At 65.5% G+C, this 56,949-nt stretch carries 49 protein-coding genes (2 of these 49 only partly in view); 19 read left to right on the plus strand and 30 right to left on the minus strand.

The window, feature by feature from the left end; translation table 11 throughout:
• Both CSC70_RS02010 and CSC70_RS02015 read left to right on the plus strand, forming a co-directional pair.
• A protein-coding gene (locus CSC70_RS02010; protein WP_162454955.1) for a DUF389 domain-containing protein crosses the window boundary here: on the plus strand, window positions 1-1,312 show its 3' portion. It extends 272 nt beyond the left edge of the window; 1,312 of the gene's 1,584 nt are visible here — the last part of the coding sequence; its start codon lies beyond the left edge, outside the window; its stop codon occupies window positions 1,310-1,312.
• Window positions 1,313-1,488: 176 nt separating this feature from the next.
• Window positions 1,489-2,691, plus strand: a complete 1,203-nt coding sequence (locus tag CSC70_RS02015) for an amino acid aminotransferase (protein WP_162454956.1) — start codon at window positions 1,489-1,491, stop codon at window positions 2,689-2,691.
• A gap of 10 nt (window positions 2,692-2,701) precedes the next feature.
• On the opposite strand, the gene CSC70_RS02020 is transcribed toward CSC70_RS02015, so the two are convergent.
• Window positions 2,702-3,796, minus strand: a complete 1,095-nt coding sequence (locus CSC70_RS02020; RefSeq protein ID WP_162454957.1) for a PA0069 family radical SAM protein — start codon at window positions 3,794-3,796, stop codon at window positions 2,702-2,704.
• Between the two features lie 67 nt (window positions 3,797-3,863).
• Here CSC70_RS02020 and cls point away from each other — a divergent pair, with 67 nt between their 5' ends.
• From cls to CSC70_RS02035, 3 genes are all read left to right on the plus strand, one after another.
• Window positions 3,864-5,315, plus strand: coding sequence for a cardiolipin synthase (cls, locus tag CSC70_RS02025; protein ID WP_162454958.1), 1,452 nt, complete (start codon window positions 3,864-3,866; stop codon window positions 5,313-5,315).
• Between the two features lie 115 nt (window positions 5,316-5,430).
• Window positions 5,431-5,718 carry a hypothetical protein gene (locus CSC70_RS02030; RefSeq protein ID WP_246189293.1) on the plus strand — a complete coding sequence of 96 codons (288 nt, stop codon included), beginning with the start codon at window positions 5,431-5,433 and terminating at the stop codon, window positions 5,716-5,718.
• A gap of 49 nt (window positions 5,719-5,767) precedes the next feature.
• Window positions 5,768-6,523, plus strand: a complete 756-nt coding sequence (locus CSC70_RS02035; protein WP_162454959.1) for a pyridoxine 5'-phosphate synthase — start codon at window positions 5,768-5,770, stop codon at window positions 6,521-6,523.
• A 77-nt stretch (window positions 6,524-6,600) separates the two neighbouring features.
• Here the strand turns inward: CSC70_RS02035 and CSC70_RS02040 are convergent, their stop codons facing one another.
• The 12 genes from CSC70_RS02040 to dnaA form a co-directional block, all read right to left on the minus strand.
• Window positions 6,601-6,999: an ExbD/TolR family protein gene (locus tag CSC70_RS02040; protein WP_162454960.1), complete on the minus strand. Its 399-nt coding sequence runs from the start codon at window positions 6,997-6,999 to the stop codon at window positions 6,601-6,603.
• Between the two features lie 139 nt (window positions 7,000-7,138).
• Window positions 7,139-7,549: an ExbD/TolR family protein gene (locus CSC70_RS02045; protein WP_162454961.1), complete on the minus strand. Its 411-nt coding sequence runs from the start codon at window positions 7,547-7,549 to the stop codon at window positions 7,139-7,141.
• 3 nt (window positions 7,550-7,552) lie between these two features.
• A complete protein-coding gene (locus CSC70_RS02050) occupies window positions 7,553-7,978 on the minus strand; it encodes an ExbD/TolR family protein (RefSeq protein WP_162454962.1) in 426 nt (141 codons plus the stop codon).
• A gap of 60 nt (window positions 7,979-8,038) precedes the next feature.
• Entirely contained in the window at window positions 8,039-8,782 is a 744-nt protein-coding gene (exbB, locus tag CSC70_RS02055) for a TonB-system energizer ExbB (protein WP_162454963.1), read from the minus strand.
• A gap of 67 nt (window positions 8,783-8,849) precedes the next feature.
• Window positions 8,850-9,524, minus strand: coding sequence for an energy transducer TonB (locus CSC70_RS02060; protein WP_162454964.1), 675 nt, complete (start codon window positions 9,522-9,524; stop codon window positions 8,850-8,852).
• 142 nt (window positions 9,525-9,666) lie between these two features.
• The gene (locus CSC70_RS02065) at window positions 9,667-10,824 is read right to left on the minus strand and encodes a heme biosynthesis protein HemY (RefSeq protein WP_162454965.1); all 1,158 of its coding nucleotides are present in this window, start codon (window positions 10,822-10,824) and stop codon (window positions 9,667-9,669) included.
• A gap of 127 nt (window positions 10,825-10,951) precedes the next feature.
• Window positions 10,952-11,758, minus strand: a complete 807-nt coding sequence (locus CSC70_RS02070; protein WP_162454966.1) for a M48 family metallopeptidase — start codon at window positions 11,756-11,758, stop codon at window positions 10,952-10,954.
• Between the two features lie 74 nt (window positions 11,759-11,832).
• Complete coding sequence (locus CSC70_RS02075) at window positions 11,833-12,663, minus strand: CPBP family intramembrane glutamic endopeptidase (protein WP_425501508.1); 831 nt, start codon at window positions 12,661-12,663, stop codon at window positions 11,833-11,835.
• A gap of 16 nt (window positions 12,664-12,679) precedes the next feature.
• Window positions 12,680-15,127, minus strand: coding sequence for a DNA topoisomerase (ATP-hydrolyzing) subunit B (gene gyrB / locus CSC70_RS02080; protein WP_162454967.1), 2,448 nt, complete (start codon window positions 15,125-15,127; stop codon window positions 12,680-12,682).
• A 91-nt stretch (window positions 15,128-15,218) separates the two neighbouring features.
• Window positions 15,219-16,334, minus strand: a complete 1,116-nt coding sequence (gene recF / locus CSC70_RS02085) for a DNA replication/repair protein RecF (protein WP_162454968.1) — start codon at window positions 16,332-16,334, stop codon at window positions 15,219-15,221.
• 73 nt (window positions 16,335-16,407) lie between these two features.
• The gene (dnaN, locus tag CSC70_RS02090) at window positions 16,408-17,508 is read right to left on the minus strand and encodes a DNA polymerase III subunit beta (RefSeq protein ID WP_162454969.1); all 1,101 of its coding nucleotides are present in this window, start codon (window positions 17,506-17,508) and stop codon (window positions 16,408-16,410) included.
• Window positions 17,509-17,731: 223 nt separating this feature from the next.
• Complete coding sequence (gene dnaA, locus CSC70_RS02095) at window positions 17,732-19,048, minus strand: chromosomal replication initiator protein DnaA (RefSeq protein WP_162454970.1); 1,317 nt, start codon at window positions 19,046-19,048, stop codon at window positions 17,732-17,734.
• A gap of 188 nt (window positions 19,049-19,236) precedes the next feature.
• On the opposite strand from dnaA, the gene rpmH reads away from it, so the two are divergent.
• The 5 genes from rpmH (at window position 19,237) to CSC70_RS02120 (ending at window position 24,255) form a co-directional block, all read left to right on the plus strand.
• Complete coding sequence (gene rpmH / locus CSC70_RS02100; protein ID WP_013536759.1) at window positions 19,237-19,377, plus strand: 50S ribosomal protein L34; 141 nt, start codon at window positions 19,237-19,239, stop codon at window positions 19,375-19,377.
• 95 nt (window positions 19,378-19,472) lie between these two features.
• The gene (gene rnpA, locus CSC70_RS02105; RefSeq protein ID WP_162454971.1) at window positions 19,473-19,916 is read left to right on the plus strand and encodes a ribonuclease P protein component; all 444 of its coding nucleotides are present in this window, start codon (window positions 19,473-19,475) and stop codon (window positions 19,914-19,916) included.
• A 13-nt stretch (window positions 19,917-19,929) separates the two neighbouring features.
• Window positions 19,930-21,639, plus strand: a complete 1,710-nt coding sequence (gene yidC / locus CSC70_RS02110) for a membrane protein insertase YidC (RefSeq protein ID WP_162454972.1) — start codon at window positions 19,930-19,932, stop codon at window positions 21,637-21,639.
• Between the two features lie 106 nt (window positions 21,640-21,745).
• Window positions 21,746-23,086, plus strand: a complete 1,341-nt coding sequence (gene mnmE, locus CSC70_RS02115) for a tRNA uridine-5-carboxymethylaminomethyl(34) synthesis GTPase MnmE (RefSeq protein WP_425501509.1) — start codon at window positions 21,746-21,748, stop codon at window positions 23,084-23,086.
• Window positions 23,087-23,166: 80 nt separating this feature from the next.
• Window positions 23,167-24,255, plus strand: a complete 1,089-nt coding sequence (locus tag CSC70_RS02120) for an energy transducer TonB (RefSeq protein WP_162454974.1) — start codon at window positions 23,167-23,169, stop codon at window positions 24,253-24,255.
• A gap of 59 nt (window positions 24,256-24,314) precedes the next feature.
• Here the strand turns inward: CSC70_RS02120 and CSC70_RS02125 are convergent, their stop codons facing one another.
• The 6 genes from CSC70_RS02125 to CSC70_RS14565 form a co-directional block, all read right to left on the minus strand.
• Window positions 24,315-25,514: an ABC transporter permease gene (locus CSC70_RS02125; protein ID WP_162454975.1), complete on the minus strand. Its 1,200-nt coding sequence runs from the start codon at window positions 25,512-25,514 to the stop codon at window positions 24,315-24,317.
• Window positions 25,511-26,266: an ABC transporter ATP-binding protein gene (locus tag CSC70_RS02130; protein ID WP_162454976.1), complete on the minus strand. Its 756-nt coding sequence runs from the start codon at window positions 26,264-26,266 to the stop codon at window positions 25,511-25,513. The genes CSC70_RS02125 and CSC70_RS02130 overlap by 4 nt, the downstream gene beginning before the upstream one ends.
• Window positions 26,263-27,798 carry an alpha/beta hydrolase gene (locus tag CSC70_RS02135; RefSeq protein ID WP_162454977.1) on the minus strand — a complete coding sequence of 512 codons (1,536 nt, stop codon included), beginning with the start codon at window positions 27,796-27,798 and terminating at the stop codon, window positions 26,263-26,265. The genes CSC70_RS02130 and CSC70_RS02135 overlap by 4 nt, the downstream gene beginning before the upstream one ends.
• A 43-nt stretch (window positions 27,799-27,841) precedes the next feature.
• Entirely contained in the window at window positions 27,842-28,039 is a 198-nt protein-coding gene (locus CSC70_RS02140) for a helix-turn-helix transcriptional regulator (protein WP_162454978.1), read from the minus strand.
• On the minus strand, window positions 28,036-28,623 hold the full coding sequence (locus CSC70_RS02145; protein WP_162454979.1) for a hypothetical protein: 588 nt from the start codon (window positions 28,621-28,623) through the stop codon (window positions 28,036-28,038). Before CSC70_RS02145 ends, CSC70_RS02140 begins: the two co-directional genes overlap by 4 nt.
• Window positions 28,624-28,839: 216 nt before the next feature.
• Window positions 28,840-29,586, minus strand: coding sequence for a ferredoxin--NADP reductase (locus CSC70_RS14565; RefSeq protein WP_211369407.1), 747 nt, complete (start codon window positions 29,584-29,586; stop codon window positions 28,840-28,842).
• Between the two features lie 93 nt (window positions 29,587-29,679).
• Here CSC70_RS14565 and CSC70_RS14570 point away from each other — a divergent pair, with 93 nt between their 5' ends.
• Together CSC70_RS14570 and CSC70_RS02160 are read left to right on the plus strand one after the other, a co-directional pair.
• Window positions 29,680-30,648 carry an ABC transporter ATP-binding protein gene (locus CSC70_RS14570; RefSeq protein WP_162454980.1) on the plus strand — a complete coding sequence of 323 codons (969 nt, stop codon included), beginning with the start codon at window positions 29,680-29,682 and terminating at the stop codon, window positions 30,646-30,648.
• Window positions 30,645-31,460: an ABC transporter permease gene (locus CSC70_RS02160; RefSeq protein WP_162454981.1), complete on the plus strand. Its 816-nt coding sequence runs from the start codon at window positions 30,645-30,647 to the stop codon at window positions 31,458-31,460. Before CSC70_RS14570 ends, CSC70_RS02160 begins: the two co-directional genes overlap by 4 nt.
• Before the next feature lie 90 nt (window positions 31,461-31,550).
• On the opposite strand, the gene CSC70_RS02165 is transcribed toward CSC70_RS02160, so the two are convergent.
• Window positions 31,551-32,357 carry a TatD family hydrolase gene (locus tag CSC70_RS02165; protein ID WP_162454982.1) on the minus strand — a complete coding sequence of 269 codons (807 nt, stop codon included), beginning with the start codon at window positions 32,355-32,357 and terminating at the stop codon, window positions 31,551-31,553.
• Window positions 32,358-32,439: 82 nt separating this feature from the next.
• Between CSC70_RS02165 and hrpB the strand changes: the two genes are divergently transcribed.
• Both hrpB and CSC70_RS02175 read left to right on the plus strand, forming a co-directional pair.
• Entirely contained in the window at window positions 32,440-34,941 is a 2,502-nt protein-coding gene (gene hrpB, locus CSC70_RS02170) for an ATP-dependent helicase HrpB (RefSeq protein WP_162454983.1), read from the plus strand.
• Window positions 34,942-35,031: 90 nt separating this feature from the next.
• Complete coding sequence (locus tag CSC70_RS02175) at window positions 35,032-35,400, plus strand: hypothetical protein (RefSeq protein ID WP_162454984.1); 369 nt, start codon at window positions 35,032-35,034, stop codon at window positions 35,398-35,400.
• Window positions 35,401-35,416: 16 nt separating this feature from the next.
• Here CSC70_RS02175 and CSC70_RS02180 read toward each other — a convergent pair whose 3' ends face one another.
• From CSC70_RS02180 to CSC70_RS02190, 3 genes are all read right to left on the minus strand, one after another.
• The gene (locus CSC70_RS02180) at window positions 35,417-35,962 is read right to left on the minus strand and encodes a pseudouridine synthase (protein WP_162454985.1); all 546 of its coding nucleotides are present in this window, start codon (window positions 35,960-35,962) and stop codon (window positions 35,417-35,419) included.
• Window positions 35,963-36,037: 75 nt separating this feature from the next.
• A complete protein-coding gene (locus CSC70_RS02185) occupies window positions 36,038-36,613 on the minus strand; it encodes a cytochrome b (protein WP_162454986.1) in 576 nt (191 codons plus the stop codon).
• Window positions 36,610-37,716: a catalase family peroxidase gene (locus CSC70_RS02190; protein WP_162454987.1), complete on the minus strand. Its 1,107-nt coding sequence runs from the start codon at window positions 37,714-37,716 to the stop codon at window positions 36,610-36,612. The genes CSC70_RS02185 and CSC70_RS02190 overlap by 4 nt, the downstream gene beginning before the upstream one ends.
• Before the next feature lie 173 nt (window positions 37,717-37,889).
• On the opposite strand from CSC70_RS02190, the gene CSC70_RS02195 reads away from it, so the two are divergent.
• Together CSC70_RS02195 and CSC70_RS02200 are read left to right on the plus strand one after the other, a co-directional pair.
• Window positions 37,890-38,420, plus strand: coding sequence for a sigma-70 family RNA polymerase sigma factor (locus CSC70_RS02195; protein WP_162454988.1), 531 nt, complete (start codon window positions 37,890-37,892; stop codon window positions 38,418-38,420).
• A complete protein-coding gene (locus CSC70_RS02200; RefSeq protein ID WP_162454989.1) occupies window positions 38,417-39,175 on the plus strand; it encodes an anti-sigma factor family protein in 759 nt (252 codons plus the stop codon). The genes CSC70_RS02195 and CSC70_RS02200 overlap by 4 nt, the downstream gene beginning before the upstream one ends.
• A 21-nt stretch (window positions 39,176-39,196) precedes the next feature.
• Here CSC70_RS02200 and CSC70_RS02205 read toward each other — a convergent pair whose 3' ends face one another.
• A complete protein-coding gene (locus CSC70_RS02205; RefSeq protein WP_162454990.1) occupies window positions 39,197-40,024 on the minus strand; it encodes a class I SAM-dependent methyltransferase in 828 nt (275 codons plus the stop codon).
• A gap of 58 nt (window positions 40,025-40,082) precedes the next feature.
• Complete coding sequence (aceK, locus tag CSC70_RS02210; protein ID WP_162454991.1) at window positions 40,083-41,795, minus strand: bifunctional isocitrate dehydrogenase kinase/phosphatase; 1,713 nt, start codon at window positions 41,793-41,795, stop codon at window positions 40,083-40,085.
• A gap of 574 nt (window positions 41,796-42,369) precedes the next feature.
• Between aceK and CSC70_RS02215 the strand changes: the two genes are divergently transcribed.
• Window positions 42,370-50,745 (plus strand): ESPR-type extended signal peptide-containing protein, encoded by an 8,376-nt coding sequence (locus CSC70_RS02215; RefSeq protein WP_162454992.1) that lies wholly within the window; start codon window positions 42,370-42,372, stop codon window positions 50,743-50,745.
• Window positions 50,746-50,753: 8 nt separating this feature from the next.
• Window positions 50,754-51,596: an OmpA family protein gene (locus tag CSC70_RS02220; protein WP_162454993.1), complete on the plus strand. Its 843-nt coding sequence runs from the start codon at window positions 50,754-50,756 to the stop codon at window positions 51,594-51,596.
• Window positions 51,597-51,681: 85 nt separating this feature from the next.
• Here CSC70_RS02220 and CSC70_RS02225 read toward each other — a convergent pair whose 3' ends face one another.
• The 4 genes from CSC70_RS02225 to queF all read right to left on the minus strand — a co-directional run bounded on the left by CSC70_RS02225 (window position 51,682) and on the right by queF (window position 55,829).
• Window positions 51,682-53,913 (minus strand): NADP-dependent isocitrate dehydrogenase, encoded by a 2,232-nt coding sequence (locus CSC70_RS02225; RefSeq protein ID WP_162454994.1) that lies wholly within the window; start codon window positions 53,911-53,913, stop codon window positions 51,682-51,684.
• Window positions 53,914-54,079: 166 nt separating this feature from the next.
• Window positions 54,080-54,553, minus strand: coding sequence for a hypothetical protein (locus CSC70_RS02230; protein ID WP_162454995.1), 474 nt, complete (start codon window positions 54,551-54,553; stop codon window positions 54,080-54,082).
• A gap of 32 nt (window positions 54,554-54,585) precedes the next feature.
• A complete protein-coding gene (locus CSC70_RS02235) occupies window positions 54,586-54,906 on the minus strand; it encodes a LysM peptidoglycan-binding domain-containing protein (protein WP_162454996.1) in 321 nt (106 codons plus the stop codon).
• A gap of 113 nt (window positions 54,907-55,019) precedes the next feature.
• On the minus strand, window positions 55,020-55,829 hold the full coding sequence (gene queF, locus CSC70_RS02240; protein WP_162454997.1) for an NADPH-dependent 7-cyano-7-deazaguanine reductase QueF: 810 nt from the start codon (window positions 55,827-55,829) through the stop codon (window positions 55,020-55,022).
• Window positions 55,830-55,886: 57 nt separating this feature from the next.
• On the opposite strand from queF, the gene CSC70_RS02245 reads away from it, so the two are divergent.
• Complete coding sequence (locus CSC70_RS02245) at window positions 55,887-56,285, plus strand: protease inhibitor I42 family protein (RefSeq protein WP_162454998.1); 399 nt, start codon at window positions 55,887-55,889, stop codon at window positions 56,283-56,285.
• Between the two features lie 18 nt (window positions 56,286-56,303).
• Here the strand turns inward: CSC70_RS02245 and CSC70_RS02250 are convergent, their stop codons facing one another.
• Window positions 56,304-56,949, minus strand: partial view of a M20 family metallopeptidase gene (locus tag CSC70_RS02250; RefSeq protein ID WP_162454999.1) — the 3' end only. It continues 659 nt past the right edge of the window; the window shows 646 of its 1,305 coding nt (coding positions 660-1,305); its start codon lies off the right edge, out of view; it ends in the stop codon at window positions 56,304-56,306.

Here is a 56,949-nt window from a genome sequence, read left to right on the forward strand (position 1 = left end):
GCGCGACGCGCTGAAGACGCTGGCGATCGGCACCGCGATCGCGTTGGCCACCGCGATCCTGATCGTACTGGTGTCGCCGTTGCAGGAGGCCACGCCGGAAATCCTCGCGCGCACCGAGCCGACCCTGTTCGACCTGCTGGTCGCGGTGTTCTCCGGCCTGGCCGGGGCCTACGCCACCATCACCCGCAAGGGCGAAACCATCGTCGGCGTGGCCATCGCCACCGCGCTGATGCCGCCGCTGGCGGTGGTCGGTTTCGGCATCGCCACCGGCAACGGCAGCATCGCCGGCGGCGCCCTGTTCCTGTTCATGACCAACCTGCTAGCGATCGCGCTGTCGGTGACGATCATGGCGCGCTGGTATCGTTTCGGCAGCCAGGACACGCCGCAGCAGACCGCGTGGCAGGCGAGCATGATTATTGGCACCTTCATCCTGTTGTCGGTGCCGCTGGGGCTGGCCCTGCGCGAGATCGCCGCCCGCGGCGTGGCCGACCGCACAGTGCGCAACACACTGGACGAAGCCGCGCGCAACGCCGGCGGCCGGATCACCACGCTGCGGGTGGAACGCAGCGACAAGACCGTGCTGGTCGATGCGGTGCTGCTGACGCCGAAGATCCAGCCCGGTCTGAACCTGACCCTTGAAAAACAGCTGGAAGGCTCGCTGGGCCGCCCGGTCGTGGTCGAGCTGCGCGAAGTGCTGACCGCCGATGACCAGGCCCTGGCCAGCGAACAGGCCACCATCGCCCAATTGCGCGACAGCGTGCAACGGCTGCAGACCGCGGCCGAGCGCGATGCGCAGAACCGTCTGGCCGGCACCGCGGCGATCGAGAACTTGCACGAACGCGCGCTGGCGCATTTCGGCAAGCTGGAAACCCTGCAGGACGGCAAGCACGCATCCTGGCGACTGGACGCGGACAGCGGCCTGGACATCCGTGGCGCGCATGCGCTGGAACGGGCGCTGGACGGCGACGACACCGCGATCCTGGTCGAAGTGGTTCCGGCCTTGCAGGCCCTTCCGCTGGTGCGTTTCGGCGACGACAGCGCCGTGCCGGATGCGGACAACGCCCGGTTGCTGGACGACATCGGCTGGGCGCTGGCCCGTTGGGAAGTCGGCACGGTGCAGGTCGAGGGTTTCGCCGGTGGCGATACCGCGCTGGCCCAGGCGCGCGCGCAGGCGGTGGCCGACAGCTTGGCGCGGCAAGGCATCCGCATCGACCGCATCACAGCGGTGCCCGCCACCCAGGCGCGCGACGAAGCCGCACATGAAGGTGTGCGGGTGCTGCGCGCCGCGCGCGTCCGGCTGGAAACACCCTGATCGGACAACAGTGACCCGGCTGCGTCGCGGTGGCGGCGACGGTGACTTCCACTGCAACCCGCCGCACTGCGTCCTGCGCGCGGACGCGGCCCCGGCCTGATACGATTACGCGGTTTTCGGCGTGATTTCGCCACGATTTCCGCCGTCTTTCCTTCCCTCAGCAACGAGCCCACACCGTGTCTTTCTTCTCGCAAGTCGAACTGGTTCCCGGCGACCCCATCCTCGGCCTGACCGAGGCCTACAACGCCGACTCCCGCCCCGAAAAAGTCAACCTGGGCGTGGGCATCTACTACGACGAAAGCGGACGCATTCCCCTGCTCGATTCGGTGCGGACCATCGAACAGCAACTGGCGCAACAGGCCAAGCCGCGCGGCTACCTGCCAATCGACGGCCTGGCCGCCTATACCCAGGCAACCCAGAAGCTGCTGTTCGGCGCGGATTCGGCGCTGCTGGCCGACGCGCGCGTCGCCACCACCCAGACCGTCGGCGGCAGCGGCGCGTTGCGCGTGGGTGCGGAACTGCTGCGCAAGACGCTGCCGCACGCAACCCTTGCACTGAGCCGACCGAGCTGGGAAAACCATCGTGCCGTCTTCGGCGCCGCCGGTTTCGAGGTGGTCGAATACGCCTACTTCGACCCGCAGACCCATGGCGTCGATTTCGACAGCATGCTCGCCGACCTCGGCCAACTGGCGCCCGGCACCACCGTGCTGCTGCACGCCTGCTGCCACAACCCGACTGGCGCCGACCTGACTGTCGCGCAATGGACGCAGGTCGCCGCGCTGCTGAAGGAACGCCAGCTGTTCCCGTTCATCGACATGGCCTACCAGGGCTTCGACCAGGGCCTGCATGAAGACGCCGCCGCGATCCGGGTGATGATCGACGCCGGCTTCGACGACTTCATCGTTGCCAGCTCGTATTCCAAGTCGTTTTCGCTGTACGGCGAGCGCGTCGGCGCGCTGTCGGTGATCGCCGCCGATGCCACCCAGGCCAAGGCCGTGCAGTCGCAGATCAAGCGCATCATCCGCACCATCTATTCCAGCCCCTCGACCCACGGCGCGGCACTGGTCGCCGGCGTGCTCGGCAGCGACGAACTGCGCACACAGTGGGAGCAGGAGCTGGGCGGCATGCGCAGCCGCATCCATGACTTGCGCGGGCAGCTGGTCGACAAGCTGGCCGCGCTCGGCGCACCGGAGTTCGGTTTCATCAAGCAGCAGGCCGGGATGTTCTCGTACTCCGGCCTGAGCAAGACCCAGGTCGAGCGGCTGCGCGACGAGTTCGCCATCTATGCCGTCGGCAGCGGACGCATCTGCGTGGCCGCGCTGAACAGCCGCAACCTCGACTATGTGGCCAACGCCGTGGCCGCCGTCCACAAGGGCTGAACGCGTTCCTCTAGAACAGTTCGCCCTGCGGGGACGCTTCCCGCGGGGCGACGAAACGGCTGCAATCCAGCCGCTGCGGTTGTCGGTCGGCGTAGCCGAAGCGACGGTGCGCCAGCGCGAACCGCTTGCGCAACAGGTCGGCGAACACGCCCTGGCCGCGAAAACGCTGGCCGAAGCTTGCGTCGTAATCCTTGCCGCCGCGCGATTGCCGGATCGTGCTCATCACGTGCGCGGCGCGGTCGGGCAGATTGACCTGCAACCATTCGCGGAACAGCGGCGCGACTTCGTGCGGCAAGCGCAACATTACATAGCCTGCCGTTCGCGCGCCGGCGTCGGCCGCAGCTTCCAGCACGGCCTCGAGCTCGTGATCGTTTACCCACGGGATGGCCGGGGCAAACATCACCCCGACCGGAACCCCGGCTTCGCCGAGAGCATGGATTGCCTTCAACCGCGAATGCGGCGCCGAGGCGCGCGGCTCCAGTCGCGACGACAGGCCATTGTCCAGCGTCGTGATCGACAGGTACACGTGCACCAGGTTCTGCCTGGCCATGTCGGCCAGCAAATCCAGGTCGCGCAGCACCAGCGCGTTCTTGGTGATCAGCGAGAACGGATGCCGGGCTTCGGCCAGCACCTCGATGATCCGCCGGGTCAGCCCCAGCTTGCGTTCGCTGGGCTGGTAGGCATCGGTATTGATGCCCAGCGCGATCGGGCTGGGCACATAGTTGCGCTTGCCCAGTTCGCGCCGCAGCACTTCGGGTGCATTGGTCTTGGCGAAGATCTTCGTCTCGAAATCGAGCCCCGGCGACAGGTCGAGATAGGCATGCGAAGGACGCGCGAAACAGTACGAACACCCGTGCTCGCAGCCGCGATACGGATTGACCGACTGCGAGAACGGAATGTCCGGCGACGTGTTGCGGCTGATCACGCTGCGCGCGGCTTCCTCGCGCAGTTCGGTGCGCGGCGAGGATGCAATTTCGCCCTCGGTATCCCGCTGGTGCCAGCCGTCGTCGATGGCCACGCCGATGCTCTTGGCAAAGCGACCCGGTATCCAGCCGGATGCGCCCCGGCCCTTGATCCTCTGCGGTGGCGGGGCGGCGTCTTTCATGTTGCCAGTGTGCACCGCCCGTGTCTCAGCGGCGGCGACACTCCCGATCTGTGATTAAATCCGCGACATGCTCTCGTCCCTGCACTCGCTTTGGGATGCCTTCTGGGCCATCCCGCACATCCGGGTCTGGCTGGGCCTGGCCTGGCTGGCCTATCTGATCCCGCTTTGCCTGTGGATCGTGCTGCAGAAGCGCGAACCGGTCGCTACCCTCAGCTGGCTGATGTCGTTGTCGCTGCTGCCGTATGTCGGCTATCTGGTCTATTTCCTGCTCGGGCCGCAGAAGATCAAGCGCCAGCGCCTGCGCCGCTTTCGCACCCGCGAGGGCATACGCCACACCCCCGCCTTCTGCTCGCTGGACGCGGACTGCACCGAGCTGGCCCTGCTCGGCCAGGCGACCACCGGGCTGCCGCCCAGCAGCGCCACCGAAGTGCATCTGCTGGTCGACGGCGGCGCGACCTACGACGCCGTGGTCGAGGCGATCGCCGCGGCGCAGAACCACGTGCACGTGGCCTATTACATCTTCGAGCCCGACCGCACCGGCACCCGCATCCGCGATGCGCTGATCGAACGCGCCCGCAACGGAGTGAAGGTTCGCCTGCTGGTCGATGCAGTCGGTTCGGCGCGGCTGAAACCCGCGTTCGTGCAACCGCTGCTCGATGCCGGCGGCGAATTCGCCTGGTTCCATCCGCGCCAGTTCAAGCTGTTCACCCGCCCCTGGCTGAACATGCGTAGCCATCGCAAGATCGTCGTGGTCGATGGCCGGGTCGCGCTGACCGGCGGCATCAACGTTACCGACGAGGAAGACGAGCGCCTGCGCGAAGACGCCTACCGCGACCTGCACATGCGCCTGCAGGGCGACATCGTCCGCAGCGTGCAGCAGGTGTTCGTGGAGGACTGGGTCTACGCAACCGGGCAGGACAAATCGGCCTTCCGCGACACGCAACTGCTACCTGCGCGCGACGGCTCGCTCGGCGCCATCCCGGTACAGGCGCTGGCCTCGGGCCCCGACTCGTCGTGGGAAGCGATCCACCGCATGCACGTTTCCGCGATCCACGCCGCGAGCAAACGCGTGTGGATGATCACGCCCTACTTCGTCCCCGGAGAGGCCGCGCGGATGGCGTTGTCGTCGGCTGCGCTTGGCGGACTGGATGTGCGTCTGATTGTGCCCAAGATGAGCGATTCGAAGCTGGTCACCTTCGCCGCACGCTCGTATTTCGACGAGCTGCTCGATGCCGGGGTCAAGGTCTACGAGTACGGACCGCGGATGCTGCATACCAAGGCCATGCTCTGCGACGACAATCTGGCCATCATCGGCAGCGCGAATTTCGACCACCGCAGCTTCCGGCTCAATTTCGAACTGTCGATGCTGATCCGCGGCCCCGGCGTGGTGCGCGAACTGTCCGAATTGATGAAGGGCGAGTTCGGCAACGCAGCCCGCGTGCCGAAGGAACGCGAGCGCAACCTGTGGAAACACCGGCTGCCGGAAGCACTGGCACGGCTGACGTCCCCGCTGCTCTGAGCCCTGCGGTCCGGACCGACCGGCGGCCATCCCGGGCGACCGGCCGGCGATCCGACCCGGCGACCCGCCGCTCCGTGTGGATTATCCTTGTGCGACCACCGGGCTGGCGTGGCCCATGGGAGGGGCCTTCTTCATGTACTGGATATTTCTTCTTCTGGCCTTGGGCGCCCTGGCGGTGGCCTTTTCCACTTCGTCCATGGCCGTGCTGCTGCTGTTCCTGCTGATTTCCGTGCTGCTGTTCGTCGCCTGGGCGATGGGCCTGTATTCGGCCAAGGTCAGCAGCCAGCGCGACGACGGTGCGCAGATCATCGATCCGGTCGAACTGCATCGGCTGCGCGAACTGGCCGCCGCCCGCAAGGCAGGCGATACTGCCGCTGAATCCAGGGACCCGCCGCAGCCCTGAATCCGGGACTGGCCCGGTCTGGCGGCGGTCCTGCGAGAACCGGATCGCCATGACCGTACTCAGCGTCAACGTCAACAAGATTGCCGTGCTGCGCAATTCGCGTGGTGGTGCCGAGCCCAGCGTGGTGCGCGCCGCGACCCTGTGCCTGGCGGCAGGCGCCCACGGCATTACCGTGCATCCGCGTCCGGACCAGCGCCACATCCGGGCAGACGACGTGTTCGCATTGGCGGAGCTGACCGCACAGCAGGGGCGCGAACTCAATATCGAAGGCAACCCCTTCGCGCCACCGCGCGAGGGCTACCCCGGCCTGCTGGCGTTGTGTCGCGACACTCGACCGGCCCAGGTCACCCTGGTTCCGGATGGCGACGGCCAGATCACGTCCGACCACGGGTTCGACTTCGTCCGCGATGGCGAGCGGCTACGTCCGCTGGTGTCCGAGTTCAAGTCGCTGGGCTGCCGGGTCAGCGTGTTCGTCGATGCCGGTTGCGACAACCTGACGCTGGCTGCCGACATCGGCGCCGACCGGATTGAGATCTACACCGGCCCGTACGCCGCCGCCGTCGAGGCTGGCCGCGCAGAAGACGAGCTCGAGCGCTGTGCCGCCACCGCGCACCAGGCGCGCGCGCTCGGCATGGGCGTCAATGCCGGCCACGATCTCAGCCAGGCGAACCTGCTCGAATTCCTCGAAGCGGTCCCGCGGGTACTGGAAGTGTCGATCGGCCATGCCCTGATCGGCGAGGCGCTGTACGTCGGTCTCGAGCGGACCGTGCAGAACTACCTGTCGTTGCTGGCGGGGCCAGGTTAAACCACCCCGGCCCGATTCTCTCGCCGAGCAAGAATCACAGCTTCAATAACCAGCATCGCCCTTGTCGCTCCGTCGATTCAGGGCTGCATCGCCACGTTGGCGATGCCGATCTCGTGCGCGGTGGCGACGGCTTCCACCATCCGCTGATAGCTAGCGTCCGAATTGGCGCGGACGCTCAACGTCATTCGCGCATCTGCAGCAACGGCCTCAGCCAGCTTCGCCCACAGTTCGCTGTCTGCCAGCGGTCGGTCGTCGAGCCGGTAACTGCCGTCGGCCGAAATCGTCAGTTGCGCCGACCTCGGTCTTTCCGGATCCACTGACCGGGGACTGGGTTGCGGAAGCTGGATATCGACCGGCCGAGTCAGGACCGGCGCCGAGACCATGAAGATCACCAGCAGGACCAACAATACATCGACCAGCGGGGTCACGTTCAACTCCGCCGTGCAGTGGGTGCCGGCAGCAGATGCGAATGCCATGACGACCTCCGATTCCGGGTTCCGGTCGGCCTGACGCTACTCCCGCTCTCCGGACGACTGCAAGCGCGGTTCCGGGTCGCCCAAAAGGAAAAGGCGCCGCGGTCAGGCGGCGCCCCTGCTGTTGCCCGGTCGTCCGGATTCAGTCTTGGACGAAGCCGATCTTGACCATCTGCGCGTTCTTCGCTGCCGCCAGCACCTTGGCCATGACGTCGTATTCGGCGTCCGGATTGGTGTCGATACGAAGCTCGGGCTGGTTGGTCGGGTCGCGCTGCACTTCCTCAATCATCCTGTCTTGCAGCTCCGACACCGCGATCTGGCCGTTGTTCCAGAACACCGTGCCCGTCGCGTCGATCCGCAGGTCGATCGGCGGCGGCGGTTCCTTCAACTGCGGCGGCGGGTTGATCACCCGCTGCGGCAGGTTGACGTCGATCGGGAAAGTCGCGATCGGCGCGGTCACGATGAAGATGATCAGCAGCACCAGCATCACGTCCACCAGGGGCGTGACGTTGATGTCGGCCATCGGGCCCTTGCCACCGGAACTGAACGCCATGGCTTATTGCCCCTTCTGCTTGGTGGAAACGAAGCCGATGTCGAGCATGCCCTGCGACTGCGCGATCTTGGTGACCTCGTTGATCGTGCGCATCTTGGTGGTCCTGTCGCCGCGCAGGTTGAGCGGCGGCTGCGGGGTCTGCTGGGCGGCGCTGGACAGACGCGACTCGAGGACCTCCTTGGTCACCGGCTCGTCGTTCCAGTACAGGCTGCCGTCTTCCTTCACCGCGATGGTGATCGGCCCGAAACGCTTGTCCAGCTCGTCCTTGTTCGGCTGGAAGTTGGTCTCGGGCAGCTCGACCTTGACCTTGTGCGACATCAGCGGCGCGGTGATGATGAAGATGATCAGCAGCACCAGCATCACGTCCACCAGGGGCGTGACGTTGATGTCGGCCATCGGGCCACCGCTGTTACCACTACTGAAGGCCATAACAGGCTCCGTCTAAGCTGGTCGTTGCACGAATGTTTCCGCTTGCCGGTACCGCGCGTCTTACTTGACGCGCGAGCCGGTGGCGAAGAAGTCGTGCAGGTCGTGCGCGAAGGTGTCGAACTTGGCGATGACGCCGCTGTTGACCTTGCTGAAGAAGTTGTAGGCGAACACCGCCGGGATGGCGACGAACAGACCGATCGCGGTCATGATCAGCGCCTCACCCACCGGGCCGGCCACCGCGTCAATCGAGGCCTGACCGGTTGCACCGATCTTGATCAGCGCGCCGTAGATGCCCCACACCGTACCGAGCAGACCGACGAACGGGGCGGTCGCGCCGACTGTCGCCAGCAGGGTCATGCCACTCTGCAGGTTGCCGCTTTCGCGGGTCACCGCCTGACGCAGCGCACGATCGACAAACTCGGAACGGCTCAGCGATTCTCCTGCGGAGCGCTGATGGTGGGCGGCAGCCTGGGCAGCGTCGAGCGCGATCTTGGAGAACGGCTCGTTCTTCGGCTGTTCTTCCATCAGACGGATCGCATCCTGGGCGTTGGGCGTGTCCCAGAAGGTGTTGACGACGTTGCCGGCCTGACCCTTCAGGCGAACCGCGCGCAATGCGTTGATCACCGTCCAGTACCAGGAAGCGGCCGACATGACGACCAGGGTAATCAGCACGACCCAGGAGACAGCAAAGCTGCCCGGTTCGCTGACCATTTCCGAGATCAGGTGCTCGAAGCCCATTTGCGACAGGGCATTCGCAGCGTTGTTGCCCCCAGCTGCGGCGGCGATGAGGAGTTCCTGCAGCATAACGCTTACCTTTTGTTGATGATTGAGGGTGGTAGGAGGTGAGTGGAGTCGAAGAGGGTAACGCCGATTAACCGCTCATGCTGAAATCGACCGGCACACGAACGCGGCCGGCGGCTTTCTGCCCGTTGACGACCGACGGGTTGAACCGCCACTTGCGTGCGGCCTGCATCGCGGCGCGATCAAGGTCGCGGTTGCGGCTGGATTTCTCGACCGACACGTTAGTCACGTTGCCGTTGGCGTCGACATCGATGACCAGGATCACCGTACCCTCGATCCCGGCGCGGGCCGCGGATGGCGGATAGCGCGGCGGGTTCATGTTCTTGGAGGAGATGTCCACGCTGGCGTTGATGTCCGGTGTCGGTGCCGGCGGAGCTGGCGGCGACGGCGGCGTGTACACGTCGGTCGGGCGCGGCTCAGCGACTTCGATCGGCGGCGATTCCGGCGGCGGCGGCGTGGGCGTGGACTTCGGCGGCGCCAGGTTCTTGACCGGCGGCGGCGGCGTGTCCTGCTTGGGCGGCGGCGGCGGCGGTGGTGGTGGTGGTGGCGGAGCGTCCATGATCGTCACCCGGGTCTTTTCTTGCTCCTGCTTGTCGGCCGGCGGCGCTACCGCCGGAATCAGCAGCAACAGGAACGCTGCGAAATGCAAGGCAATGACGAAAGCATAGCCGATGATCCGGGCCCAGTTCAGGCCCTCCGGCTCTTCGTCGTCTCGATACCTATTGATGACCAGTTGTTCCGCCATGCGCCAATCGACTCATCTCTAAGGTTGTGCTGCCTTACGGCATGCTTCCAGTTCATCCGGCGACATTGCCGCCGGCTTATCTATATACCAATTCCGCCAGAGCGATACCATCATTTCTTTCAGGCGAAACTCTTTTCCGCTTCTATTTCAGCGACAGGATCTTGCGGGCATCTTCGGGCTTCTTCAGGCCCTTGTCCAAGGCCGCCTGCGCCGCCCGCTTGGCATCGGGAATGCGCCCTTCCTGCCAATACACCCGCGCCAAGTTTAGGTAGGTATCCCCGTTCGGCGCCATCGGCGCCGCCTTTTCCCAGGCCGCAATCGCTTCCGGTATCTGATCGGAATAATAGCTGGCCTGCGCCAGCGCCAGATAGGTCTGATGATCCGGCTTCAGGACACCTTTGTCGATGCCCTCCTTGATGACGGCAATCGTCTCTTTCTCCTTACCGTCCATGTTGGCGTAGGTGATGTACAACTGCCGGTAATCGCGCTCATCGGTGAGCTGTCCGGAGGCACGCAGCTTTTCCAGCACTGCGGCAGCTTCGTCGTACTTGTCCGCTTGCAGGTAAACATTGGCCAAATTCAATTGCGCCTTCTTGTCGTCGGGCGTTTTAGCGGCGATCTGCTCGGCCAGCTGCATAGCTTGGACGCCCTGGTCCGTCTCTAGGTAGCAGGCCATCAGCAACTGCACCCAACTCGTATTCGGCTCCGGCGATGCCTCCACGGCCTGCTTGATCACCGGAATGGCTTCCTGGTAGCGCTCCATCTGGTAAAGGGCGTTGCCCTTCAGAATCAGATCCTCGGGCTTCTGCGACTTGGTTTCGCTCAGGTACCTGTCGAGTGTCTTCAAGCCCTCTTCGTTTTCATCATTCTGCAACTGCATCTGCGCCAGAAACTGCATGGCCGAATAGTGGTTGTTATTGTCCAGCGCATTCAGATCGACAGCCTGCCTAGCATACGTCTTGGCTGCTTCGACATCATCCAAGTTGTACGCCGTTTGCGATGCCAGTAATGCCGCCAGTGCCTTGTCGTAATTGTTGGACTTGTCGCTGGCCAGAATCTCCTCCGCCAGCGGCTTGGCTGCTTCGTACTCATCCTTGTTGAAAGTATCGATCAGCTTCTGGACCTGCTTGCCCATCTTCGGCGACACCTTGGCTTCGGGCGCGACCCGCGTGGCGTCCGGATAACGAACTTCTTCCTTCTTGCTCTTGCCGCCCCGGGTCGCGGCATCGACGGACGCGGTGCTCAGTAACCCGACAAGGGCGAGGGCGACCAAGGTCTTCCTGGCGATGTTGTTCGACATGTGTACCACCTCTTGCTTTCAGTTGCCGGCACCTGGCTTCGGCTGGGCCGGAAATGAGCGAAAATGGGAACGCTAACAGAAATCGTTTGTATATGGGAATGGTTGTTTGGACATCGATCTACCGCACTCATCCGCAACGCGGTGTGCGCCCAGCCTTGCGCGCGGCCTCGTAGACCGGCATCAGCGCCGGCGCGGCGTTCTGCATCTCCTTGATACGCGCGTTCGGGTCCGGGTGGGTGGACATCCATTCCGGAGGACGTGCACTACCGGCAGCGATCATGTTTTCCCACAGCGATGCCGCCTGCGAGGGATCGAAGCCGGCGTCGGCCATCAACCGCTGACCGACCACGTCGGCTTCGCTCTCCTGGGTGCGCGAGCCCGGCAGCAGGAACAGCGCTTGCGCGCCCATGCCGCCGAGCTGGCCGGCCGCATCGCCCACGCCCTGTCCGTACCTGGCGCCGAGGATCGCCGCACCCACGCCAAGCAGCTGTTGCGTGCCCATCTGCTTGGTGATGCGCTCCTCGTGATGGCGGGCGATGACGTGGCCGATTTCATGGCCGATCACCGCGGCCAGCTGGTCCTGGTTTTTGGCCACGGTGAAGATGCCGGTATTCACCCCGACCTTGCCGCCCGGCAGGGCGAAGGCGTTCGCTTCGGGATCCTCGAACAACGCGGTTTCCCAGGCGACCTGCCGCCACTCATCAGGGAGGCGCGCGACCAGTGCATCCACCACGCAATTGACGTAGGCATTCTGCTTGCCGCCGGTGACGACTTTTTCCTTGGCCTTGGTTTCGGCGAAGGATTGCGCGCCCAGCTGGTTGAGCTGTTCCTGCGACACGCCGCCAACCATCTGCTTGCGCCCGGTCGGCGAGGTGGTGGTGGCGCAGCCGGCAACCATCAGGGTGACGACGATGGCGAGAATCGTGGCTTTCATGTTCGGGCTCTTTCCGCGAACTGCCTAGTCTCCGGCAGAGGCCCTTAACTTTTCGTCAAACCCGGGGCTTGAACTCACATTCCGTGCCCGGATAGCTGCAGCACCGCCAGCGCGACGGCGTTGTTGAGCATGTGTGCCACGAAAGCCGCCCACAACGTTTCGGTGCGTCGGTAAACCCAAGCGAAGGCCATGCCCATCACCGCATAGACCAACCACAGCATCAGGGTGGCCGGCAGCGGATTGGCGGACAAGCCCGGAACCTCGTGCAGCAGGGCGAATGCGATTCCGCTCAGCACCATCCCCAGCCACGGCCAGCCGGCAGCCCATAGTCGGCCGAACAGCACTCGCCGGAACAGCAGTTCCTCATATGCCGGGGCCAGGAGCAGGACGAACAGGATTGCGAACAGTGGCGCCGACGTCATTGCCTCGATGATCGGCGCCTGATTGGTCGGTTCCGGCGCGATGCCGAAATGCTTGCCCAGTGCGGTGATCGTACTGCTGGCCAGGAACACGAAAGCCGCCGTGGCCAGCGTCCAGCCCCAGGTCGATGGCCGCAGCGCCGCCGCCTTCGACCGGCGTTTTTCCACGGGAGTGGCGCGCCGGCGCCACCAATACGGCACCAGCGCTGCCGGTGCCGTGCTGACCAGGGACATCCACAGCATCGCCACGCCGCCGGGCCGGCCGATTTGTTTCATTACATCGGCGGCCTCGATGGCCTTGCCCTGCCCGGCCAGCTCCATCCCGACCTGCAGACCGCGCCATGCACCCCAAATGGTGCCGGCAACCAACGACATCGCGATCATCACCGCGGCCGCCAGCAGCAGGTCGACCAGCATCGCGCCGATCACCTTGCCGGGCCCGGCCGAAGGCAGATGGGTGGCGGGAGGCGGCGCATCCATCGCCATGACCTCGCTTCCCGCGTCAGACATCCAGGTTGGCGACCTTCAGGGCATTGGCGTCGATGAAGTCGCGGCGCGGTTCGACCACGTCGCCCATCAGGGTGCTGAAGATCTGGTCGGCCGACACCGCATCCTCGATCCGCACCTGCAGCAACCGGCGCGAATCCGGGTTGACCGTGGTTTCCCACAGCTGTTCCGGATTCATTTCGCCCAGGCCCTTGAAACGCTGGATCTGCCGGCCCTTCTTGGCCTCGTCCATCAGCCAGGCCTGCGCTTCGGCGAAGCTGGCGATGGCCTGGGTCTTGTTGCCGCGCACGATCTGCGCGCCCTCACGAACCAGTCCGTGCAGCCACTGCGCCGCTTCGCGCAGTGGGCGCAGCTCGCCGCTGTCGAAGGCCGACAGCGGCAGCACCTGGGTCAGTTCCTCGCCCATGTGCCGGCGCGTGGCCAGCAGCGCAGCCGGACGCTGCTCGGTAGCCGACTGCAGTGTCAGCGCATAACGCGGGCTGCCGATGCCGCCACGGTTCAGGCGTTTGGCCAGCGCGTCGAGTTCATGCGGCTCGTCGACGTTCTGCTGCAAGTGGGCTTCGTCCAGCGGGGTGAAGTCGATCAGCGCTTCCAGCAGGGCCGGATCGTAGCGATGCGCGTTGCGGGCGATCGCGTCATGCGCATTGGCGTAGAGCAGCAGCAGCTTTTCCAGCTGCTCGCCGCTGATTGGCGGCTCGCCCGCGGCTGGCACCAGCGATGCGCCTTCGACCGCACTGTTGGCCAGATAGACATTCAGCGCCGCGTCGTCCTTCAGGTACAGCTCCTGCTTGCCCTGCTTGAGTTTGTACAGCGGCGGCAGGCCGATGTAGACATGGCCACGTTCGATCAGCTCAGGCATCTGCCGGTAGAAGAACGTCAGCAGCAGGGTGCGGATGTGCGAGCCGTCGACGTCGGCATCGGTCATGATGATGATGCGGTGGTAGCGCAGCTTGTCCGGGTTGTATTCGTCCTTGCCGATGCCGGTGCCCAGCGCGGTGATCAGGGTGCCGACTTCGGCGCTGGCCAGCATGCGGTCGAAGCGTGCGCGCTCAACGTTCAGGATCTTGCCGCGCAGAGGCAGCACCGCCTGGTTCTTGCGGTTGCGGCCCTGCTTGGCCGAGCCGCCAGCCGAGTCGCCCTCGACGATGAACAGTTCCGATTGCGCCGGATCCTTTTCCTGGCAGTCGGCCAGCTTGCCCGGCAGGCCGGCGATGTCCAGCGCGCCCTTGCGCCGGGTCAGGTCCCTTGCCTTGCGCGCGGCTTCGCGCGCGCGCGCCGCGTCGACGATCTTGCCGGCGATCGCGCGCGCTTCGTTGGGATGCTCCTGCAGGAACTCTTCCAGCTTGGCGCCGAAGGTCGATTCCACCACCGGGCGCACGTCGGAACTGACCAGTTTTTCCTTGGTCTGCGACGAGAAACTGGGATCGGGCACCTTGACCGACAGCACCGCGATCATCCCTTCGCGCATGTCGTCGCCGGACAGGTTGACCTTGGCCTGCTTGGCGATGCCGTTCTGCTCGATGTAGTTGGTCAGCGTGCGGGTCAGCGCCGCGCGGAACCCCTGCAAATGGGTGCCGCCATCCTTCTGCGGAATGTTGTTGGTGAAGCAGAACATCGTTTCCTGGTAGGCGTCGGTCCACTGCAGCGCGACATCGACGGTGATGCCGTTCTGTTCGCCGGTTACCGAGATGACGTTCGGGTGCAGCGGGTTCTTCAGTTGGGCCAGGTACTCGACGAAGCTGCGGATGCCGCCTTCGTAGTGGAAGTCGTCGCGGCGGCCGTCGCCGCGCTCGTCGATCAGGGTGATCTTGACCCCGGAGTTGAGGAACGACAGCTCGCGCAGGCGCTTGGCCAGGATGTCGTAGTGGAACTCGACATCGGTGAAGATCTCCGACGACGGCCAGAAACGCAGCGTGGTGCCGGTGCGTTCCGATGCTTCCAGTTGCCTCAGTGGATATACCGGCTCGCCCAGTTTGTATTCCTGCTCGTGATGGTGGCCATCGCGCCAGATGTCCAGCGTCAACGTGTTCGACAACGCATTGACCACCGACACGCCGACGCCATGCAGGCCGCCGGAAACCTTGTAGCTGTTGTCGTCGAACTTTCCGCCGGCGTGCAGCACGGTCATGATGACTTCGGCTGCAGAGACGCCCTCTTCCTTGTGGATGTCCACCGGAATGCCACGACCGTTGTCGGACACCGAGACCGAGCCGTCTTCGTGGATCCTGACCACCACGTCGTCGGCGAAACCGGCCAGCGCTTCGTCGATCGAGTTGTCGACGACCTCGAACACCATGTGGTGCAGACCGGTGCCGTCGTGCACGTCGCCGATGTACATGCCCGGCCGCTTGCGCACGGCCTCCAGACCGCGCAGCACGGTGATCTTGCTGGAATCGTAGTGGCTGGAACTGCCTGCGGAATCGCTGATGGTTTCGTCGGTCATTCGTGCCCTGCAGTGTTGCATGCGGTCCGCCCGGAGCCGGCCAATCCGCCCCGCGGGCAACACACATTATTAATAGCGTCTGAGACGCCGATTATAGCGTATTCGCAGCCGTCGCCACCGCACCCAACACCGAGACTTGGCCGAGTTCCACGTGGAACACCGCGTCCGGAGCGATCTCATCACCCAGCCCCACGGGCGGCTCGGTTCCGGTCATGAACACCTGCGCCTGCCCGGCTCTCAGCCGACGCAGCACGCCCAGTTGATGGCGACGATCCAGCTCCGAGGCCAGATCGTCCAGCGCCATCACCGGCCACTCTCCCCGCTGTGCGGCATAGTCTTCCGCCTGCGCCAGCAGACAGGACAACGCCGTCAGCTTGGCCTGCCCGCGCGACAACGGCTCCTGTCCGGGCCGGGCGGCGTAGCCGATCCGCCAGTCGGCCCGGTGCGGGCCGACGCTGGTGAACCCCGATTGCAAGTCGCGCTGGCGGACCAGCAGCAAGGCATCGGCCAATGACAATTCCTGCCGACGCCAGCCCGGCTGGAAATCCAGCCACGCCCGCCCCAGCGACGGCACTAGGTCAGCCGCAACCGCCTGTACCTGCGGCTGCAGTCGCTCCAGATATTCCTGCCGGCGCCGGGTCAGCGTCTCCCCCGACTCGGCCAATTCCGTATCCCAGGCATCCAATTGCCGCCCGCCCGCCCCCGACTTCAACAAGGCATTGCGTTGCTTGAGCGCACGGGAATACCGCCGCCAGTACGGCAAGAATTCGGGTTCCACGTGGAACAAGCCCCAGTCCACGAAACGTCGTCGCGGCTCACCGCCGCCGGAAACCAGGGCATGACTGCCGGGTTCGAAGCTGACCACCGCCAGCGCGGCACACAATTCGCCAAGCTGGGCGACCTCGGCCCCGTCCAGCCGTCCCTGCCATTCCGCCCCGCCGTGTTGCAAGCCGGCGCGGCGAACCCGGGCACCTTGCTGCTCCTGCCATTCGACGAATACCTCCAGCGCGGGTTGCCCACTGCGAACCAGACCGTCACGAACCCGTCCCCGGAAACTGCGGCCGTAAGCCATCAGGTGCAGACCCTCCAGCAGACTGGTCTTGCCGGCACCGTTCTCGCCAGTGATCAGGTTCAGGCCCGCCACTGGCCGCAGGCTGGCCTCGGTCACGCAGCGCAGATTGCGGATATCGAGCCGGGTTACCAACATCCGGACCACCCGAAACGACGACGCCCGGGGAGATCCGGGCGCCGATCCTGTTTCACGTGGAACGCAGCTGCGGTCACAGGCGCAAGGGCATGACCACGTGCCGCGAGTTCTCGTTGTCCGCCTCACGCACCAAGGCAGACGAGTTGGAGTCGCGCAGCTGGATGATGATGTGCTCGTTGCGCAGCGCCGACAACGCGTCCAACAGGTAATTGACGTTGAAGCCAATCGCCAGATCGTCGACCTTGGTGTCAGCCTCGATCTCTTCCTGCGCCTCTTCTTGCTCGGGATTATGGGCGCTGATCTTCAGCTGTCCCGGCGACACTTCGACGCGGACTCCGCGGTATTTCTCGTTGGACAGGATCGCCGCACGCTGCAAGGCCGCACGCAGGACTTCGCGATCCAACTTGACCTCGCGGTCGGCACCGATCGGAATCACCGCCTCGTAGTCGGGGAACCGGCCATCGATCAGCTTGGAGGTGAAGCTGACGTCGTCGCGCTTGACCCGGATATGGCTACGGCCCAGCTCCAGTTCCAGCACCCGGTCGCCGCCTTCCAGCAGGCGCTGCAGTTCGGTCACGCCCTTGCGCGGCACGATGATCTGGCGTTTGGTGCCGACACTGGCGTCGAGTTCCGCCTCGCACAGGGCCAAGCGGTGGCCGTCGGTCGCCACGCAGCGCAGGGTCTTGTCGCGCAGGTCGAACAGCAAGCCGTTGAGGTAATAGCGCACGTCCTGCTGGGCCATCGCGAACGCCGTGCGTTCGATCAGCTCCTTCAGCGCCGCTTCCGGCACGTTGACCCGCTCGGTGGCTTCGACTTCGTCCACCGACGGGAAATCGTTGGCCGGCAAGGTCGCCAGCGTGAAGCGGCTGCGTCCGGCCTGCACCGTGATCTTGTCGCCGGACTGGCTGATCGTGACCTGGCTGCCGTCCGGCAGCGCGCGCACGATCTCGAACAGCTTGCGCGCCGGAATCGTGGTCTCGCCGTCCTCGGCGTTGTCGACCGCACTGCGGGCGATCATTTCCACTTCCAGATCGGTGCCGGTCAGAGACAACTGACTGTCCTTCACCTGGACCAGAAAGTTTGCCAGTACCGGCAGGGTCTGCCGGCGTTCGACAACATTGACCACCTGGGCCAGAGGTTTGAGGAAAGCTTCTCGCTGCAGACTGAAACGCATGTCGGTCAGGACCTCATTGCCGGTATGGATTATGGGTATAAATACAAAGGCAGGTGGTGCTGGAGTCGCCAAAAATCCGGGAAAACAACATCAACCTATTGAAAAACAAAGGAATTACATTCCTGATGCCACCGTGGACAAGGGTCCCGCCGACAGGGGACAAGTTGTGGACAAAAGTGCCGCGAAAATCCGTGCACATCTTATCCACAAACCTGGCCGCAGGTTATTCACTGAGTTTGCGAATCAGCTTGTCCCAGTCCTCGTGCAGCTTTCCGTCGGTTTCCATCAGATGTTTCACCTGCCGGCATGCGTGCAGCACCGTGGTGTGATCGCGGCCGGCGAAGGCATCGCCGATCTCCGGCAGGCTGTGTTCGGTCAACTCCTTGGCCAGCGCCATCGCGACTTGCCGCGGGCGCGCCAATGACCGCGTTCGCCGCTTGGAGAGCAGGTCCTTGACCTGCAGCCCGTAGTAGTCTGCCACGGTCTTCTGGATGTTGGCGATGCTGATGGCCTGCTGCTGTGCACGCAGCAGGTCGCGCAGGGTTTCCTGGGCAAATTCGGCCGAAATCGTGCGTCCAGTGAAATTGGCTTGCGCGGTCAGCGTATTGACCGCGCCTTCCAGGTCGCGCACGTTGCTGCGCATCTTCTTGGCCAGCAGGAAAGCCACTTCCTCGGGGATCTGCGAACCGCGCTCGCGCGCCTTCGACAGCACGATCGCGGCGCGGGTTTCAAAGTCCGGCGGATCGATTGCCACCGACAGCCCCCAGCCCAGCCGCGATTTCAGCCGCGGCTCCAGCCCTTCAACTTCGCGCGGGTAGCGGTCGCAGGTCATGATGATTTGCTGGCGGCCGTCGAACAGCATGTTGAAGGTGTGGAAGAACTCCTCCTGGGTGCGGTCCTTGCCGGCGAAGAACTGGATATCGTCGATCAGCAGCGCGTCGATGTGCTGGAACTGACGCTTGAACTGGTCGGCGGTCTTGTTCTGCAGGGCGCGGAAAAACGCGTTGTAGAACTCGTTGGAGCGCAGGTACAGCACCTTGGCCTGCGGGTTGTGCCGGCACATCAGGTTGCCGGCGGCCAGCATCAGATGGGTTTTGCCAAGTCCGGTGCCGCCGTACAGCAGCAACGGGTTGTGGGCGCGATCGCCGGGTTTCTGCGCGGCCTGCCAGGCGGCGGCGCGCGCCAACTGGTTGCTGCGACCTTCGACGAAATTGTCGAAGGTGTAGTGCGGGTCGAGATGGCCGTCGAAGGTTTCGGTGCCGTTGTGGACAGTGGGTTCGACGAAGGCCTTGACCGGCGTTTCGCGCGTTCGCGTGCCGATTTCCAGCGACACCTCGCGACCGGCGGCGAAATGCCCGAGCAGTTCGCGGATCCGCGCCAGATAGCGTTCGCGGACCTGTTCGATGATGAAGGCGTTCGGCGCGTACAGCACCATCGCATCGTTGCGCAGCTCGGCCTGCAGCGGTTTGAGCCAGGTATGCACATCCTCGGCCGGCAGCTCGGCTTCCAATCGTTCTAGGCAGCGGGGCCAAGCATCCATCGGGCGGGCATCTGGGGACAAGGCGACGGGAGGAATCGGTACCCGTGGCGCGGGGCGCGTCGGCCGGGTCGATCAGACTACCATGAAGCCGGCGGGCAACCGATGCCGGGAAAACGGGTGACTTGATCGCCGCGGCCGATCTGGATTACAATTTCCGGTTCATTCCCTACACCAACGCCGAGGGCCCCATGGCCACCAAGCGCACCTATCAACCCAGCAACCTGAAGCGCAAGCGCGACCATGGCTTCCGCGCCCGGATGAAGACCGCCGATGGCCGCAAGATCCTCGCGCGCCGCCGCGCCAAGGGCCGCAAGCGCCTGACTGCCTGACGATGGCCGGGCGGTCGTCCGCATGGACGATGCCCTCCCAACGTGGAGCGTCGACAACAGCCCGCCCTGAGCGTCAGAGCGGGCTTTGTTATGCCATGAATTCCCCGAAACCCAGGCCATACGGTTTTCCTCCGCATGCGCGCGTGCGCAGCGGCGCCGACTATGTCCGGGTTTTCGCCCAGGGGCGGCGGACAGCCGAGCCGCTGCTGGCCCTGCACTGGGACAAGCGCGATACGCCTGCGCGGCTGGGCCTTGCGGTCTCGCGCAAGGTCGATTCGCGTGCCATCGTGCGCAACCGGATCAAGCGCGTGCTGCGCGACGAATTCCGTCGCCTGCGCCCGCTTTTGCCGCCCGGCGACTACGTGGTGGTCGCGCGTCCAAGCCGACCGCCGGCCGCGTCGGCACAGCTGCGTGACGCCTTCCGTCGCGCCTTGCGCCGCAGCGGAGCGTTGCCGCCCCCGGCTGCGGACGGCACAATGCCGCCGACCTTGAATACACCTTCCCTTCACTCCATCCAATCCGGACCCGTGTCCGGCTGAGATCGCCTGCCTGATGAACCAGACCCGTGTTTTCCTGATTTTCGCCTGGCTGATGGTGGCGACGCTGTTGTGGATGGAGTGGGGCAAGTTCAATGCGCCCAAGCTGGCCGAAACCGCGACGGCGGCGACAGCACAGGTCGATGCGCCTGCTGTCGCCGCGTCCACCGTTCCCGCAGCCGCGGCCGTGCCGACCGCGCCATCGGCACAACTTCCGGCATCGTCCGCAGCGGTGCCGACGACTGGCGAAAGCGCTGCCAGCGCGCTGGTCACGGTCAGCAGCGATGTCTTGCGCCTGGTGCTCGATGGCGGCAGCGTACATTCGGCCGAACTGTTGAAGTATCCGCAGAGCAAGCAACCCGGCAGCGCGCCGGTGCAATTGCTCGGCCGCGAGCCCGGCCACTTCTACGCGGCCGAGAGTGGCTGGGTCGGCGCCAACGGCGCCGAAGCGCCGACTCACGAGCACGGTTTCGTTCCGGAAGCCGGAGCCGGCGAGATCCGGCTGGCCGACGGGCAGGCCGAAGTCTCGGTGCCCTTCGTGTGGCATGGCGAGAACGGCGCCAGCATTCGCCGCACCTATACCCTGCGCCGCGGCGACTATGCCGTGCAGGTGCGCGACGAGATCAGCAATGCCGGCGCCGAACCGTGGCAGGGCTATGTCTATCGCCAGTTGCAGCGCGACCCGCCGCAGGTCAAGCGTGGCATGACCAACCCGGACTCCTTCAGCTTCAACGGCGCGACCTGGTGGGACGGCGGCTACCAGCGGCGCAAGTTCGGCAAGGACTATCTGGAAGACGGCAAGGTTGAGAAGCAGATCAGCGGCGGCTGGATCGCGATCCTGCAGCACCATTTCTTCACCGCCTGGATTCCGCAGTCCGACGCGACCGCGACGGTATCGCTGGATGCGCCGGTGGCCAGTGACGGCACGCGAGCGCTGATCCGCGAAATGGGTCCGGCCTACAGCGTGGCGCCGGGCGAGCAGGCCACGACCAGCGCCCGGCTGTGGATCGGGCCGAAACTGGTCGACAAGATCCAGGCCGCCGCCGTGCCTGGGCTGGACCGGGTGGTCGATTACAGCCGCTTCTCGATCCTGACCCTCATCGGTCAAGGCCTGTTCTGGATTCTCAGCCACCTGCACAGCCTGTTCGGCAACTGGGGCTGGGCGATCATCGGCTTGGTGGTGCTGGTCAAGCTGGCGTTGTATCCATTGTCGGCGGCGCAGTACAAGAGCTTTGCCAAGATGCGCCAGTTCCAGCCGCGCATCGCCCAGTTGAAGGAACGCTACGGCGACGACCGCGAGAAGCTCAATACCGCGATGATGGAGCTGTACCGCAAGGAGAAGATCAACCCAATGGGCGGCTGCCTGCCGATCCTGGTGCAGATGCCGATCTTCCTGACCCTGTACTACGTGCTGGTGGAATCGGTCGAATTGCGACAGGCGCCGTGGATGCTGTGGATCCAGGACCTGACCGCGCGCGATCCGTATTTCATCCTGCCAGTCGTCAACGCGGCGGTGATGTGGATGACGCAGAAGCTGACGCCATCGCCGGGCATGGATCCGATGCAGCAGAAGATGATGCAGGCCATGCCGCTGATCTTCGGCGTGATGATGGCTTTCTTCCCGTCCGGTCTGGTGCTGTACTGGGTGACCAACGGTGCGCTGGGTTTGTTGCAGCAGTGGTGGATGACCAAGCGCCACGGCCAGCCGGCCACAGCCAAGTCCTGAGGTCGGCCACGAAAGCCTGAACGTGGGCCCGCCGGAAGGCGGGCCTTTTGTTGGCGGCGCCACAATCGCGAAAGGCGCTACGCTTGCGCCGGGTTTCCGGAAAGTCCTGATGCAAGACAACGACACCATCGTGGCCATCGCCACCGCCGCTGGCAGCGGCGGGGTGGGCATCGTGCGCGTTTCCGGTCCGCAGTCGGCAGCCATCGGCGAAAACCTGTGCGGTCGGAGACTGCGGGCGCGATACGCGCACTACACCCGGTTCCGAGACGCAACCGGCGAAACCATCGATGACGGCATCGCCCTGTATTTTCCGGCGCCGCACAGTTTCACCGGCGAAGACGTGGTCGAGCTGCAGGCGCACGGCAGTCCGGTCGTGCTGCAGCAACTGGTGGCGCGCGCTTGCGCCCTTGGTGTGCGGCAGGCCCGGCCGGGCGAGTTCAGCGAACGCGCCTTTCTCAACGGTCGCCTCGACCTGGCCCAGGCCGAGGCGATCGCCGACCTGATCGCGGCCACCGACGCACGTGCCGCGCGTGCCGCACGCCGTTCGCTGGAGGGCGTGTTCTCCACCCGGGTGCAGGCGCTCGCCGAAACCCTGGTCCACCTGCGCGTCCAGATCGAGGCGACCATCGATTTCGCCGACGAGCCGCTGGATACGCTCGGCATCGGCACTTTGCGCTGCCAATTGCAGGAGGCTGGCGAAGCCCTCGTGAGACTGCGAGAAGACGCTGAACGCGGACGCAAGCTGCGCGACGGCGCCCACGTGGTGATCGCCGGGCCACCGAACGCCGGCAAAAGTTCGCTGCTGAATGCGCTGTCCGGGCGTGATCGCGCGATCGTCACCGACGTGGCCGGCACCACTCGCGACACCCTGCACGAAACGATTCGCATGGATGGCGTGGAACTGACTCTGGTTGATACCGCTGGACTGCGCGAAAGCGGCGACGTCATCGAGCGCGAGGGCATGCGCCGGGCACGCGACGAACTGGCCCGGGCCGACCTGGTGTTGCTGGTGCAGGATGCCAGCGGCGCGGAGCCGGACCCGACGGCGATCCTGCCCGGGCTGGACCCGTCGGTCCCGGTACTGTCGGTGTGCAACAAGGCCGATCTGCTGGATCGGCTGCCGCCGGATGGCCCGGACAGGATCCACGTCTCGGCACGCACGGGCCTTGGTCTGGAACGCCTGCAATTGCAATTGCGCCGTCGGGTCGCCGATGATGTCGGCCGGCAGGGTGGAGGCGAGTTTTCGGCCCGGTCGCGACATGTCGAATCGTTGCGGCAGACGGAGCGGCATGTGGAAACCGCGAAGCGTGAGCTGGATCACGAATATCTGGAACTGGCCGCGGAGGAATTGCGGCAAGCTCACGATGCGCTTGGGGAAATCACGGGAAAGGTGTCGCCGGACGAGTTGCTGGGGCGGATCTTTTCCACGTTCTGCATCGGCAAATGACGGCCGGTGGTTGCCGGGAAGGGAGTCCTGGAAGCATTCATCGGGCAATATTCGCCGAAAGGCATAGGGGGTCCAGGAACATGCAAGCGGTCAGGCAGACATTCCAATCGACGAAGTTGCGCGGGTTCGCGGCGTTGGCGCTGCTCGCCGCATTGGCGGCGTGCAACAAGCAGGAGCCGCAACCGGCGACCAGTGGCGCTGCGCCGGCTGGGCCGGCGACGCAGCCCGCCGCTGCCGAAACCGCGGCGACACAAACGGCGGCCGAACAGGAACAGCAACAGCAACAGCAACAGCAACAGCAACAGCAGGAGCGCGAAACGCACCTGAAGCAGCTGCCGCCCGAAGAGCTGCGCGAACTGGCCCGCAAGGCGCTGAGCGAGAACCGCATCTATACGCCAGCCGGTGACAACGCCGTCGAGTATTACCTGGCCCTGCGCGACAAGCTGCCAAACGACGCCAGCGTCAACAGTGCGCTGACCGATCTGTTGCCGTATGCAGTGATCGCGGCCGAACAGAGCATCGGTCGTCAGGATTTCGAAGAGGCCAAGCGGCTGTCGGCGATGATCGGCAAGGTCGATCCGAAGGCGCCGGCATTGCCCCGCCTCGAGCAGAGCATCGCTGCAGGCGAACAGGCAGCAGCGCAACGTGCAATCGTCGATGAGGCACGGGCCAAGGTGGAAGCAGAAGCGCGGGCCAAGGCTCTGGAAGAACAACGCGTGATCCAGCAGCAGGAACAGCAGCAGGCGGCAGCCGAAGCGTTGGCTGCCGCGCAACAGGCAGAGCAGCAACAAGCCGCCGCCGCCGCAGAACGCGAGGCTGCGGCGCAGCGTGCGGCGGAAGAGGAACGAGCCCGGCAGGAGGCCGAAGCCCGTGCACAGCGCGAGGCGGCGGCGCAAACCGCAAGCGTCACTCCCGCCGCCAGCTTGCGTGCCATCAGCACGCCTGCGCCCCGCTATCCGCCGGAGGCTTTGCGGGCGGGAACCGCAGGTGAGGTCATGGTGGAGATCACCGTGGGAACGGATGGGTCCGTGACCAACGCTCGCGTCGTTCGCGCCACGCCGACTCGGGTGTTTGATCGCGAGGCCTTGAACGCGGTCAGGCGGTGGAAGTTCGAACCGATCAGCGCACCGGTGACGATCCGGCGGACGATTGCGTTCAATCCGAACTGATTCGGGTCGGTGGGCATGAATGACGACAAGCCGGCGAAAGCCGGCTTGTCGCGTTTTTATCAGCCCGATATTGCCAACTTCTCCTGCCGGTAGCGCCAGACCGCAGCCGCCCACAGCAGCAAGGCCAGACCGAACGAACAGGCCAGATAGATCGTCCACTGTTCCGGCGAGGGCGATTCGCCGCGGGTGATCTTCACCAGCATTTGGTTCTGCGCCAGGAACGGCACCGCGTACTGCCAGAGCGCGGTGTTCTTCAGCGGATAGGCCATCAACGCATAGCTGGGAATCATCGGCAGGAAGATCAGCCAGCCCATGTGGCTTTGCGCCTCCTTCATGCTCTTGGCCGCGGCCGACAGGAAGGTCAGCAGGGCGGTGCCGATCAGCACCAGCGGCAGCAGGACCAGCAGCAGCGAAAGTATCGAGCCCGGACTGACGTCGAGCGATCGCATGGCGCCGCTGGCGAATACCGAGCTGATCTTGAACGACAGCAGGGTCAGGACCAGGCTGGTCACGCCCAGCAGGGCGGCGGCCAGCATCTTGCCGCTGACGATCGCGCCGCGCGAAGCGGGCGTGGCCAGCAGCGGCTCCAGCGATTGCCGCTCGCGTTCGCCGGCAGTGGCGTCCATCGAGATGTGCGCACCGCCGATGAAGGCCCACATCACCAGCAGCAGCGGCAGGATCACCGACAGCAGCAAGCCGCGCTTGGCTTCCGGCGTGGCCAGATCGCGGTCTTCCACGCCGAGGGCGCGGGTGATGCCGGGGTCGACGCCGCGCGCGAGCAGGCGCAAGGCTCCGACCTGCTGCCCGTAGCCACCGAGGACGGCGCGCACCCGGGCCACCACCAGATCGCTGTTGCGGCTGGTCGAGTCGGCCACGATCACCACCTGTGCCGGCCGTCCCGCCTGCCAGTCGTCGGCGAAGTCCTTGCCGATCAGCAGGCCGACATCCTCGCGCTGTTCGCGGACGGCGGCATCCAGCTGTGCGCGTTGCCGCGCTTCGTCGCCCGGCAGCGTCTCCTTGCTGCGAACGCCCTGCCCGCCAAGCCAGGCCACCAGGTTCGGCGCACGTTCCGCACCGACGATGTGGATCTCCAGCGGTTTCTCGAGCTGGGTTTCCGCGCGCAACTGGGTCAGCTTGCCGATGCCGATCATCAGCAGGGGATAGATCAGCGGTCCGACCAGCAAGGTGAATATCAACGTGCGGCGGTCGCGCAGGAAGTCGCGCAGTTCCTTGCGCAGAACAGTCATCATCGCGCTCATGCCAGCAGGCCCTCCTCGGAACCGATCAGTCTCACGAAAGCGTCTTCCAGGTTGTCTTTGCCGGCGCGTTGCCGCAGTTCGTCCGGCGCGCCCTGTGCGACCACCTTGCCGTGGGCGATCACCACGATGCGATCACACAGCGCGGCCACTTCCTGCATGATGTGGCTGGAGAAGATCACGCAGCGGCCCTCGTCGCGCAGTTGCTTGAGGAATTCGCGCAGGCCGCGGGTAGTCATCACGTCCAGGCCGTTGGTCGGCTCGTCCAGGATCACGTTCTTCGGGTCGTGGATCAGGGCGCGGGCGATGGCGGTCTTGGTGCGCTGGCCCTGGCTGAAACCCTCGGTGCGGCGATCGAGGAAATCGTCCATCTGCAGCGCCTGCGACAACAGCGCGGTGCGCGCTTCGATCTGCGTGCGACTCATGCCGTGCAGTTCGCCGAAATAGGCGATGTTCTCGCGCGCAGTCAGGCGCTTGTACACGCCGCGCGCATCCGGCAGCACGCCCAGCGCGCTGCGCGCTGCGGCCGGGTCGCTGGCCACATCGATGCCGTCGACCAGCACGCGCCCGGTTTCGGGCTTCATCAGCGTGTACAACATGCGCAGGGTGGTGGTTTTGCCGGCGCCGTTGGGGCCGAGCAGGCCGGTGATTTCGCCGTCGCGGGCTTCGAAGCCGACGTCGTCGACGGCGACCACGGTGGCGTCCTTGCGGCTCTTGCCGGGGAATGTCTTGCGCAGATGGTCGGCGACGATCATGGGTTCCACCCGTTGTGGCTGGTGAAGGGCTGGGTATAGGACAGGTCGTCCAGGCAGGTGGCGTCGAGATCGACGGCGTTGCCGCGTTCGACGAATTGCGCGAACAGCCGCGGCATGCAGCCGGCGCCGATCACGTTGTGGCCCTGGCCGCGCAGCACCAGCAGGCGGCCGTTGGGCAGCGCGTCGGCGACTTCCTTGCCGTAGCGCGGCGGGGTGACCGGGTCGAACTCGCCTTCCAGTACCAGTGCCGGCACCGGCGTGGCCAGCGGCGCATGGAAATCGGCCGGCGCCTCGCCTTTCGGCCAGATCTTGCATTGGGCGATCAGCGCTTCGGTCAGCGCATGGCCGAGCACGGTGCCTTCGTCCTCGGACGAGGCGGCGATGCGGTCGCCGTCCTCGCTGCACACCACCGACAGCTGCATGCCCATCGCCATGCTGTCCTGCATTTCGCCGAACAGCATCTGCGCCAGTGCCATCAGCTCCTCGTAGCGGCCTTGGTTGGCTTCGTGGATCAGCACCGGCAGCAACGCGCCCGCCTGCGGCATGTAGGCGTACATGCGCACCAGGCCGACGACGTGCTGCGGCAACAGGCGTTCTTCGCGCAACTCGCCGCTACGGGCATCGCGGAATTTCACCCGCGGGCGGTCGCGCTCCAGCGTGGCCAGCAAGGTATCGAGCTGCTGGCGCGGCTCGCCGAGGCGCTCGCGACAGGTGGCGTCCTGCTTGCACTGGTCAAACTGCAGGGCCAGCGCATCGTCCAGGTTGCGAGCGAAGATGTTGCCCAGCACCAGACTGTTGGGCACCACCGAGTCGAGCACGATGCTGCGGGTCTGCTGCGGGTAACGCATCGCATACTGCTGGGCGACGCGGGTGCCGTAGGACACCCCGACTAGGTTGATCTGCGTCGCGCCGATCGCCTCGCGTACCGCCTCGAGGTCGCGGATGGCGTCGCTGGTGGTGTAGAAGCGCAGGTCGGCGCGTTCGGCCAGCGCGTCGCGGCAGGCTTCGGTCATGGCGATGGCCGCAGCCGGGTCGGTGTCGGTGGCCGCTTTATCGGCCGGGCAGGTCAGCGGGTTCGATTCCCCGGTGCCGCGCTGGTCGACCAGGATCACGCTGCGATGCTTGCGCACCTCGCGGAAGGCCGCATCCAGCTGCGGATAAGTGGTGATCGCAGCCTGGCCCGGGCCGCCGGCGAGGAAGAACACTGGGTCCGGCGCCATGTCGGTTTCGTTGTCCGGCGGCAACCAGGCGATGTTCAGCGCGATCTTGCGCGCATCGGGTTGCGCCGGGTTCTCCGCCACTTCGAAGCGGGCGCATTGTGCGTCCAGCGCGCGCCCGCTGCCGGGCACCGGCAGCGCGCAGGGCGCGAATTCCAGCGTCCCCAAGGTGCGGACCGGTGCTGCTGCGGTGTCGGCCGCGGCGACAGTATCGTCCGCTTCGGCGTTGGCCGGAGCCTGGTTCTGCCACAAGCGAAAACCGACGAAGGCCGCGGCCAGCACCAGCGCCAGCAGAAGTCGGGATTTAGTCGACATGACGGTGTCCTCCATGAAATGTCGCAGGGATGCGCGTTCGCATTCAGTTTGCCTCCGGCAGGAAGATGGCTTCGATGGGTTGCTCGAACAGTCTGGCGATGCGGAAGGCCAGCGGCAGGCTGGGGTCGTACTTGCCGGTTTCCAGAGCGTTGACCGTCTGTCGCGATACTTCCAGACGTTCGGCCAGCTGGGCTTGTGACCAGCCGGCGAGGTCGCGAAGTTCCCGCAGGCGGTTGTTCACAGGTAGTGCCGGGAAATGAGCAGCTTGGCCACGCCGTAGGTGGCGCACAGGCAGGGAAACACCCACAGCATTGCCGCGCTGGCGGGGATGTCGATCAGGCTCGCCGTCTGCAGGAAACCGGCTGTCATGTAGCCGGCGCCGAGGATGCCGCCGGAAATGGCCAGCGATTCCAGCTCGATCCGGCGCTGCATCTCGTCCGAATCGCGGATGAAGCGGGCTACCGCGCGGATCGCCAGCACGATCAGTCCAGCGGGCAGCAGGGCGATCAGCACGCGCAGGCCGACCGCATCGACTCGCTGCAGCAAGGGCTTCCACACCAGCATGACGCCGACGTAGGCGGCCATCGGCGGCGTGAATTCGCGGTAGTAGCGGCGAGTCAACGCCGGCGGCGCCGAATCGCGGAGATTGCCCGGCCAGAACCAGACCAGGGCCGAGGCGAACAGCCCGGTGGCACCGATACCGGCCAACATGCCGAGCAGGGACGCGTCGATTGGCAACTTCAGCCACAGGCCCAGCCCGCCGAAACCGAGCAAGGCCAAGCTGCACAGCAGCAGGACCAGCGCCCAGCGCTTGCAGCCGCTCATCGGCAGTCGTCTCGCCGTGCGGGCGCCAAGGCGATCAGGGCGCAACCGAGGACAAAGAAGGCCGGTTGGCGTAGGCCGACGACCAGGAAGGCCATGCCGATTGCCAGGTAGGGCGTCGGGCGAGAACGGACGGTGCAGGGGCGCATGGGAGACTTGTCAAGGAAACTTGACACACAAGATATCGACGCCCGCACGGCGTGTCAAGCAAACTTTACATTACTTGCCTGCGGTGTACTTCTCGCGCCGGATCCGGGCCGGTCCCAAACCGGCGGCGGTCAGCGTCTCGACGCAGGCGTCGACCATGCCCGGATTGCCGCACAGGTAGGCGATGTCGCCATCGGCATCCGGCTCGAGCTCGCCGAGGAACTGCTGCACGTAACCGTGGCGCATGTCCGGATGCGGATCGGCCGGCAGCCCGCGCGAAAAGCAGGGCATGAAGCGGAAACCCGGATGCGCGTCGGCGAAGGTGCGGAACTCGTCGCCGTACAGCAGGTCTTCCGCGCTGCGCACGCCGAACAGCAGCACGACCTCGACGCCGCGCTCGGCCATCAGCCGTTCCAGCTGCGGCAGCATCGCGCGATACGGTGTCACCCCGGTGCCGGTGGCCACCAGCAGGTAGCGGCGGTTGGCATCGTCGGGCAACAGGCAGAAGCGGCCGTAGGGGCCGTTACCGGCCACCGTTCCTCCGGGCTCCAGTGCGGTCAGCAGCTCGGTAGCCACGCCGCCGGGCATATGGCTGACCGCGATCTCGATGGTGTCGTCGGGCGTCGGCGCATGCGTGCGTGGCATCGCCAGCGAGTAGCTGCGCCGCGCCACGCCGCCGTCGGCCAGCGGAACATGCAGCTGCAGGAACTGTCCGGGCTGGAAATCCAGCGCCTGGCCGTCGCCGCGGACGAAGGTGTAATGACCGACCGACGGCGACAGCATGCGTCGCGCCAGCAGTTTCAGCGGGAAGGAGGGAATGGCCAAGCCGATGGAACGCTCTGGTGCCGGGGCGCGCCCGGCGGGGCACCTATAATAAGCGCGCACCCTCGCATCCGCGCCGCAAGGCAGTACATGGCATCGCCCACAGACACGATTTCTTCCGTCCCCGCGCTTTCGGTCCGGGATTTGCGCAAGACCTACGACAATGGCGTGCAGGCGCTGAAAGGCGTGTCGCTGCAGGTGATGCCCGGCGACTTCTTCGCCCTGCTCGGCCCCAACGGTGCCGGCAAGAGCACCCTGATCGGGATCGTGTCCTCGCTGGTCAACAAGAGTTCCGGCGAGGTCGAACTGTTCGGCGTCGATCAGCAGGCGCAGCGTGACGCGGCGATGCGGCTGATCGGATTGGTGCCGCAGGAAATCAACTTCAACCTGTTCGAGAAACCGTTCGACATCCTGGTCAACTACGCCGGCTTCTACGGCATCCCGCGCGCCGAGGCCGCACAGCGCGCCGAGCAGGAACTGCGCGCCGCGCAGTTGTGGGACAAGGCCTTCCTGATGAGCCGCACGCTGTCCGGCGGCATGAAACGCAGGCTGATGATTGCCCGCGCGATGATGACCCGGCCAAGGCTGCTGATCCTCGACGAACCCACCGCCGGTGTCGACATCGAGATCCGCCGCGGCATGTGGAGCACGCTGCGCGCGATCAACGCTGCCGGCACCACGATCATCCTGACGACCCATTACCTGGAAGAAGCCGAAAGCCTGTGCCGCAACCTGGCCATCATCAACCACGGCCGGATCGTCGAGCAGGGACCGATGCGCGAGCTGCTGGCCAAGCTGGACGTGGAAGGCTTCCTGTTCGACATCGAAGGCAGCTTGCCGGCGCAATTGCCGCAGATCGAGGGCGCGGTGCTGCTGGCCAGCGACAGCCACACGCTGGATCTGGACATGCCGCGCGAGATGGATCTGAACCGGGTGTTCGCCGAATTGCAGGCCGCCGGCATCCGTGTCCGCTCGATGCGGACCAAGTCGAACCGGCTGGAAGAACTGTTCGTGCGTCTGACCAACGGTGACGCGGGCGCCAAGGAGGACGCGGCATGAGTACGCAACCGGTCGCAACAACGGCGGACCGCGAGCCGAGCGTCACCCGCCGCAATCTGGTGGCGCTGGCCACCATCGTCCGTCGCGAGGTGACCCGCATCCTGCGCATCTGGGGCCAGACCCTGGTACCGCCGGCGATCACCATGACCCTGTATTTCCTGATCTTCGGTGGTCTGATCGGCTCCCGGGTCGGCGACATGGGCGGCTACAGCTACATGGAGTTCATCGTCCCCGGCCTGGTGATGATGAGCGTGATCCAGAACAGCTACGGCAACATTTCCTCCAGCTTCTTCGGTGCCAAGTTCGGCCGCCATATCGAGGAGATGCTGGTCAGCCCGATGCCGAACTGGGTGATCCTGGGCGGCTACGTCGCTGGCGCGGTGCTGCGCGGGCTGATGGTCGGGGCAATCGTGATGGTCATTGCCATGTGCTTCACTCAGGTGCGCGTCCCGCACCCGCTGGTCACCCTGAGCACGGTGCTGCTGGGGGCGACGATCTTTTCGCTGGCCGGCTTCATCAATGCGGTCTACGCCAGGAAGTTCGACGATGTGGCGATCGTGCCGACCTTCATCCTGACCCCGCTGACCTACCTGGGCGGCGTGTTCTACTCGGTCAAGCTGCTGCCGCCGTGGGCCGAGGCAGCCACCCATGCCAACCCGATCTTCTACATGGTCAACGCCTTCCGCTACGGCCTGCTTGGCAGCAGTGACGTGCCGCTGTGGCTGGCCTACGCGTTGATGCTGGGGTTCGTCGTGGCGCTGGGCGCACTGGGCCTGTGGCTGCTCAAGCGTGGCGTGGGATTGCGCAGCTGAGGCATTGCGGGCCTTGCCGCACGCTCACGATTGCGTGCGAGACTGCGAGTGGCCGGCACAACATGCTGGTGATCTGCGAAGTGGTGAACGTCAACCAGGACTGAGCGCGTCCGGTAGGCGGAAAAACGCGCGCGCGGTTGCCGTGCTGGCGGCCGCCGCCTCCGCCGCGTCCACGCCACGGTCGCGCGCCAGTTCCTCGACGATGTGCGGCAGGAAGGCCGGCTCGTTGCGACGGTCCTTCGGCATCGGTTTGAGCGTGCGCGGCAGCAGGTAGGGGGCGTCGGTCTCGACCATCAGCCGGTTGGCGGGGATGTTCTTCATCAGTTCGCGCAGGTGTTGCCCGCGGCGCTCGTCGCACAGCCAGCCGGTGATGCCGATGTGCCAGTCGCGGTCCAGATAGTCGAACAGCTCTTCGCGGCTGCCGGTGAAGCAATGGACCACGACCGGACCGAGCCGGCCGTTGAAGTTGCGCAGCATCGCCATGAAATCGTCGTGCGCGTCGCGCTGGTGCAGGAACAGCGGTTTGCCGTTCTCGCTGGCTAACTGTAACTGACGCTCGAACGCCTTGCGTTGCGCCGGCCGTGGCGAGAAGTCGCGGAAATAGTCCAGCCCGCATTCGCCGACCGCGACAACTTCGGCATGCGCATGCAGGGCGCGCATCTCGGCGTCGCATTCGTCGGTGTACTCGCTGGCGTGGTGCGGATGCACGCCGGCAGTGGCGTACAGCACACCCGGATGCGCTTGAGCCAGGGCCAGCGCCTTCGGCGAGTGCTCGCGGCTGGCGCCGGTGACGATCATCCGTGTGACGCCGGCTTCGCGCGCGCGCTGTAACACCGCGTCGCGGTCGCGGTCGAAGCAGTCGTGGGTGAGGTTGGCGCCGATGTCGATCAGTTGCATGGCGCCATTGTAGGAGCGGCGTCAGTCGCAAAGAAGTATTGATGGAAAACATCGCGGCTGACGCCTCTCCTACAATAGGCCGATGCCTGTCGTCGACTTCCCGATCGATCCGCTGCTGCCGGACATCCGCCGCAGCCTGGCCGCGCATCCGCGGCTGGTGCTGGAAGCGGCGCCGGGCGCCGGCAAGACCACCCGGGTGCCGCCGGCGCTGCTGGACGAGGGCTGGCTAGGCGGGCGCCGGATCGTGATGCTGGAGCCGCGTCGGGTGGCCGCACGGGTGGCGGCGGGCTTCATGGCGAGTACTCAAGGCGAGGCGGTCGGCGACACGGTCGGCTATCGGATCCGCTTCGACAACAAGGTCGGGCCGCGCACCCGGATCGAAGTCGTGACCGAAGGCATCCTGACCCGGATGATCCAGGACGACCCGACGCTGGAAGGCGTCGGGGCGCTGCTGTTCGACGAATTCCACGAACGCCACCTGGCGGCCGACCTCGGCTTGGCGTTGGCGCTGGACGTGCAGCAGTCGTTGCGCGAGGACCTGCGCATCGTGGTGATGTCGGCCACGCTGGACGGCGAGCGACTGGCGCGCTGGCTGGAGGCGCCGCGCCTGAGCAGCCACGGCCGGGCGTATCCGGTGCAGATCGCACACTTTCCCGCGCGCCGCGAGGAAACGCGGGAAGCGCAGGCGGTGCGAGCCGCGTTGCAAGCATTGTCACAGTACCCCGGCGATGTGCTGGTATTCCTGCCCGGGCAGCGCGAGATTGCCCGTGTGCAGGCCGCGCTGGAAGCGACCGCACCCGACGCCGATGTGTTGCCGCTGCACGGCGAACTGCCGGTCGAGCAGCAGTCGCGGGTATTGCAGCCCGCGCCAGACGGCCGCCGCCGCGTGGTGCTGGCGACCAATGTCGCCGAATCCTCGGTGACCCTGCCCGGCGTGCGGGTGGTGATCGACGCCGGGCTCGCACGCGAACCGCGCTACGACCCCAACAGCGGATTCTCGCGACTGGATGCGGTAGCGATCAGCCAGGCCTCGGCCGACCAGCGCGCCGGCCGCGCCGGCCGGGTCGCCGACGGTTGGGCGTACCGGTTGTGGCCGGCCTCGCAGCGGCTGGAACCGCAACGCGCGGCGGAGATTGCCCAGGTCGAGCTGGCCGGGCTGGCGCTGGAACTGGCGGCCTGGGGCAGCGATACCCTGCGCTTTCCCGATCCACCGCCGCCGGGTGCATTGGCGGCGGCACGCGAACTGCTGCAACGGCTGGGCGCGCTGACGGACGACGGCGCGATCACCGCGTCCGGCCGACGCATGCTGGCACTGGGCACGCATCCGCGACTGGCAGCGATGCTGCTGGCCGCGCGCCCGCCGCGCGAGCAGGCGCTGGCCGCCGACCTGGCCGCGCTGCTGGAAGCGCGCGATCCGCTGCGTTCGCGCTCGGACGCGCTGGCCGAACGCTGGCGTGCGCTGGCCGCTTTCCGTGCTGGCCGGGTTTCGACTTCGGCCAGCCGTGGTGCGCTGGCCGCCCTCGACGCGGCGTCGAAGCAATGGCGCCGTCGCCTGCGCAGCGAGGCGCGTCCACCGGACGAAATCGAAGCGCACGAACTGGGCGACCTGCTGATCCATGCGTTTCCCGATCGCATCGCCTTCCGTCACCGCGACGATTCGTTGCGCTACCAGCTGGCCAACGGGCGCATGGCCAAGCTGTTCGATGACAGCGCGCTGCGTGGCGAGCCGTGGCTGGTCGCCAGCGAACTGCGCCACGAGATGCGCGGCGACGCCCTGCTGCTGCGCGCCGCGCCGGTTGACGAGGCGCGGCTGCGCGCGGAGTTTCCGCAGCGTTTTGTCGAACACGAAGGCGCGATCTGGGATGCGGACAAGCATGCGCTGGTGGCGCGGCGCGAGTCGCGCTTCGACCGGATCGTGCTGGACAGCCGGCCGGCCGGTCGCATCGATCCCGCGCAAGCGGCGCAGGCGCTGACCGAGGCCGTGCGCGAGTCGGGCCTGCAACTGCTGCCGTGGACCGACGCGCTGCGACAATGGCAGGCGCGGGTCGAATCGCTGCGCCAGTGGATGCCCGAGCTGGGGTTGCCCGAACGTAGCGATGACGCGCTGTTGGCGACGCTGGACGACTGGCTGCGGCCGGCCTTCGCCGGCAAGACGCGGTTGGATGCGCTGTCCGAAAGCGAATTCGGCGAGGCCTTGAAGACCGGCATCGACTGGCCGTTGCGGCAGAAACTGGACGCGCTGGTCCCGACCCGCATCGTCGTGCCTTCGGGCCTGGAACGCCGGATCGAATACGCACTGGACCACGCTGGAGCACCGCAGCCGCCGGTGCTGGCGGTCAAGCTGCAGGAGCTGTTCGGCCTGGCCGAAACGCCGCGGATCGCCGACGGACGGGTGCCGCTGCTGCTGCACCTACTCTCGCCCGGCGGCAAGCCGTTGCAGGTCACCGCCGACCTGCGCAACTTCTGGGACACCATCTATGCCGAAGTGAAGAAGGAAATGAAGGGGCGCTATCCGAAGCATCCGTGGCCGGATGACCCATGGACCGCAACTGCATCGCATCGCGCCAAGTCGCGAGGGACGTGATCCGGGCATCGTCACGCGCCCAGCGCGTCGCGGCGTTACCATCGCATCAGGCGCGGACTTCCTGTCCACGCATTCCCTCAGGAGTCGTCGATGAGCAAGTTGGGCGAACTATCCGAACAGGCGCTGGAGCTGGCCGAAAAGCTCGGCGAGAAGTTGCAGCTGAGCGGCGACCAGGCCGGCAAGTGGCTGCAGACCGGCGCCGCGCTGGGCGTGGCGCGGGCCGGGGCGAAGACCGCCAAGGGCTTCGTCAAGCGCAACCCGGTCACCAGCGTAGCCATCGCCGCCGGCGTCGGGCTGCTGGCATTCGCGGCCTACCGCCGCCATCGCCGTGAAGCGCTGGAGGCATCGGTCGAAGGCGCATCGAAGCAGATCGTGGCACGCAAGCAGAGGGGCCAGCCGAAGGCGCTCGCGCCACCGCCGGCCAAGGCGCGTAAATCACGAGTCGGCAAGACCGCTTGAGCTTGGGAAGCCGGCCTCAGGTCTGCGCCAGTTCGCGCCACTGCCCGGGTTGCAGGTCATCCAGCCGGTGCGGGCCGATCGAGGTTCGCACCAAGCGCAGGGTCGGCAGACCGACTGCGGCGGTCATCCGCCGTACCTGGCGGTTGCGGCCTTCGCGGAGTGTCAATGACAGCCAGCTGTCCGGCACCATCTTGCGAAAGCGTACCGGCGGATCGCGCGGCCACAGCGGCGGGGCCGCAGGCAGGGACTCCGCCAGTGCCGGCAGCGTCGGACCATCCTTCAGGGTTACGCCAAGGCGCAGGGCCTCCAGTTGCGCAGGGTCGATGACGCCTTCCACCTGTACCCAATAGGTCTTCGGCTGCTTGTGCCTGGGATCGGTCAATTGGTGCGCCAGTGTGCCGTCGTCGGTCAGCAGCAGCAGGCCCTCGCTGTCGTAGTCCAGTCGCCCGGCGGGATACACGCCGGGAGGCAATCCGAATCCGGCCAGCGTGCGTCGCGGCGGCATGCTGAGATCGGTGAACTGGCACAACACATTGAACGGCTTGTTGAAGGCGATCAGCATGAGTCGAAGGTAAAGAAGAGGTTGTAGCCGAACGAAGAGTCGTGCGAAGCCCATTATCGGTGCTGCGCGCCGGGATCATGCGTCTTCGGCGTGATCTTCGGCGGCGGGCGCGATATTTTGCGCGCCGCCGCGCGTCATCGACGCGAAGACGCCATCGCGGCGGACCCAAGCGTGATACAACGCCGCTCCCAGATGCGCCAGCACCAAGGCGAACAGCGCGTAACCGAAAGCGCCATGTGCCGTGCGCAGCAGCGCATACCATGCCGCATCGTGCGGCGCGATCGGCGGCAGATGCACACCGGCGAACAAGGGGATCGGATAGCCGCCGGCCGACAGCATGGCCCAGCCCAGCAACGGCATGGCCAGCATAACCGCGTACAGCAAACCGTGCGAAGCCCGTGCCGCGAGTGCCTGCAATGCCGGCAGATCGGCCGGCAACGGGGGCGGCGGGCTGTGCCAGCGATGGAACAGACGCAGCAGGGCCAGCAGCAGGATCGCAATGCCCAGCGGTCGGTGGATGTCGATCAGCAACGGTCGCAGCGAGAGCGAGGCGACCATGCCGACGCCGATGAACAGCATCGCCAGGATCAGCACCGCCATGCCCCAGTGCAGGGTCCGCGCCAGCGCGTCGAAATGTCCATGGCGATTCATCGTGCGGCCTCCTGCGGGCTTTTCCCGGTCGCTTGCGGGGCCTTGCCCGTGCCGATCTCGCGTTCGCGGCGGGTGAACGACACCGAGTACGCCGCCGCGCGCGCGGCCAGGACCGGGTCATCGGAAAGCGCGATACCGACGGGAACAAGGGTCGGGTCGTAATTGATGTCGCGGCAGGGTCCGGTGGCCTGGGGCTGGCTGCTCTCCAGCGTCAGCGTGCCGGCGACGATGTGCGAACGCTCGTCCGGCCACGGCTGTGACGGATCGTCGACAGGATCGCCCGGAGCGGCCTCGGTGACCACCAGGTCCCAGCGCAGCGGTCCTTGTTGCAGCCGCGATTGCAGATCCTCGGCGAGGAAATCGGCATCGGCCTGCTGGCGCTGTTCGGCGCTCAGGGGCTCGAACGGCGCCTGCGGCCGCATCGACCAGCGCACGAAGTGTTCACCACCGTTCGCATCGATGAAGCGGAAGGCGTTGACGCCATTGAATTGCGTATTGGCCCAGCTGTTCGACCAGGGCGCGCTCCTGGCCCAGTCCTGGAGTTTCTTCGCTTCCGGATAGCGCTGCAGGAATGCGGCTATCTTGGCCGGGTCCGGCTTGCCGGTCACCGGGTCCGGGCGCGAGGCCACGATCTGCGCGGCGAAGCTGGCCGGGGTGGCGACCGAGAAGAACGGAAAGCTGTTCATCGCCGTGCGCCATTGCTGCCCGTCATCGGTTTTCAGAAGCAGGGCCATGCTGCGTACCCGTGCCTGCGCGTCCAGTGCATGCGGGTCACCGCCGGCGATCGACAATCGTCCCAGCACCGGTACGTGCGGTTGCGAGAACACGCGAGCCATCGACAGCGTTGAGGCTTGTGCCGAGGGCTCGAAATGGCCGGTGACGCAAACGCCTTTGCTGTGCGCGCGACGGAAGCCGGGGTGGGCCTTGCCGCCTTCGACGGTGTCGATCAGGCGTTGCGCGGTCAGTCGCTTCGGCGTGATTCCACCGGCGACCCAGGCCAGGGCCAGAATCAGCAGCGCGACGATGGCGCCAATCGCAGCGAAGGCCGGATATGGCGACCGTCGTGCGGGCGAGAGGGGATCGGAGGTCGATTCGTCGGACATGGGGAGCCCTGAGGCTGGAGGAACGAAGATGCGAGTAAGACGCGTGACGGGGCGGTTTATTCCCGAGGGGCCCGGGCTGCCCGGAACCAAGTCGCGGACGGCCGCAAGCCGGGTGGGGAATAATCTGGCCATTCCGGACGTCGTATCCTCATGCTTTCCACCATCCCGCTGTCGTGACCGATGCCCTCACCCGATTGGATGACCGGACCCTGGGCGAACTGATTCCCCGGTTGCGCCGTTTCGCCCGCTCCCTGGTCGCCGAGCCGGCCGCGGCTGACGATCTGGTGCAGTCCACGCTCGAGCGCGCGCTGAGCCGTGGCGACAGTCGCCGTGGCGGTGGCGAAACCCTGCAGGCATGGCTGTTCTCGGTGCTGTACCGTCAATTCGTCGATGAATACCGGCGGGCAACGCGCTGGAAGCGGATCGCACGGCTGTTTGCCGTCGACAACGAGGGGCAGGTGCCGACGCCGGAACAGGTATTCGACGCGCGTGCCGAGCTGGCCGGCCTTGCCGGCTTGCCGGCCGAGCAGCGCGCACTGTTGCTGCTGGTCAGCGTCGAGGGCCTGGCCTATCGCGAAGCCGCCGCGGTGTTGGGCATTCCCATCGGCACGGTGATGTCGCGGTTGTCGCGTGCGCGACAGGCACTGCGCGCAATCGGCGACGACGAAGCGCCGGCAAAGCCAGGACTGAGGATGCTGCGATGACGGGAGGACCCAAAAGCTTCCAGCCGGGCGAAGACGAACTGCATGCTTATGTCGACGGACGACTGGATGCCGTGCGCCGTGCCGAGATCAACGCATGGCTGGAAGCCAATCCGCTGCATGCCGCGCAGGTACGTGGCTGGAAGCGCGATGCCGAACGCCTGCGCGCGTTGCATGCGTATCCCGAAGCCTGGCCGGCGAATCCTCAACTGGAACCGGCCCGTGTGCGGCATGGACTGCGCAAGCGTCGATGGCGGCGCCTGGGCATGACGGCAAGCCTGATGTTTTCGTTGGCTCTCGGCACGGGCGCGGGCTGGTACGCGAGGCAGACGAGTCTGCCGATGACGCATCCACCGATGGCCGATGCAGTGGCCGCCTATCGGCAGTTCGTCGATGCCGATGCTCCGCCGATGGAGTTCGGAAACGACCGCGTCGACGATTTGCAGCGCTGGTTGCAGCGACATTATGGCAACGAAGGGAGCGTTCCCGACCTGGGCGCCGCGGGCTATCACCTGCTCGGCGGCCGCCTGCTTTCGACTGAGCAGGGAGTGGCGGCCATGCTGGTTTATCAGGACGGTTCCGGTGCGCGCGTCGGCGTGTATCTGCGTCCGCGCGGGCAACTACGCAGCAGTGGTCGACGCCGCGACGGCAATTTGCTGGCGCAATACTGGTCGCGGCATGACACCAGCTTCGCAGTGGTCAGCGCCGTTGCCGACACGGCGGCATTGCAACTGCCGCGGATGCTCGGCAGCGATTGAACCGCACGGTCGGCGTGTCAGCTATTCGGCTGCCGGCTTGATGAAGCGCAAGGTCATGCGGTCGCTTTCACCGATGGCCTGGTACTTCGCATCGTCGGCCGCGTCGTGCTGGTTGGTGGGCGGCAGCATCCATACGCCGTTCGGATGATCCTTGGTGTCTTTGGGATTGGCGTTGATCTCGCTGCTGGCGTCCAGACGAAAGCCGGCGGCTTCGGCCATCGCGATCACCTGTGCCTGGCCGACATAACCGCTGCGGTCGTCGGCCGCTACGTCGGCGGCGGCGCGGTGTTCGACCACGCCCAGTACCCCACCCGGCTTGAGCACGGCGAAGAAGCCGCGGAACATGCCCTCGGCCTGTCCGGCGCTGCGCCAGTTGTGCACGTTGCGGAAGGTCAGTACCACGTCGGCGGACGCGGCGTCGCCGAAGGCCGGTGCGGCGGGATTGTAGGCGACGATGGCAGCCTGGCCGTAACGGGTCGGCGAACCGGCGAACAGCGCATCCAGCCGCTGCCGGGCCCGCGCCTGGTAATCGCGGCCACCGCCTTCCGGCAGAGCATGGGGATCGACCGCCGCGGCGACGTACTTGCCGTGCCCGCCCAGATACGGCGCCAGGATCTCGGCGTACCAACCTCCGCCGGGCGTGATTTCGATCACCGTGTCGGTCGGTTTCACGCCGAAAAAGGCCAGTGTTTCCACGGGATGGCGGTAAGCGTCGCGAACGGCGTTGTCGGGATTGCGCGCGCTGTCGGCAACGGCGTCGCGCAGGGCGTCGGTGGCTTCGTCGGCGTGCGCCGCCAGCGGCAAGGCGACGGCGGCCGACAGCAGCAGGGAACAGGCGAGACGCAACATGGCGGGCTCCGGAATCTGCAGGGAGGCCGAGCCTAGCACGGGCGATGTAAGCGCAGATTCAAGCCAGCCGCATGCTGTCCGGGTACGGTGGCGTGTCCGGGTAGTCGCCGACGCGCAGGCGTGCCTGCAGGGCCTGCCACCATTCGACCCGGAACAGGTCACCGTGTACCGCCTGCAAGGCTTTCGCCTGCGCTGCCGGCAGGCCGAGGAACTGCGGGAACTTCTCCGGGAACACGTCGCCGGGATCGACCTGGAACCACGGCTCGTCGGCCAGTGCTTCCTCCATCGTCGTCGCCTTCGGGTATTCGCGGAAGTTGCAGTCGGTGATCATGCACAGTTCGTCGTAGTCGTAGAACACGGCGCGGCCGTGGCGGGAGACGCCGAAATTCTTCAGCAGCATGTCGCCGGGGAAAATGTTGTTGCACGCCATGTCGCGGATCGCCTGGCCATAGTCCAGTGCGGCCAGCCGCGCCGCTTCGGCCGGCTGTTCGCGCAGGTACAGGTTCAGCGGGCGTAACCGGCGCTGCACATAGCACAGGTCGATGACCAGGTCGTCGCCTTCCTCGCTCACGCTCAGCGCGCAGTGGCGCAACAGCTCTTCGCGCAGTGCCGGCGAGAAGCGCGCGCGCGGGAAGCGCAGCGAGCGGTAGGATTGGGTATCCAGCAGGCGGCCGATGCGGTCCAGCTGGAACACCATCGAATACTTGTCTTCCACGTCGCGACGTGACATCCGCTTCGGGTAGGCGAAACGGTCGCGGATCAGCTTGAACACCAGCGGATAGCTGGGCAGGGTGAACACCACCATGACCATGCCCGGCGTACCTTCAGCGTGCACCAGTTGCTCGTTCGGGTGCGCCTGGAAATGACGGAAAAAGGTGCGATAACGCTCGGTCTTGCCCTGCTTGGCGCGGCCGAGTACCGTGTAGATCTCGTCGATCGGCTTGTGCGGCAGCAGGGTGCGCAGGAACACCACCGCATCGCCGACCGTGGGCAGATCGGCGTGGAAATAGCTGCGTGAAGTACCGAACAAGTGCGCCACATCGGCGCGCCGGGTCAGCACGGTGTCGGCACGCAGGCCGCGTTCGTCGTTGACCAGGGCGATCACGCACGGTGAGAACCGATGCTCGCCCAGCACGCGTCCGACCAGGTAGGCGCGGCGTTCGCGATAGAACACGGTATCGAGCAGTTCGATCGAACGCAGCGGATTCTCGCCCCAGTGCGCGAGGTCATCCTGCAGGCGCACGGCGATCGCGGCCGCGCAGCGGGTGCGGTGCGCGTATGGAACGTCGAAGCGGTAGTCAGCGAGCACCCGGGCGAAGGTCTCCACTGGCTTTAGTTCGGACACCGCGTAGCTGTGTCGCGCCACCGGATGGGTGATGGCGTCGGTCGGCTCGATGTCCAGCGCCACGAATTCGATCGCCGGATCGACGCCGTGGGTGCGGAAGAAGCGCCGGGTCAGGGTGTTGTAGAAGGTCTTGAATAGTTCCTGATCGATCAGGTCTTCGATCAGGGCGGCGTACTCGGCCCGGATCCGCACCCACAGATCATGGTCGCGCGCGCGATCCTGCAGCATCGCCTCCAGACGCAGGATGCATTCGGCCACGCACTGGTCGTACAGCGCGATGCGTTCGACCGCATCGGCGCGTGCGGCGACCCAGTCGCGGGTCTCGAAGCGCCGGCGGGCACGGGCGGTGATCTCGGCGAAGCGGGCGTGGTAATCCTCGAACGAATCGCGGATTACAGCAGCCAGGCGGGGGGCGGAGGCGGACATCGGTCTTCGATTCTAGCGATTCCCGGACAGCAGGCCGCCGCCGGGTGGAGGGCGTCGAAAAGCGGGGCCACGTCACAAAATGACCCAACGTCGTCGATGGTGGACGCTACAAGCGTCAAGGTACAGGACGACGTGGGCCAGATTCCGGAGCGCAAGAAGACAAGAGCGGGGATTACATAAACCGCGAGTCGAGAAAGATAACCCATTGATAGAAAACGGAATTTCATGGCGGCTTGCGCACTGATATACGGACCGGCTGGCACCTTGGTTCTGTAATTCGACATACCGATGGCATTGGCCCGCAATTTGCGAAAGGGATTCCGTGATCTTGATCGCATCGTGATGTCAGGATCCACGGAGCCGGCAGCAGGAAAAGGATTTCCCGATTCGGGCACTTGTTCCCGAAGTGCGAACAAGGGGTTCGCAGGCAAGACACCGAAACGATGTCGAGTGGTCGTAATGTGCGACTCATCACATTAGACACTGCTGGCGGAAAAGCACCCGTCCCGGATCGTTTGGTCAGGGGTGGAGATTCAGCGTAACGGCTGCAGAAAGCGCAGGGGCGAGACAAGGCATGAACAAGATCTTCAGCAAAGTATGGAATCGCAAGCTGGGCCAGCTGGTCGTGGCCTCGGAGTTGGCCCGTGGCGACAGCGCAACGGCGGGTGGGAGCCTGCGGGCCCATGGCCTGCTTGTGCCGTTGTCGGCATTGGCCTTGGGCATGGCGGCCACGCTGGATGTCAGTGCAGCCAGCTATTCGAATGTCGGCACAGTAAACCTGACGGGGACGCCGGGACCCAGCAACTCCTGTGTCAGCCAGACGGCGGTGGCACTTGGAGCGGACGCTACCTGGACCTGCATGGGGCAGACAAGCAGTGGTGGGCTGGCGTTGATCAACGGGATTACCGCTACGGCGCTGGAGGTGGGCACCTACGATCTGGATGCCAATGCTTCGGGAGCCAATGCCATTGCGATCGGCTCGCTCGGAACCCAGGCCTCCGGCGCGAACAGCATTGCAATGGGAGTCAATGCCAGCACTTCCAGCCAGGATTCCATCGCTATCGGCACCAACGCGGCGACGACGGCGGAGGACGATAGTGCAATCGCGATCGGCAACGGGGCAAACACGGAAGTCGGGCAGTCGACGGTTATCGGAGAAGGCGCAACGCTGACCAGCGTATGGGGTTCAGGCCCCGCGGACGGCAGCACGTATCAGGTCGGCGGCGTGGTCATTGGTAATGGCGCCAGTGCATACATCGACGGCAGCACGGCAGGGAGCGGGTATTACACCCCTGTTGCGATTGGCACGGTCAGCACCGCATCGGGCGATGGAGCGATAGCCTTGGGCGAGGCATCGAGCGCCACGACAGCGTTTGCCATGGCCCTGGGTACGGCGAGTTCGGCGACGGTTGCGGGTGGGGTGGCATTGGGTGCCAATTCCGTGGCGAACACGATAGCCGGCGTGGCCGGCTACGACCCGACCACCGGCACGGCATCCACCGACGCTTCCGCCACTTGGCAGAGTACGGCAGGCGCCGTCAGCGTGGGCGATGCGGACAACGGCGCGACCCGCCAGATCACCGGTGTGGCCGCGGGCTCGCAGGACACCGATGCGGTGAACGTGGCGCAGTTGACCGCATTGGCCGATGTGGTGGAAGGCAACGAAATCCACTACTTCAGCGTCAACGACAACGGTGTGGTTGGCGGCAACTATGACAATGACGGCGCGACCGGCATCAACGCCGTGGCTGCAGGCGTCGGAGCATCGGCGACCGGGACGAGCGCGCTGGCCATGGGTGTGGGAACCGCGGCCGCGGGCAATGGCGCCACGGCAATAGGCAACACCGCAAGCGCGGTTGTGGGTGATGCCATCGCCCTGGGTACCAATGCCGTGGTGACCAATATTGGAGCGGTCAACGATACCGGTGGTGCTGCAGGCGTACGTGGCATAGCCATTGGCACCAATGCATCCACCACCATGGCCAGCTCCATTGCCATCGGTTTTGGCGCCTTGGTACAGAACACGAACTCCGGCTCCAATACTCCTGCAAGCGGCATTGCCATTGGTACGGGTGCTGCAGCCATGGGCAATCGCAGCATTGCCATTGGTTCTCGCGCCGGTTCGGGTTCGGCCGGGTTCGACAATGTTGTCGTGGGCATCGATTCGGGGCGAAACATCAGCGGGGTTGCAGCTGCCGACAACGGCGGAGTAGCGACCAACGGCGCATCCAACACGGCCTTCGGCATCAATACCGGAAATAACGTGACGGGAGGCTCCAATGCCGCGTTCGGTGCCGGTGCCGGGAACAATGTCCGCGCCAATACAGACAGCACGCAGTCCAACTGCCTGTTCACGCCGTTCTACTGCTACGGAGGTGGCGGTAACGGGTCGAACAATGTGGCTTTTGGCAATGGTGCCGGAAGCGACGTGGCAGGCGCGTTGAACACGGGCATCGGTTGGCGCGGCGGTGCCGTCGTGAACGGTTTCAACAATGTCGGCATCGGTCCGCTGGGCGGTTTCACCGTGACCGGCTCCGGCAATGTGGGAATCGGCTCTTTCAGCGGCGCTTTCGTCACCGGCATGTTGAACACGGGCATCGGCAATGCGGCCGGTGGAAATGTCACCGGCGATTCCAACACGGCCATTGGTGACTCGGCAGGCAACTATGTGGCAGGCACGGCCAATTTGGCCATCGGCCAGGGAGCGGGCTCCGGCGACAGCGCAACGCCGTTGGCCGCCGATCGCACGATTGCCGTCGGCAATGACGCCATGGCGAGCATGAGCGATGCCATCGCCATTGGCACGGGAGCCCTGGCAACTGGCGCTTCCGCGATCAGCATCGGTACGGGCAATGAGGTGAGCGGGGACAATTCGGGCGCAATCGGCGACCCGACGATCATCACGGGAACTGGTTCGTATTCGCTGGGCAACGACAACACCATCGATGCGGACAACGCCGGAACCTTCGGCAACGACAACAACATCACGGCAGGCAGCGATGGCAGTCGCATCGTGGGCAACGGCAGCAGCATCACGGCGGCCGATGCTTTCGTGGTAGGCAACAATGCCAGCGCGAGCGTGGAAGGCGCGGTTGCCATTGGCAGCGATTCGGTCGCGGTCATTGCAGCGGGAGAGGCCGGCTACGACCCGATCACCGGCACGGCATCCACCGATGCCTCCGCCACCTGGCGGAGCACGGCCGGCGCAGTCAGCGTGGGTGATGCGAACAACAACGTGACCCGACAGATCACCGGCGTGGCTGCAGGCACGCAAGACACCGACGCAGTCAACGTCGCACAGCTGCAAGCGGCGGAAACACACTATTTCAGCGTCAATGATGGCGGCACTGTCGGTGGCAACTACAACAACGACGGTGCGACCGGCGACAATGCCGTGGCCATTGGCGTGGGCGCAACGTCGGCAGAACAGAACACGATTGCCATCGGTACCGATGCGTCTGCCAGTGGCGGATCGACGGACTATGGTGCAATCGCCATCGGCGATCGTTCCAGCGCCAATGGCAATGGCGCCTTGGCGTTTGGCCAGGAGAGCATTGCCAATGCCAGCGGGGCCATGGCCATGGGCGACGATGCCAACGCGCTGGCGTTATATTCGACGGCATTGGGCGATGGTGCCGAAACCAGTGCATTCAGCATTGGTGCGGTGGCGCTTGGAGCGGACGCTTCGGCAACCAACGCGCTGGGTGGCGTGGCGGTCGGGCCGACAGCGTCTGTAACCGCCACTACTGCCGTGGCCTTGGGTGGTGGAGCCTCGGCGACACAAGCCAGCAGCGTGGCGCTGGGCGCCGGCTCGGTTGCCAGCACGGCGGCCGGCGTGGCCGGTTACGACCCGGCCACGGGCCTGCCCTCGACTGACGGTTCGGCGACGTGGTTGAGCACGTCCGGCGCGGTCAGTGTGGGCGATGCGGCCAATGGCGTGACCCGCCAGATCACCGGCGTGGCCGCGGGAACGGAAGAGACCGACGCGGTCAACGTGGCGCAGCTCGTTGCCGCGCAGGAAGCGGCGACCACGCATTACTACAGCGTCAACGACAATGGCGTGGTTGGCAGCAATTACAATAACGACGGTGCGACCGGAATCAATGCGCTTGCCGCTGGACAGGATGCTTCAGCATCGGGAGCCCGGAGTGTTGCGATGGGTTACCAAACCAGCGCGACAGGCTCGCAAAGTATTGCGGTCGGTTATCGAAGCACTGCGGCGGGCGGGAGTATAGGAAGCGCCACGGCACTCGGAGCACAGAACACGGCATCCGGAGCCGGTAGCACTGCGATCGGCAACCAGAACCTGGCGACGGGCTCGCGCGCCACGGCCGTGGGCTATAACAATGATGCTGTTGGCGCGGAAAGTCTTGCGGCGGGTTATGGCGCGGAATCTTCTGGGATTGGGAGCATTGGCATTGGTCATACCGTCACGGCATCCGGTTTCAGGGCGATTGCATTGGGCACCTCCCGGGCCGAAGCCAGTGGAGATTCGTCAATTGCCATTGGTGTGGGAGCCTTGGCAACGGGAACCTCCGCGATCAGCATCGGTACGGGCAATGAGGTGAGCGGGGACAATTCGGGTGCAATCGGCGACCCGACGATCATCACGGGAACCGGTTCGTATTCGCTGGGCAACGACAACACCATCGACGCGGACAATGCCGGAACCTTCGGCAACGACAACAACATCACGGCGGGCAGCGATGGCAGTCGCATCGTGGGCAACGGCAGCAACATCACGGCGGCCGATGCTTTCGTGGTAGGCAACAATGCCAGCGCGAGCGTGGAGGGTGCCGTTGCCATCGGCAGCGACTCGATCGCGGCCACGGGGGCCGGCGTGGCCGGCTACGATCCGGTCACGGGCCTGGCTTCGACCGACACTTCCGCCACCTGGCTGAGCACGGCTGGCGCGGTCAGCGTGGGCGATCCGGTCAACGGTGTGACCCGCCAGATCACCGGCGTGGCCGCGGGCACGGAAGAGACCGACGCGGTCAACGTGGCGCAGTTGCAGGCGGCACAGGAAGCAGCCACGACGCATTACTACAGTGTCAACGACAATGGTGTGGTTGGCGGTAATTACAATAACGACGGCGCGACGGGCGTGAATGCCTTGGCGGCAGGCGTGGGCGCGCAGGCTTCTGGAATAAACAGCACCGGAGTTGGCGTTGGAGCGCTGGCCAGCGGGATCAATTCGACGGCACTGGGTCAAGGATCTTTGGCAACCAACGTGAACGCCGTAGCGATCGGTGCCGGCGCCGAGGCTGCGGGCAATGGCGATATCGCCATTGGCGGCGATGCCGGTTTGTTCGGTGTTTCCACCAATGCCAGCAACATCGCGATCGGCACGGTGGCGGGGCAGAACCTTGATGGTTCCGGAAATGTTGCCTTGGGCTATTCCGCAGGCGGCAACGCCACCGTCAACGATACCGTCAGTATCGGCGGCTATGCTGCGGCATCGGCAAACCAGGCTACTGCGGTGGGCCAGGGCGCAACCGCGACAGTGGCCGACGGCGTGGCACTGGGCAGTGGTTCCGTGGCGGATACAGGGGCCGGCGTTGCCGGTTTCGTGCCCGCGGGTGCCGATGCGGCGCAGGCTGCGGCGATTGCCGCCACCACCAGCACGCTGGGCGCGGTGAGTGTGGGTGATGCGGCCAACGGTCAGTTCCGCCAGATCACCGGTGTGGCTGCCGGCACCGACGACGACGACGCGGTGAATGTGGCGCAGTTGACCGCGCTGGCCGATGTGGTGGAAGGCAACGAAATCCACTACTTCAGCGTCAACGACAACGGCGTGATCGGTGGTAACTACGACAACGACGGCGCCACCGGCATCAACGCGCTGGCCGCAGGCGTCGGAGCGGTCGCATCCGACAACAATGCGGTCGCGGTGGGTTTCGGCACCGTAGCGGGTGCAATCAACAGCGTTGCCGTGGGGTCCGAGGCCACGACGGAAGTGAGGGGTTCGATCGTAATCGGTCGCAACACCAGCATGACCAGCGTTTGGGGAACAGGCCCGATAACCGGGGGCAATTATCAGGTTGGTGGCGTGGTGATCGGTTCTCGTGCCGAGGGGTATATTGACGGAAGTACCGTAGGGAGCGGAGCTTATAGCCCGGTTGCAATAGGCAACAGCAGTCGCGCAATGGCGGATGGGGCGGTTGCCCTGGGCGAACGTGCCGAGGCCACGACGACGCTGGCTACCGCACTGGGGACTCACAGCTCGGCAACGGTCTTCGGTGGTGTCGCGCTGGGGGCCAGGTCGGTATCCGATACGGCGGCGGGTGTGGCCGGTTACGATCCGGTCACGGGCCTGCCCTCGACAGACACTACGGCGACGTGGTTGAGCACGTCCGGCGCGGTCAGTGTGGGCGATGCGGCCAATGGCGTGACCCGCCAGATCACCGGCGTGGCCGCGGGCACGGAAGAGACCGATGCGGTCAACGTGGCACAGCTGCAGTCGGCACAGGAAGCAGCCACGACGCATTACTACAGTGTCAACGACAATGGCGTGGTCGGTGGCAACTACGACAACGACGGCGCCACCGGCACCAACGCGCTGGCCGCAGGCGTAGACGCCTCTGCCACCGGAAGCAATGCGACGGCAGTCGGGTCCGGCGCGGTTGCCAGCGGGCAATCCAGCTATGCAGCAGGTTTCGGCGCTTCGGCGACCGCGCGGGACAGCATCGCGCTGGGCACCAGCGCCAGCGCCACCACCCGTGATTCGATCGCGATCGGCACCAGCGCGACCATCACTGCGCCTCTCGGCAACGCCGTCGCGATTGGACATAGCGCCAACACCGAAGTCGGACAGTCGACCGTGCTGGGATACAACGCAACGCTGACCAGTGTTTGGGGGACGGGCGCGACAGATGGTGGCTCGTATCAGGTTGGCGGTGTGGTCATCGGCAGTGGTGCGAGTGGTTACGTCGACGGCAGTACGGCAGGAAGCGGCTACTACACTCCGGTCGCGATCGGCACCATCAGCTCGGCATCGGCCGACGGTGCGGTCGCCATCGGCGAAGCCTCCAGCGCAACAGCGACGCTCGCGTCGGCACTGGGCACGGCAAGCTCGGCAACGGTTGAGGGCGGAGTGGCCTTGGGCGCCAATTCCGTGGCGGATACGGCAGCGGGCGTGGCCGGCTACGATCCGGTCACGGGCCTGGCTTCGACCGACACTTCCGCCACCTGGCTGAGCACGGCCGGCGCGGTCAGCGTGGGCGATGCGGTCAACGGTGTGACCCGCCAGATCACCGGCGTGGCGGCGGGTACGGAAGAGACGGATGCGGTCAACGTGGCGCAGTTGCAAGCGGTGGCCAATACCGCCAGTGCGGGCTGGAACGTGACCGATGTCGATGGCAACACGGCCAACATCGGCCCCGAAGGCACGGTGACGTTCCAGGGCGATGGCAATATCGCGGTGGCGCAGACCGGGACCGACGACGACGGCACGATCGAGATCACCCTGAATCGCGATCTGGATGTGGACAGTGTGACCACGGGCAGCACGGTGATGAACGATTCTGGCGTGGCCGTGGGTGCCAATGTGGTTTTGGGCAGCACCGGCTTGACCATCACCGGCGGCCCGAGCGTGACCACGGCCGGTATCGATGCCGGTAGTCTGGTCATCACCAATGTCGCGGCCGGTGTCGCCGACACCGATGCAGTCAATGTCAGCCAGCTCAATGCGGTGGCCAATACCGCCAACGCGGGTTGGAATGCGACCGATGCCGATGGCAACACGGCCAACATCGGTCCGGATGGGACGGTGACGTTCCAGGGCGATGGCAACATCGCGGTGGCGCAGACCGGCACCGACGACGATGGTACGGTCGAGATCACCCTGAACCGCGATTTGGATGTGGACAGCGTGACGGCCGGCGATACCGTGGTCAGCACGACCGGCGTGACCGTGGGCAGCAACGTGAACCTGGGCAGCAGCGGCCTGATCATCACCGGCGGCCCCAGCGTGACCACGGCGGGCATCGATGCCGGCAACCTGGCGATCACCAATGTCGCGGCCGGCACCGCCGACACCGACGCGGTCAACGTCAGCCAGCTGAACGACGCCATTGGCGGCGTCACCACCACGATCACGAACCTGGACAACCGGGTTACCAACATCGAAGGCGACATCGTCGATATCCAGGGCGACATCACCAACATCCAGGGCGACATCGTCGACATCCAGGGCGACATCACCAATCTGGATAGCCGGGTGACCTATCTGGAAGACAACATCGATGCCAACCGGAGTCATTACACCAGCATCAACGACAACGGGGTGACCGGCGGCAACTACGACAACGACGGCGCAACCGGCGTGAACGCGGTGGCCGTGGGCGTTGACGCCAGCGCGTCCGGTGACGGTGCGGTGGCCATGGGCGATGGCGCCAGCGCCAGTGGCGATGACAGTTTGGCGATGGGCACCGGCGCGTCGGCGACGCACGACAACAGCGTCGCGCTGGGATCCGGCAGCGCCACCACGCGCGGCGCGCAGAGCGGCTACGATGCCGCCTACGTCGGCAACAGCGACTCGTCCGGCGAGTTGAATGTCGGCAACCGCACCATCACCGGCGTCGCCCCCGGCGTCGCCGCCACCGATGCGGTCAATGTCAGCCAACTCGATGCCGGGGTCGCCTCGGCGGTGGGACAGGCCAACAGCTACACCGACCAGCGCATCACCCAGATCGACAACGACATGTGGCTGATCGATCGCGGTTATCGCGGCGCGACTGCGTCGGCGATGGCCATGGCCGCCCTGCCGCAGCCGTTCATGCCCGGCAAGAGCATGCTGTCGGTCGGCTTCGGCGGCTACGAGAGCGAATACGGCATGGCGGTCGGCTTGTCCGGCATCACCGAAAACGGACGCTGGATCTACAAGGCGCAGGCCAGCGGCAACACCACACGTGACTGGGGCTTCTCGGTAGGGGCAGGCATCCAATGGTAATCCGGACGATGAACAAGAAAACGCAAACGAGCCGGGTCTGGCTGGCGCTGGTCGCGATCCCGCTGCTGGTCGCCGCGGGCTGTACCCGGCACGTCAGCCGCGACATTTCGGCGGACGGAAAAGCCGGCGAAGTGATCTTTCCGGAGATCAAGCCGGGCGGCTGGATGCAGGAGGGCACCTTCCCGACGCCGGACAGCCTGCGCCAGATCATCCCGGGGATGAGCAAGGACCAGCTGTATGCGTTGCTGGGCGCCCCGCATTTCCGCGAAGGGTATTACGGCGTGCGCGAATGGGACTACATCTTCAACTTCCCGATCGGCACCGACGGCGCGTACAGGACATGCCAGTACAAGATCATCTTCGATGAAGACTTCCTGGCGCGTAGCTTCCATTGGAAGGACCCTGAATGCCGGCAGTGGGTGCAGGCCGGTGAGCGATCGACAGCGCCCCGGCAGGTGGTGAACCTGTCGGCAGATGCCCTGTTTTCGTTCAACGGCGCCAGCAAGGACGACATCACCAACGATGGTCGCGACCAGATTGCGGAGCTGGGCGAGAAACTGGGCAAGGATGTCACCGTCCAGCACGTGCTGGTGACGGGTCACACCGACCGGATTGGCAGCGACGCGGCCAACCTGGCGTTGTCGCAACGGCGCGCCGAGACCGTGCGTTGGCTGCTGCTGGAAGCCGGCGTTCCGGCCGACAGGATCAGCGCGGTCGGCGCCGGCGAGACACAGCCGGTCAAGGAGTGCCCGACCATCACCGATCGCCAGGCGGAAATCGCGTGCCTGCAGCCCAATCGCCGGGTCGAAGTGGCGATCTGGGGAGAAGGAGATTCGCCGGACAGCATGTAAGGCACGATCCGGAACACAACCCGGAGATGGAAAAAGCAAACCCCCGGCATGCCGGGGGTTTGCTTTACAAGGGCAACGACCGGCGTCAGTCGTTCAGACGGTCGATGGCCGCATTCAGGGTTTCACTGGGCCGCATCGCCGCACGAACCTTCGCCAGATCGGGATGGTAGTAACCGTCGATCTCGACCGGCGACCCCTGCACGCGGTTGAGTTCGGCGACGATCTTCGCCTCGTTCTCGGCCAATGTTGCGGCCAGCGGCGCGAACTTCGCCTTCAGCGCAGCGTCTTCGTCCTGTTCGGCCAGCGCCTGCGCCCAGTACAGGGCCAGGTAGAAGTGGCTGCCGCGGTTGTCCAGGCTGCCGAGCTTGCGCGCCGGCGATTTGTTGTTGTCGAGGACCCTACCGTTGGCGACATCCAGCGCTCGCGCCAGCACGGCGGCGGTTGCATTGTCGTGGTGTTCGCTCAGGTGCTCGAGCGAAGCGGCCAGGGCCAGGAACTCGCCCAGCGAATCCCAGCGCAGGTAGTTTTCCTCGAGGAACTGCTGCACGTGCTTGGGCGCCGAGCCGCCGGCGCCGGTTTCGAACAGGCCGCCGCCGGCCATCAGTGGCACGATCGACAGCATCTTGGCGCTGGTACCCAGCTCCATGATCGGGAACAGGTCGGTCAGGTAGTCGCGCAGCACGTTGCCAGTCACCGAAATGGTGTCCTCGCCCTTGCGGATGCGCTGCAGTGACAACTTCATCGCCTCGTCCGGTGGCAGGATGCGGATGTCCAGGCCGGCGGTGTCGTGGTCCTTCAGGTAGGCCTCGACCTTGGTGATCACCTGTGCGTCGTGGCCGCGCTGCGGGTCCAGCCAGAACACCGCCGGGGTGCCGCTCAGGCGCGCGCGGCTGACCGCCAGCTTGACCCAGTCACGAATCGGAGCGTCCTTGGCCTGGCACATGCGCCAGATGTCGCCGGCCTCGACGGCGTGGGCGAAGATCACGTCGCCGGCCTCGTCGGTCACCTGCACCACGCCGTCGTGCGGAATCTGGAAGGTCTTGTCGTGGCTGCCGTATTCTTCGGCCTTCTGCGCCATCAAGCCGACGTTGGGCACGCTGCCCATGGTGGCAGGATCGAACGCGCCGTTGGCCTTGCAGTCCTCGATCACCACCTGGTAGATCGTCGCGTAGCAACGGTCGGGGATCATCGCCTTGGTGTCCTGCAGCTCGCCCCTGGCGTTCCACATCCTGCCGCCGTCGCGGATCATCGCCGGCATCGAGGCATCGACGATCACGTCGCTGGGCACGTGCAGGTTGGTGATGCCCTTGTCCGAATTGACCATCGCCAATGCGGGACGCCGGTCGTACAGCACATCGATGTCGGCGATCAACTGTGCCTGCACGCCCGGCTCGAGCACGGCCACGCGCGAATACAGATCGCCGATGCCGTTGTTGGGATCGAAGCCGGCCTCTTCCAGCGCCCCGGCATACTCGTCCAGCACCGGGCGGTAGAACTCGGACACGGCCACGCCGAACATGATCGGGTCGGAGACCTTCATCATCGTCGCCTTCAGGTGCAGCGACAGCAGCACGCCTTCGGCCTGCGCATCGGCGATGGCGTCTTTGAAGAACTGGGCCAGCGCCTTGCGGCTCATCACCGCCGCATCGATGATCTCGCCGGCCAGCACCGGCGTTTTTTCCTTCAGTACCCGGGAGCTGCCGTCGGCGCCGATCAGGGTAACCTTGACGTTGCCGGCGGCGGCCATTGTGGCCGAACGCTCACTGCCGTAGAAATCGCGGTCGGCCATGTGGGCGACGTGGGTCTTGGAATGCTTGTCCCAGGCACCCATGCGGTGCGGATGTTTGCGCGCGTAGTTTTTCACCGACAACGGTGCGCGGCGGTCGGAGTTGCCTTCGCGCAGCACCGGGTTGACCGCGCTGCCCTTGACTCTGTCGTAGCGGGCCTTGATGTCCTTCTCGGTATCGTTCTTCGGTTCGTCGGGATACTCCGGCAACGGGTAGCCCTGCCCCTGCAGTTCCTTGATCGCCGCCATCAGCTGCGGCACCGAGGCGCTGATGTTGGGCAGCTTGATGATGTTGGCGTCCGGGGTGGTGGCCAGCGCGCCGAGTTCGGCCAGATCGTCGGAAGCCTTCTGCCCGTCTGCCAGGAATTCCGGAAACTGCGACAGGATGCGCGCGGCCAGCGAAATGTCCCGGGTTTCGACCGCGATCCCGGCCGGCGCCGTGTAGGCCTGGATGATCGGCAGCAGCGACTGGGTGGCCAGGTAAGGGGCCTCGTCGGTGAGGGTATAGAGGATCTTCGGCGCTTCGGACATGGATCGGGACTCCAGGGAAGTAGGTGCGACCGCAAGCAGGCGGCGCAATCAACTGTTCATTGTCGCGCGCCCGGTGCCGCAGGGCAAAGCCGACTTTTGTCCGGCGCAAAAAAAGAGGGCGCGGAAAATCCGCGCCCAATCCTGCTTGCCCTGGAGGGGTCCGGGCTTACTTGACTTCGATAGTCGCAGTACCGGCAGAAGCGCCGTCAAGCATGGCTTCAAACGTATAGGTCCCGGTCGGGAAGCCATCCGGCTTGGAGATGCTGAAAGTCGATACGCCGGGGCCAGTCGTGTTCAGGGTCTTGGTTTCCTCGCTGACGGTCTGGCCATCCTGGTAGGTCCACTTGGAGGCCAAGGTCGCACCATTGGCGGTACCATCAGTGGCGACGCTGGCGTAGAGGGTGTCGCCGGGAGCAGCGGTCATGGCAGAAGCGGCGACGTTGCCACTTGCGTCAACACTGTTGCCGATGGTCACGCCAGTCACCGAAATCGGGGCGGGGGTCATCATCGGGGCCGCCGGAGCGGGTTCTGTCGGAGCGGGGGCCATGGCGACCGGCTCTTCCTTCTTCTTGCAGCCGACCAGCGCGATGCTGCCAGCCAGAGCGACGATCAAGGCATAGGAGATGCGATTGTGCTTCATGTATTCGGTCCTTGGATGTTCAGTAGAAAAGATCAGGCTTCTTCGGGCAGCGTCGGCAACTTGAGTACCTGACCGGGGAAGATGCGGTCAGGGTCGTCCAGCACGTCACGATTGGCTTCGAAGATGTCACGCCAGGCGCTGCTCCGGCCGTAATGCTCCTTGGCGATCTTGGAAAGCGAGTCGCCTCTCTCGACGGTATAGGTCGTTTCGGTCGGCGGCGTCACGTCCTCGATTTCTCCAGAGACCGTGAAGCCCTCTTTGACGTTGGAGAAGTCAGGTGCTTCCTGAGCCTGTCCGGAGGTAGTGAAGCCTTCCGAGACATTTGAAAAATCGGCTTTCTTTTCGGTACTCATGCAGGGCTCCTGCCGGGTAGGGGTGATGATGAGTGATAAATCTACACGGGCGTTGTTAAGAAATCATCGCCCTGGCGTGAAGCCGGAGTTGGGTGATCCCGGCCGGTCAGCTTCTATTGTCGCAGGTCGCGGATCGCGGCCGGCAGGGCCACGCCTAATGTGACACGGCAGGGGTTGATGTCCAGGCCGCCGCGGCGGGTGTAGCGGGCCTCCACGGCCAGCTGCTGTGGCTGGCAGCGTGCCATCAGGTCGATGAAGATCCGTTCCACGCATTGTTCGTGGAAACCACTGTGGTGGCGGAAACTGACTATGTAACGCAGCAAGCCGGCGCGTTCGATGCGCGGCCCCCGGTAATGCAGTGTCAGGGTCGCCCAGTCCGGCTGGCCGGTGACCGGGCAGTTCGATTTCAGCAAGCGCGAATACAGAATCTCTTCGGCCATGTCCGTGCCTGTGGCGAGCAGGCCGGCATTCGGCGGTCCGTAATGGTCGATCACGATATCCAGATCGTCGATGCACTCGCCCTGCTCTGCCTGCATTGGCGGCAGGCCGAAGTCCATGCCCACATCAGCGCCCGCACAGGCCGACAGGTCGGTCACGATGCGTGTCCGCAGGGCCTCGCGGTCGGCGAAGCGCTCGTCGTTGAGCGAATTCAGGTACAGCTTCAGCGACTTGGATTCGATCAGCCGGTCCGAGGCGCACGGTACGTACAGGGTGGCGGTGTCGACCTGCGGCTTGCCGCGCGCATCCAGCCACGACAGCTCGTAGGCCTGCCAGCGGTCGTGGCCGGCGAACGGCAGCGCTTCGGGAGCAATGCCGATATCCCGTCGTGCGGGAGCACGCGGCACTGGAAACAGCAACGCTGGATCGTACCGGCCGGGATAGGCGGTTTCGCGGCCGAGCAGGGAATCTTCGGGACGGGACATGCGGGCATTCTATGTCCGCTGCGGTATAACAGGATCACTCGATACCGGAGATGCCGCATGACCGTGTTCCGAACGAGCCTGCTTACCGTTGCCTTGCTGGCTGCCTGTGCCTCGCCGCGGGGAAGGCCGGTGCAGGCCGGGCAGGACGCGCCGACCGAATTGCGGCCGGGGCAGGAAATGGAGATCGCGCTGCAAGGCAACGCCAGCACCGGTTACCAGTGGGAGCTGGTGGCCGACGGCGCGCCGCAGTTGTCGGTGCTGCCGTCGCCGGCGACGAAGGAAAGCCCGGAGGCGAAAACCGGCAGGGTCGGCACGTCCAGCACCTATTACTGGCACTTCCGCGCCGAGCGTCCGGGTGAAACGACGGTACGCCTGGTCTACCGACGCGCCTGGGAAGGCGACCAGCCGCCGGCCGACGAGGCGAGTTACGCGGTGATCGTCCGGGCCGACGAATGACGCGCCGGCCGCGGGAACTCAGCCCGACACGTCGCCGTTGAGGTAATCCAGCGAGACCTGCAGCAGCGCGCGCAGGCCGACATCCAGCGCCGATTCGTCGAGGAAGAATTCCGGCGAGTGATTGCTGGGCGCGGTCTTCGGGTCCTGCCCCTTCGGTGTGGCGCCGACGAAGAAGAACATGCCCGGCACCTGCTGGGCATACAGCGAGAAATCTTCCGCGCCCATGGTCAGGCCGGGATCGACCACGTTGCCCGCGCCGGCAGCCTTTTCCAGACTGGGCCGCATGCGTGCGGTCAGGGCCGGGTCGTTGATGGTCGCCGGGTTGCCCTTTTGGTCGGGCACCTGGGCCACGGCGGTCGCGCCGTGCGCGTCGGCGACCTTTTCGGCGACGTTCTTCAGTTCGGCGAACACCGACTGGCGCATGCCTTCGTCGAAGGTACGGATGGTGCCGACCAGTTCGACTTCATCGGGAATGATGTTGTAGCGGATGCCGCCCTTGATGGCGCCGAAGCTGACTACCACCGGCTGCCGGGAGATGTTCTGCCGGCGGCTGACGATGGTCTGCGCGGTGCCGACGACGTCGGCGGCGGCGACGATCGGGTCGATGCCGCCCCATGGCGCCGAGCCATGCGTCTGCCGGCCCTTGACGACGATGTTGAAACGG

Origin of the sequence: Pseudoxanthomonas kalamensis DSM 18571, assembly GCF_010211745.1 — a bacterium.
In the GTDB taxonomy this organism is placed as follows: Bacteria; Pseudomonadota; Gammaproteobacteria; order Xanthomonadales; family Xanthomonadaceae; genus Pseudoxanthomonas_A; species Pseudoxanthomonas_A kalamensis.

Excerpts from the sequence above, each read along its gene's own strand:
- dnaN (WP_162454969.1), bottom strand. The coding sequence starts at position 17,508 with ATGCGTTTCAGTCTGCAGCGAGAAGCTTTCCTCAAACCTCTGGCCCAG.
- dnaA (WP_162454970.1), bottom strand. The coding sequence starts at position 19,048 with ATGGATGCTTGGCCCCGCTGCCTAGAACGATTGGAAGCCGAGCTGCCG.
- CSC70_RS02030 (WP_246189293.1), top strand. The coding sequence starts at position 5,431 with ATGGGAGGGGCCTTCTTCATGTACTGGATATTTCTTCTTCTGGCCTTG.
- CSC70_RS02070 (WP_162454966.1), bottom strand. The coding sequence starts at position 11,758 with ATGAAAGCCACGATTCTCGCCATCGTCGTCACCCTGATGGTTGCCGGC.
- CSC70_RS02065 (WP_162454965.1), bottom strand. The coding sequence starts at position 10,824 with ATGTCGAACAACATCGCCAGGAAGACCTTGGTCGCCCTCGCCCTTGTC.
- CSC70_RS02120 (WP_162454974.1), top strand. The coding sequence starts at position 23,167 with ATGCAAGCGGTCAGGCAGACATTCCAATCGACGAAGTTGCGCGGGTTC.
- CSC70_RS02125 (WP_162454975.1), bottom strand. The coding sequence starts at position 25,514 with ATGAGCGCGATGATGACTGTTCTGCGCAAGGAACTGCGCGACTTCCTG.
- yidC (WP_162454972.1), top strand. The coding sequence starts at position 19,930 with ATGAACCAGACCCGTGTTTTCCTGATTTTCGCCTGGCTGATGGTGGCG.
- queF (WP_162454997.1), bottom strand. The coding sequence starts at position 55,829 with ATGTCCCGTCCCGAAGATTCCCTGCTCGGCCGCGAAACCGCCTATCCC.
- CSC70_RS02205 (WP_162454990.1), bottom strand. The coding sequence starts at position 40,024 with ATGTTGCGTCTCGCCTGTTCCCTGCTGCTGTCGGCCGCCGTCGCCTTG.
- cls (WP_162454958.1), top strand. The coding sequence starts at position 3,864 with ATGCTCTCGTCCCTGCACTCGCTTTGGGATGCCTTCTGGGCCATCCCG.
- CSC70_RS02040 (WP_162454960.1), bottom strand. The coding sequence starts at position 6,999 with ATGGCATTCGCATCTGCTGCCGGCACCCACTGCACGGCGGAGTTGAAC.
- CSC70_RS02060 (WP_162454964.1), bottom strand. The coding sequence starts at position 9,524 with ATGGCGGAACAACTGGTCATCAATAGGTATCGAGACGACGAAGAGCCG.
- CSC70_RS02050 (WP_162454962.1), bottom strand. The coding sequence starts at position 7,978 with ATGGCCTTCAGTAGTGGTAACAGCGGTGGCCCGATGGCCGACATCAAC.
- CSC70_RS02160 (WP_162454981.1), top strand. The coding sequence starts at position 30,645 with ATGAGTACGCAACCGGTCGCAACAACGGCGGACCGCGAGCCGAGCGTC.
- rpmH (WP_013536759.1), top strand. The coding sequence starts at position 19,237 with ATGGCCACCAAGCGCACCTATCAACCCAGCAACCTGAAGCGCAAGCGC.
- CSC70_RS02230 (WP_162454995.1), bottom strand. The coding sequence starts at position 54,553 with ATGAAGCACAATCGCATCTCCTATGCCTTGATCGTCGCTCTGGCTGGC.
- CSC70_RS02225 (WP_162454994.1), bottom strand. The coding sequence starts at position 53,913 with ATGTCCGAAGCGCCGAAGATCCTCTATACCCTCACCGACGAGGCCCCT.
- CSC70_RS02175 (WP_162454984.1), top strand. The coding sequence starts at position 35,032 with ATGAGCAAGTTGGGCGAACTATCCGAACAGGCGCTGGAGCTGGCCGAA.
- hrpB (WP_162454983.1), top strand. The coding sequence starts at position 32,440 with ATGCCTGTCGTCGACTTCCCGATCGATCCGCTGCTGCCGGACATCCGC.
- CSC70_RS02190 (WP_162454987.1), bottom strand. The coding sequence starts at position 37,716 with ATGTCCGACGAATCGACCTCCGATCCCCTCTCGCCCGCACGACGGTCG.
- CSC70_RS02045 (WP_162454961.1), bottom strand. The coding sequence starts at position 7,549 with ATGGCGTTCAGTTCCGGTGGCAAGGGCCCGATGGCCGACATCAACGTC.
- recF (WP_162454968.1), bottom strand. The coding sequence starts at position 16,334 with ATGTTGGTAACCCGGCTCGATATCCGCAATCTGCGCTGCGTGACCGAG.
- CSC70_RS02035 (WP_162454959.1), top strand. The coding sequence starts at position 5,768 with ATGACCGTACTCAGCGTCAACGTCAACAAGATTGCCGTGCTGCGCAAT.
- CSC70_RS02180 (WP_162454985.1), bottom strand. The coding sequence starts at position 35,962 with ATGCTGATCGCCTTCAACAAGCCGTTCAATGTGTTGTGCCAGTTCACC.
- CSC70_RS14570 (WP_162454980.1), top strand. The coding sequence starts at position 29,680 with ATGGCATCGCCCACAGACACGATTTCTTCCGTCCCCGCGCTTTCGGTC.
- gyrB (WP_162454967.1), bottom strand. The coding sequence starts at position 15,127 with ATGACCGACGAAACCATCAGCGATTCCGCAGGCAGTTCCAGCCACTAC.
- CSC70_RS02075 (WP_425501508.1), bottom strand. The coding sequence starts at position 12,663 with ATGGCGATGGATGCGCCGCCTCCCGCCACCCATCTGCCTTCGGCCGGG.
- aceK (WP_162454991.1), bottom strand. The coding sequence starts at position 41,795 with ATGTCCGCCTCCGCCCCCCGCCTGGCTGCTGTAATCCGCGATTCGTTC.
- rnpA (WP_162454971.1), top strand. The coding sequence starts at position 19,473 with ATGAATTCCCCGAAACCCAGGCCATACGGTTTTCCTCCGCATGCGCGC.
- CSC70_RS02215 (WP_162454992.1), top strand. The coding sequence starts at position 42,370 with ATGAACAAGATCTTCAGCAAAGTATGGAATCGCAAGCTGGGCCAGCTG.
- CSC70_RS02135 (WP_162454977.1), bottom strand. The coding sequence starts at position 27,798 with ATGTCGACTAAATCCCGACTTCTGCTGGCGCTGGTGCTGGCCGCGGCC.
- CSC70_RS02165 (WP_162454982.1), bottom strand. The coding sequence starts at position 32,357 with ATGCAACTGATCGACATCGGCGCCAACCTCACCCACGACTGCTTCGAC.
- CSC70_RS02235 (WP_162454996.1), bottom strand. The coding sequence starts at position 54,906 with ATGAGTACCGAAAAGAAAGCCGATTTTTCAAATGTCTCGGAAGGCTTC.
- exbB (WP_162454963.1), bottom strand. The coding sequence starts at position 8,782 with ATGCTGCAGGAACTCCTCATCGCCGCCGCAGCTGGGGGCAACAACGCT.
- CSC70_RS02130 (WP_162454976.1), bottom strand. The coding sequence starts at position 26,266 with ATGATCGTCGCCGACCATCTGCGCAAGACATTCCCCGGCAAGAGCCGC.
- CSC70_RS02220 (WP_162454993.1), top strand. The coding sequence starts at position 50,754 with ATGAACAAGAAAACGCAAACGAGCCGGGTCTGGCTGGCGCTGGTCGCG.
- CSC70_RS02185 (WP_162454986.1), bottom strand. The coding sequence starts at position 36,613 with ATGAATCGCCATGGACATTTCGACGCGCTGGCGCGGACCCTGCACTGG.
- CSC70_RS02020 (WP_162454957.1), bottom strand. The coding sequence starts at position 3,796 with ATGAAAGACGCCGCCCCGCCACCGCAGAGGATCAAGGGCCGGGGCGCA.
- CSC70_RS02200 (WP_162454989.1), top strand. The coding sequence starts at position 38,417 with ATGACGGGAGGACCCAAAAGCTTCCAGCCGGGCGAAGACGAACTGCAT.
- CSC70_RS02245 (WP_162454998.1), top strand. The coding sequence starts at position 55,887 with ATGACCGTGTTCCGAACGAGCCTGCTTACCGTTGCCTTGCTGGCTGCC.
- CSC70_RS02145 (WP_162454979.1), bottom strand. The coding sequence starts at position 28,623 with ATGAGCGGCTGCAAGCGCTGGGCGCTGGTCCTGCTGCTGTGCAGCTTG.